Consider the following 55,714-nt stretch of genomic DNA (forward strand, 5'->3'; position numbering starts at 1 on the left):
GGAGTACGCGCTGCAGGCCCCATCCATGGGGCCTCAGCGCTTGACGGGCATCCATGCCCGTCACCTCCCTCCGCAAGGCCTGCGTTCGGCCTCCTGAAGTCGCGAAGATCAAGATCAAGATCAAGATCAAGATCAAGATCAAGATCAAGATCAAAAGCCAGATCAAAAGCCAGATCAAAAGCCAGATCAAAAGCGGGGGTGTGAGCTGAAGTTGCCGCTGATGCGGCCTGAAGCCGGCGATAGCCGCAGCGCTATCAGCGCAATAGCGAACGGTGGTTGTCCAAAAACCTGCGAAAGAGGACAATTATCGGCTTCCCGTCACAACCAGCGACCTTGCATGGCCTTTCTTGCACTTGGTATCAACCATAAGACTGCCTCGGTAGACGTACGCGAGCGCGTGGCGTTTACCCCAGAGCAGCTGGTAGACGCCCTGCAGCAGCTCTGCCGGCTGACATCCAGCCGCGAAGCGGCGATTCTGTCGACCTGCAACCGTAGCGAGCTCTACATCGAGCAGGACCACCTGTCCGCCGATGTGGTGCTGCAATGGCTCGCCGACTACCACCGCCTCAGCCTGGACGAGCTGCGCGCCAGCGCCTACGTGCACGAAGAGCACGAGGCGGTGAAGCATATGATGCGGGTGGCCTCCGGCCTGGACTCGCTGGTGCTCGGCGAGCCGCAGATCCTCGGCCAGATGAAGTCCGCCTACGCCGTGGCGCGTGAGGCTGGCACCGTCGGCCCATTGCTCGGGCGCCTGTTCCAGGCCACTTTCAGTGCCGCCAAGCAGGTGCGCACCGACACCGCCATCGGCGAAAACCCGGTGTCGGTGGCGTTTGCCGCGGTCAGCCTGGCCAAGCAGATCTTCAGCGACCTGGGCCGCAGCCAGGCCCTGCTGATCGGCGCCGGCGAAACCATCACACTGGTCGCTCGCCACCTGCATGAGCAGGGCGTGCGCCGCATCGTTGTGGCCAACCGTACCCTTGAGCGGGCCAGCATCCTGGCCGAGCAGTTCGGTGCGCACGCCGTTCTGCTGGCCGACATCCCCCAGGAACTGGCCAACAGCGACATCGTCATCAGCTCCACCGCCAGCCAGTTGCCGATCCTCGGCAAGGGCGCGGTCGAAAGCGCGCTGAAACAGCGCCGGCACAAGCCGATTTTCATGGTCGACATTGCCGTACCGCGCGATATCGAAACCGAAGTCGGCGAACTCGACGACGTCTACCTGTACACTGTCGATGACCTGCATGACGTAGTGGCGGAAAACCTCAAGAGTCGCCAGGGCGCGGCCCAGGCCGCCGAAGAGCTGGTGTCGGTGGGGGCCGAAGACTTCATGCTGCGCCTGCGCGAGCTGGCCGCGGTGGATGTGCTCAAGGCCTATCGCCAGCAAAGCGAGCGCCTGCGCGACGAAGAACTGCAAAAGGCCCAGCGACTGCTGGCCAATGGCGGCAACCCCGAAGAGGTACTGGCCCAACTGGCCCGGGGGCTGACCAACAAACTCCTGCACGCACCCAGCGTGCAATTGAAAAGGCTCTCGGCCGAGGGCCGCCTCGATGCGCTGGCCATGGCCCAGGAACTCTTTGCCCTCAACGAGGGCTCGACGGACAAATCCCCGCAATGAAAGCGTCGCTGCTGAACAAACTGGAAATCCTCCAGGACCGCTTCGAAGAACTCACCGCACTGCTCGGTGATGCCGAGGTCATTTCCGACCAGACGCGCTTTCGCGCCTATTCCCGTGAATACGCCGAAGTCGAGCCGGTCTACGCTGCTTATAAAGAGTGGCGCAAAGTCCAGGACGACCTCGAAGGTGCCCAGGCGCTGCTCAAGGACAGTGACCCGGACCTGCGCGAAATGGCCGTGGAAGAAGTGCGTGAAGCCAAGGAACAACTGCTGACGCTGGAGTCGCAGCTGCAACGCATGCTGTTGCCCAAGGACCCCAACGACGGCCGCAACGTGTTCCTCGAAATCCGTGCCGGCACCGGTGGCGACGAGGCGGCGATCTTCTCCGGCGACCTGTTCCGCATGTATTCGCGCTACGCCGAAAAGCGTGGCTGGCGCCTGGAAATCCTCTCCGAGAACGAAGGCGAGCACGGCGGCTACAAGGAAATCATCGCCCGCGTCGAGGGTGAGAGCGTGTACGGCAAGCTCAAGTTCGAGTCCGGCGCACACCGCGTACAGCGCGTGCCCGAAACCGAATCCCAGGGCCGTATCCACACCTCCGCGTGCACCGTGGCGGTACTGCCCGAGCCGGACGAACAGGCGGCCATCGAGATCAACCCGGCCGACCTGCGCGTGGACACCTACCGCGCATCCGGTGCCGGCGGCCAGCACGTCAACAAGACCGACTCGGCGATCCGTATCACCCACTTGCCCACCGGTATCGTGGTCGAGTGCCAGGAAGAGCGCTCGCAGCACAAGAACCGTGCTCGCGCCATGTCCTGGCTGTCGGCCAAGCTCAACGACATGCAGACCAGCGCCGCGCAGAACGCCATCGCCACCGAGCGCAAGCTGCTGGTCGGCTCGGGTGACCGTTCCGAGCGCATCCGTACGTACAATTATCCACAGGGCCGGGTGACCGATCACCGCATCAACCTGACCCTGTACTCGCTGGACGACATCCTCGCCGGCGGCGTGGAGGCGGTGATCGAACCGCTGCTGGCCGAATACCAGGCCGATCAACTGGCCGCCCTGGGGGACTGATGACCATCATCGCCAGCCTGCTGCGCAACGCGCAGTTGCCAGAATCGCCCACCGAGCGGCTGGATGCCGAGCTGCTGTTGGCTGCGGCCATCGGCAAGTCGCGCAGCTACCTGCACACCTGGCCCGAGCGAATCGTCAGCAGCGAAGATGCCGAGACCTATGCCGCTTACCTGCAGCGCCGCCGTGGCGGCGAGCCGGTCGCCTACATTCTCGGGCTGCAGGGCTTCTGGAAGATCGACCTGGAGGTGGCGCCGCATACCCTGATCCCGCGGCCGGATACCGAGCTGCTGGTCGAAGCCGCGCTTGAACTGCAACCCGCCACGCCGGCCAAGGTCCTTGACCTGGGCACCGGCACCGGCGCGATTGCCCTGGCCCTGGCCAGCGATCGCCCGGCCTGGCAGGTAACTGCAGTGGACCGGGTGGAGGAGGCCGCCGCCCTGGCCGAGCGCAACCGCCAGCGCCTGGGCCTGGCGAACGCCCAGGTACGGCTCAGCCACTGGTTCGACAGCCTGGCCGGCGAGCGTTTCGACCTGATTGTCAGCAACCCGCCCTACATCGCCGCCGCAGACCCGCACCTGGTCGCCGGTGATGTACGCTTCGAACCCAGCAGCGCGCTGGTGGCCGGCGCCGATGGCCTGGACGACTTGCGCGTGATCGCTGCCCAGGCGCCCGCGCACCTGGTACCGGGTGGCTGGTTGCTGCTGGAACACGGCTACGATCAGGCAGCGGCGGTGCGCGCCTTGCTGGCTGAACAAGGCTTCATCGAGGTCGCCAGCCGCACGGACCTGGGCGGCCATGAACGCATTACCCTGGGGCGCCTGCCATGCTGAGTGATCAGGAACTGCTGCGTTACAGCCGGCAGGTATTGCTGGCCCAGATCGACATCGACGGCCAGTTGCGGCTCAAGCAGAGCAAGGCGCTGATCGTCGGGCTCGGTGGCCTTGGCTCGCCAGTCGCCTTGTACCTGGCCGCTGCCGGGGTGGGTGAGCTGCACCTGGCCGACTTCGACACCGTCGACCTGACCAACCTGCAACGCCAGGTGATCCACGACAGTGCCAGCGTCGGCATGAGCAAGGTCGATTCGGCCTTGCAGCGCTTGCAGGCGATCAACCCGGAAATCAGCCTGGTTGCCCATCGCCAGGCTCTGGACGAGGACTCGCTGGCGGCAGCGGTGGCCGCGGTGGACCTGGTGCTGGACTGCTCTGACAATTTCGGTACCCGCGAGGCGGTCAACGTCGCCTGTGTCGCGGCTGGCAAGCCGCTGGTCAGCGGTGCGGCGATCCGCCTGGAAGGGCAGTTGTCGGTATTCGATCCACGGCGTGACTACAGCCCTTGCTACCACTGCCTGTACGGCCATGGCAGCGAAGCCGAGCTGACCTGCAGCGAAGCCGGTGTGATCGGCCCGCTGGTGGGCCTGGTGGGCAGCCTGCAGGCGCTGGAGGCGATGAAACTGCTGGCCGGGTTCGGCGAGCCGCTGGTTGGCCGCCTGCTGCTGATCGATGCTCTCGGCACTCGTATCCGCGAACTGCGGGTCAAGCGCGACCCGGCCTGTGCGGTCTGCGGCAAGCGCGATGGCTGAGCGCTCGGCGCCGGTCGGCGTGATGGATTCCGGAGTCGGCGGCTTGTCGGTGCTCGCAGAGATCCAGCGCCTGCTGCCCAACGAGACGCTGCTGTACGTGGCCGATTGCGGGCACATACCCTACGGCGAGAAGTCGCCGGACTATATCCGTGAGCGTCTCCGACGCATTGCTGCGTTCTTCCATGAACAGGGTGCCAAGGCCATGGTACTGGCCTGCAATACCGCTACGGTGGCGGCGGTGGCCGACCTGCGCGAGTTGTACCCGACCTGGCCGCTGGTGGGCATGGAGCCGGCGGTGAAGCCCGCTGCCGCCGCCACGCGCTCGGGCGTGGTCGGTGTGCTGGCCACCACCGGTACCCTGCAGAGCGCCAAGTTCGCCGCCTTGCTCGACCGCTTTGCCAATGACGTGCAGGTCATCACCCAACCTTGCCCGGGGCTGGTCGAGCTGATCGAGACCGGCGACCTGGCCAGCCCGGCGCTGCGCCAGCTGCTGCAAGGTTATGTGCAGCCGTTGCTGGCCGCTGGCTGCGACACGTTGATCCTCGGCTGCACCCATTACCCCTTCCTGCGCCCGTTGCTGGCCGGCATGGTGCCAGCCGACGTGGCCATCATCGACACCGGTGCCGCAGTGGCGCGCCAACTGCAGCGGCTGCTGGGCGCGGATGACCTGCTGGCCGATGGGCCAGCCCGGGATACCCGCTTCTGGACCAGTGCCGATCCGCAATCACTCAGACAAATCCTACCTTTGCTGTGGCATAAGTCCGACAGTGTGCAAAGCTTTTCATTGTGAAAAAAATGTGAAAAGAAGCTGAACTATCGTACCACTGCCGTTTTCTATCGCTTTGCCTGACATGAGGCGGATACCAATAACAGCAAAGAAGGATGTTGCTCATGAAGAAGCTGCTTGGCTTGGCGGCGGCTGCCGTCTTCACCCTGGGGCACTCACTGGCGGCGCAGGCTGCCGACGTTTCGTTTTCGGTGGGGCAGACCGGTGACTCGACCATGGTCTATCGGTTGGGGCTGCAATCGAATTGGGATGCGAGCTGGTGGCAGACCAGCGTCGGGCGCCTGACGGGGTACTGGGATGGGGCCTACACCTATTGGGATGGTGACGAGACCGCGAGCAACCATAGCCTGTCGTTCGCGCCGGTGTTCGTCTACGAGTTTGCCGGGGAGTCGGTGAAGCCTTATATAGAGGCGGGGATTGGCGTGGCGGCATTCTCCAGCACCGAGCTGGAAGACAACGAGCTGGGCTCGGCATTCCAGTTCGAGGACCGTATCGGCTTTGGATTGCGCTTTGCCGGTGGGCATGAGATTGGCGTACGGGCGATTCACTATTCCAACGCAGGCATCAAGCAGCCCAACGATGGGGTGGAGAGCTATAGCCTGCATTACCGCATGGCGCTCTGAGCTCTCCTGTGCCGGCCTCTTCGCGGGTGAACCCGCTCCCACAGGGGGGGCTTACATAGCTTGAGATCTATGAGGTACCTGGGGGAGCAACTGTCTTGCTCCATTACTCAGGCTACCTCATCACCTTGTAGGAGCAGCCTTGTGCTGCGAAGAAGCCATTGCTGCAGAAGAACATCTGCTGCCCTACTGCCCTCTTCGCAGCACAAGGCTGCTCCTACAGGTTATGCGCATGACTTCAAGCCGATGCGGTCGAGGTGGGAGCCGGCTTGCCGGCGATAGGGCCGGTACGGTCACCACATCAATTACTTGTGTGACAAAGGCCACAGGCCATTGAGATCCAAAACCTCCAGCACAAGCTCGGGTTCCCTCTGCGGCCACCGCCGCAGTAGCTCTTCTGCCGCATTCTGCGGCGTCCACGCCTCCGGTATCGCCTGCGCCGGTGTCACAGGGGTCTTCAACGACTGCGGCCCCACCACGGTCAGCTCGACCCCCTGCGCCTTCAACGCCTGACGCTGCTCGCGCATCCACTGCGGCATGTTGTTCCAGCCCGCAGGAGCCTGCGTCGGTGCATGCAGCTGCAGCGCCGAATAACGGTTGAACACCGCCATCACCTGCGGTGAGTCACCCTTCGCCAGCAAAGGTAGCGCTTTGGCTAGGCAATGCTCGCCGGCCAACTGGTTGTCAGTGACGATCGCCTCGAACAACTCGCTGTCCGCCACATCGTCCGCCAGGTAATCGCTGGTACCGGCGTTGATGATCAAGCCGTCCAGCGCGCACCAGGCATGGCATATCTGCTGGCTGGCCTGGGCCGCCTGGTGTTCTTCGTGCAACTGCCACGGCAAGCGCAACAGCTGGCTGCCATAGCGTGCAGCCAAGGCATCCAGTGCCTCGCCATGCCTGCCGCTTGCAGCTACCCGGTGTCCTTGCTCGAGTAACCCCTCCACTAACGCCAGGCCTAGTCCATTGCCTGCTCCCGTCACCCAGATACTGCGTGCGTTGTTCAAGATGCTGCCCTCTGATCCTGCCGGCGCGGGAGGTTCTTGAATGCCTCCAGTGCGCGCTGACGACTGCTGTCGAGATCGACAATTGGACTGTGATAGGAATATCTAGCAAAAAGATCGGCCGACTTCACAGGGAAATTAATGGCTTTTTCATCCAGCCCCTGCAATTCCGGCAGCCAGTGCCGAATGAAACGCCCTTGCGGGTCGAAACGCTGCGACTGTGAAACCGGGTTGAAGATGCGGAAATAGGGCACTGCGTCGGTGCCAGTGGACGCGCTCCACTGCCAGCCACCGTTGTTGGCGGCCAGGTCGCCGTCTATCAGGTGGCGCATGAAATGCCGCTCGCCCTTGCGCCAGTCGATCAACAGGTTCTTGCTGAGGAACATGGCCACGATCATGCGCAGGCGGTTGTGCATCCACCCGGTATCCAGCAGCTGGCGCATGGCGGCGTCGATGATCGGGAAGCCGGTCCGGCCCTGTTCCCAGGCTTCGAGGTCGGCCGGTGCATCGCGCCAGGGCAGGGCTTCGGTCTGGGCGCGGAAGGCGCGGTGACGCGAGACCTGTGGATAACCGGTCAGGATGTGTTTGTAGAATTCGCGCCAGAGCAGCTCGTTGATCCAGGTTTGCACGCCGCTGCTGCCGCTGTCGAACTCGCCGCGGTTGCTGGCCAGGGCGCCGTGCAGGCACTGGCGCGGTGAAATCACGCCTGCGGCCAGGTAGGCCGAGAGCTGGCTGGTGCCGGGCTTGGCAGGCAAGTCGCGCAGCTGTTGGTAGTCGTCGATGGTTTCGTCGAGAAAACGGGTCAGCCGCGCCTGCGCTTCAGCTTCGCCGGCCGGCCAGTGGTCGCGCAGTGCTTGCGCGGGTTTTTCGAAGCCGTCCACGTGCTGGGGGATCGGGTCGCTGCTGACCTGCAGCGGTGCCTGGCGTTTCACCCGCTGGGCCAGGGCGGGGAGGCCGCGGTGCAGGTGCTCCAGGCAGTTCTTCTTGAACTGGCTGAACACCTGGAAGTAGTCGCCGCCGCGGGTAAGGATGGTGCCTGGGCGGAACAACAGCTGGTCGAGGTGGCTGAGGGCCTGGATGGACGACTTTTCCAGCAGCGCGCGGGTGGCGTCGTCGCGACGTTGCTCGTTGATGCCGTACTCCTCGTTCCAGTGCACGCTTTGCACCTGATGTTGGCGGCAGACATCGAGTACGGCCTGTGGCGCCTGGTCCCAGGTGTCGATCCTGCGGATCAGCAGGGGGATGTTCAGGTGCTCCAGCGCCTGGCGCAGGTCGCGCAGGTTGCGCAGCCAGAAGTCGACTTTGCAGGCGGCGTCGTCGTGGGCCAGCCATTGCCCGGGGCTGACCAGCCACAGGGCGAGGGTGGGGCCGCGTTCGCAGGCGGCGCTGAGCGCGGTGTTGTCATCGATGCGCAGGTCGCTGCGCAGCCAGGTCAGGTGCATGGTGCGGTCATCTCTCCAGGCTGGCGGTCATGGGCTTGCAGCAAACGCAATGCCGCCTGAGGGGTATCGAACAGGGCAAGGTTGGGCAGCCTGAGGGCACGCAGCCGGGCTTCGTGCAACGCCAGCATCGGCCCGCCGGCCAGGGTCGGCACGGGCAGGTTGGACAGGGTGCGTTGCAGCGCCTTGTCATCGATGCGTGGCCCCAGGTGCAGCAGCACGGCGCGCGGCTTGAGCATGGTGACGGCACGTTGCAGGTGCGCGCCGGCAATGGTGTGCTCCAGTACTTCGACCGGCAGGCCGTTGCTGGTGAACAGCCAGGCGCACAACCACAAACCGGGGCTGAAGGTGTGTTCGCTGTGTTCGGTCAGCAAGATGGCAGGGCCTTGCAGCAACTGGTTGTCGTGGTAGACCCGGGCGCCCAGCTTGCTGCGCAGCCAGCTGTGGAAAAACACCTGCTCAAGCCGTGCGTTGAAATAGTTGCGCCAGCGCAGGTCGAGGAGGTCGAGCAGCGGCAACAGCAATTGCTCGCACAGGGTGACGGCCGGGTACAGGGCCATGGCCTGGTTGAGCTGCTGGTCGAGGGCGCGCTGCGACAGCGTGGCGATGGCCTCGACCAGTTGGAACTGCCGGGCTTGCCAGTCGCCTTTCGGTGGCGTGCTGGCCGGTTTGTCGAGCAACTCGCGTACCTGGCCGACGGAGGCGCCGCGTTGCAGCCAGGCGAGGATCGCCTCGACGCGTTCGACCTGCTCCAGCGGATACAGGCGATGGCCCTTGGCGGTACGCTGGGGCTTGAGCAGGCCATAGCGGCGCTCCCAGGCGCGCAGGGTGACGGGATTGACGCCCGTGCGGCGAGCCAGTTCGCCGATGGGCAACAGGATTTCAGACGGCATTGCGCAGGCCCAGGCGCTCGGGGTGCGGCTGCAGGTAGGCCTGCTGCTGCAGATACGGGTCGGGGTGCTTGCGCAAATGGTGCTTGAGCAGGGTCAGCGGCACTACCAGGGGCACCACGCCTTGCTGGTATTGGCCGATGATGGCTTGCAGCTCGGCTTTGTCCTGCTGTGTGAGGGTGTCCTTGAAGTAGCCGCTCAGATGCTGCAGCACGTTGCAATGGGTGCCACGGCTGGCACAGCGACGCAGGGCCTGCATCAGCTGGCTGAAATAGCGCGGGCCGATGCTTTGCGGGTCATCATCCTTGCTCATGCTGCCGAGCAGGCGCCCAAGGCTGCGGTAGGCCTGCGGGTTGTTGGCCATCAGCAGGTACTTGTAGCGCGAGTGGAACCGCACCAGGGCGCCACGGCTCAGGCCTTCGGCCAGCAGGCGCTGCCAGTCGGCGTAGGCGTACACGCGGCTGATGAAGTTCTCGCGCAGCACAGGGTCGTGCAGGCGGCCTTCTTCTTCCACCGGCAGGTCCGGGCGCCGTGCGCAGAACGCCTGGGCATACACGCCCCGCCCACCGTGGAAGGCCGGGTGGCCATTGTCCTGGTACACCTTGACCCGCTCCAGGCCACAGGAAGGCGATTTCTGCATGAAGATGTAGCCGCAGATATCGTCGAGTTCGGCTGCCATTTGCTCGCCGTAGTTGCGCAGCGGGCCGGTCAGGTCCATGCCGGGGTTGCGGGTGCCTACCACTTCCGGCTGCTCGGGGTTGCCGACCAGTCGGATCGGGTCGCGCGGCACGCCCAGGCCGATGGCCACCTCCGGGCACACCGGCAACCAGTCGAAATGTTCCTCGAGTTGCATACGGCACAGGTCGGAGGCCTTGTGGCCACCGTTATAGCGCACGCTGTGCCCGGTCAGGCAGGCGCTGATGGCGATACGCGGCTTGCTGTGGGCAAATGAGTCGTGCATGGGCTGCCTCCAAAAACCTGTACGAGACTAAAAAATTGTACAGGTTCATTCCAGCACAGCCCGGAAGTTATGCAAACCAGTTTTTTTGTATAACCCTACATCACTCGAGGTGTTCGAGCAGCCGACGCGCCGCTTCCTGGCCACTGAGCCAGGCGCCCTCGACACGGCCGGACAGGCACCAGTCGCCGCAGGCGTACAAGCCCTGGTCAGCATCGGCCAGGGCGCCCCATTCATGGTTGCTGCTCGGGCGGGCATAAAGCCAGCGGTGGGCCAAGGCAAAAGTAGGTGCCGGCACCACGCAGCCGACCAGTTCGGCGAACTCGCCCCACAGCTGTTCGATCACTTCTTCCTTGGGCAGGTCGATGTGTTGCCGGCTCCAGTCCGAGGTGGCGTGCAGTACCCAGGTGTCGAGCTGCTCGTCACGCCCGGGCTTGCTGCGGTTGCGCGCCAGCCAGTCGAGCGGGTTGTCCTGCACGAAGCAGCCTTGCATCGGGGTGTCCAGCGGGGTCTGGAAGGCCAGGGCGACGGCCCAGGTGGGCTCCATCTGCACACCGGCGGCCACGGCAGCGAGCTTCGGGGTAGCGGCCAGCAGCGGCGTGGCCTGTGGTGCCGGCACGGCGATCACCACGCGGCTGTAGGGGCCGTGGCTGCAGCCTTCGGTGTCCTGCAGGTGCCAGTACTGCTTGCCGCGGAACACTTCGGCGATGCGGCAGCCGAAATTGACCGTCACATCCTTGAGCAGGCCGCGGGTGATTGCGCTCATGCGCGGCACGCCCACCCAGCGTGTCTGCTCGTCGGGTGAAGGGGTGAGTTCACCATCGCGGTAATTGTACAGCTGTGGCTTCCATTGCTCGGCCCAACCAGCGGCAACCCACTGCTGTACCTGCTCGACGAAGCGCCGGTCACGGGCGGTGAAATACTGGGCGCCGAGGTCCAGCGCGCCAGCTTCGCTGCGCTTGCTGGCCATGCGACCGCCACTGCCGTGGCCCTTGTCGAACAAATGCACGGATTGCCCGGCCTTCTGCAAGGCCTGGGCGGCTGACAGACCGGCGATACCGGCCCCGATGATGGCAATAGGTACTGTCATGATGGCCTCTTCAAACCTTGCTGTAAGCAGACTACGCTGTCAGGCAAACCTGTACAATGCTCAAATGTTGTATAAGGTTATTCCGTGTTGGCAGGCAGGTTGGCCTATGTTTATCCGAGAGCGTCGGGTCAAAAAAGTGCCTTGATGTTAAAAATAGACCACCGCCGCATTCTGCGAGGACACAGCCATGCATATATTGCTGACAGGCGGCACCGGGTTGATTGGCAAGCACCTGTGCCAGTACTGGCTCGGCCAGGGTCATCGCCTGACGGTATGGAGCCGGCGACCTGAGCAGGTGCCGAAAATTTGTGGGACCGGCGTGCGTGGCATTGCCCGCCTGGAGCAACTGGAAGCGGATGATCACTTGGACGCAGTGATCAACCTGGCCGGTGCGCCGATTGCCGATCGGCCCTGGACGGCGGCCCGGCGCAACCTGCTGTGGTCCAGCCGCGTCACCCTTACCGAGCAGCTGCTGGCCTGGCTGGGCAGCCGCGAACAGCGCCCGGAAGTGCTGATCTCCGGCTCTGCGGTGGGCTGGTATGGAGACGGTGGCGAACGCGAGCTGACCGAGGCTTCACCGCCGGTGCGCGAAGATTTCGCCAGCCAGCTGTGCATCGCCTGGGAAGAGACAGCGCTGCGTTCCCAGGCCCAAGGCATTCGCGTGGTGCTGGTGCGTACCGGTTTGGTGCTGGCCAGTGACGGCGGCTTTTTGTCGCGCCTGCGCCTGCCCTTCAAACTGGGGCTGGGCGGGCCTTTGGGCGACGGGCGGCAGTGGATGCCTTGGGTCCATATAGACGACCAGGTCGCCCTGATTGATTTTCTCTTGCAGCACAAGGATGCCAGCGGTCCTTATAATGCCTGCGCCCCGGAGCCGGTGCGCAACCGCGAGTTTGCCAGGCGCCTGGGCCGCACCTTGCACCGCCCGGCGCTGCTGCCAGTGCCGGCACTGCTGCTCAAGGCGGGGCTGGGTGAGCTGTCGACCCTGCTGCTCGGCGGCCAGCGCGCCCGCCCGGCACGCTTGCTGGCGGCAGGCTTCACCTTCCGCTTCAACGATCTGCAATCGGCCCTGGACAACCTGTCCAGCCGCCTCTGACATAGGATGCTGCATGACCGATCACGCCCTGCTGCTGGTCAACCTGGGTTCCCCGGCCTCCACCTCGGTGGCCGATGTGCGCCGCTACCTCAACCAGTTCCTCATGGACCCGTACGTGATCGACCTGCCCTGGCCGGTGCGGCGCCTGCTGGTGTCGCTGATCCTGGTCAAGCGCCCGGAGCAGTCGGCGCACGCCTATGGCTCGATCTGGTGGGAGGAGGGCTCGCCGCTGGTGGTGCTGACCCGTCGCCTGCAGGCGGCGATGGTCGAGCACTGGCCCCATGGCCCGGTGGAGATTGCCATGCGCTATGGCCAGCCGGCCTTGCCCGAGGTGCTGGAGCGCCTGGTGGCACAGGGTGTGCGCAAGGTGACCCTGGCGCCGCTGTACCCGCAGTTCGCCGACAGCACGGTGACCACTGTGGTGGAACTGGCCAGGCAGACGGTCAATGAACGCCAGTTGCCGTTGCAGCTGCGCGTGCTGCAGCCGTTCTACGAGCACCCGGACTACATCGAGGCACTGGTCGCCAGCGCCCGGCCTTACCTGGAGCAGGATTACGATCACCTGTTGCTGAGCTTCCATGGCTTGCCGGAGCGGCACCTGAAGAAGCTGGACCCGACCGGCAAGCATGACTTCCAGGCGGCCGACTGCTGCAAGGATGCCAGTGCCGATATGCGCGCGGTGTGCTACCGCGGGCAGTGCCTGGCAACGGCCAGGGCCTTTGCGCAGAAAATGGGCATACCCGATGGCAAGTGGTCGGTGTCGTTCCAGTCACGGCTGGGGCGGGCCAAGTGGATCGAACCCTATACCGAGGCGCGGCTGGACGAGCTGGCCAAGGCCGGGGTGAAGAAGCTGCTGGTAATGTGCCCGGCGTTCGTGGCCGATTGCATCGAGACCCTGGAAGAGATCGGCATGCGCGGGAGCGAGCAGTTTGTCGAGGCCGGCGGGCAGGAGCTGGTGCTGGTGCCTTGCCTGAATGATCACCCGGCGTGGGTGAAGGCGCTGGCGGGGATGTGCGAAAAGGCCTGACTTTCAGGTTGCCTGTACCGGCCTCTTCGCGGGCTTGCCCGCTCCTACAGGTTCTGCACGATGCCAGAGAGCAGTGGAGTACCTGTGGGAGCGGGCAAGCCCGCGAAGAGGCCAGATCAGGCTAAAGCTGGATCAAGGCAACTGATCATCCAGCTTCTTGTGCTTCCAGCCATCATTGCCCGGCAAGATCAGGTTCAGGGCGATTGCCACGATGGCGCACAGGGCGATGCCCTTCAGGCCCCAGTCATCCGGGCCGTCACCACTGCCAATCAGCACGCCGCCGATACCGAACACCAGGGTCACCGATACGATCACCAGGTTGCGCGCTTCGGCCAGGTCGATCTTGTGGCGGATCATGGTGTTCATGCCCACCGCCGCGATCGAGCCGAACAGCAGGCACAGGATGCCACCCATCACCGGTACCGGGATGCTTTGCAGCAGTGCGCCGAACTTGCCGATGAAGGCCAGGGTGATGGCGAAGACCGCCGCCCAGGTCATGATCTTCGGGTTGTAGTTCTTGGTCAGCATCACCGCGCCGGTCACTTCGGCATAGGTGGTGTTGGGCGGGCCGCCGAACAGGCCGGCTGCGGTGGTGGCCAGGCCGTCGCCCAGCAGGGTGCGGTGCAGGCCGGGCTTCTTCAGGTAGTCGCGGCCGGTCACGCTGCCGACCGCGATCACCCCGCCGATGTGCTCGATCGCCGGTGCCAGGGCAACCGGGACGATGAACAGGATGGCCTGCCAGTTGAACGCTGGCGCGGTGAAGTTTGGCAGCTCCAGCCACGGTGCGGCGGCGATCTTGGCAGTGTCGACCACACCAAAGGCGAACGACAGGGCAAAGCCTACCAGCACGCCGGCAATGATCGGCACCAGACGGAAGATGCCCTTGCCGAACACGGCAACGATCAGCGTTGTCAGCAGGGCTGGCATCGAGATCATCATGGCGGTCTTGTAGGGCAGCAGCACACTGCCGTCACCGGCCTTGCCCATCGCCATGTTGGCGGCGATCGGCGCCATGGCCAGGCCGATGGAGATGATCACCGGGCCGATCACCACCGGCGGCAGCATGCGGTCGATGAAGCCAGTGCCTTTGATTTTCACCATCAGGCCCATGAAGGTGTACACGAAACCTGCTGCCATCACGCCGCCCATGGTCTCGGCCAGGCCGAACTGGCCCTTGGCGAGGATGATCGGGGTGATGAAGGCAAAGCTCGAGGCCAGGAATACGGGTACCTGGCGGCCGGTGACCAGCTGGAACAGCAGGGTGCCGATACCGGCGGTGAACAGCGCGACGTTCGGATCGAGGCCGGTGATCAGTGGCATCAGCACCAGCGCGCCAAATGCCACGAAGAGCATCTGCGCGCCCGAAACGACCTGGCGCCAGAGCGGGTCGTTGAAGCCGTCCTGCATGGTCAGGCGTCCTTTTGCTTGGTGCCGAAGATCTTGTCACCGGCATCGCCCAGGCCCGGCACGATGTAGCCGTGTTCGTTCAGGCGCTGGTCGATCGAGGCGGTGTAGATCTGCACGTCCGGGTGGGCTTTTTCCACCACTTCGATGCCTTCTGGCGCGGCGACCAGGACCATGGCGCGGATCTCTTTGCAGCCGGCCTTCTTCAGCAGGTCGATGGTGGCGACCATCGAACCGCCGGTGGCCAGCATCGGGTCGATGATCAGGGCCAGGCGCTGGTTGATGTCCGGCGCGAGCTTTTCCAGGTAGGTGTGGGCTTCGAGGGTTTCCTCGTTGCGGGCAACGCCGACGGCGCTGACCTTGGCACCCGGGATCAGGCTGAGCACGCCGTCGAGCATGCCGATGCCGGCACGCAGGATCGGCACCACGGTAATCTTCTTGCCGGCGATTTTTTCAACTTGCACCTTGCCGCACCAGCCGTCGATCTCGTAGGTTTCGAGCGGCAGGTCCTGGGTGGCTTCGTAGGTCAGGAGCGCGCCGACTTCCTGGGCAAGTTCGCGAAAATTCTTGGTGCTGATATCGGCACGGCGCATCAGGCCGAGCTTGTGGCGGATCAGCGGATGGCGGATCTCACGAGTGGGCATAGGGGGGCTCCGAAAGGCGGGCAAAAAAACCGCGCTAGATTAATCTATTCAGCCTGTGCTGTCGTCTGGTCATTCTGGACGTTAGTCCATAAATGCTTGATCTGTGACGAGCGGATGCGTACCTTTGCCCGCTTTTCCAAAATGCACCCCCGGAGAGCGCCATGTCCGCCGATCTCGAGCATATCCGTCAAGTCATGCGTGAAGCTGATTGCCTGTACACCGAAGCCGAAGTCGAAGCGGCCATCGCCAAAGTCGGCGAGCAGATCTGCAAGGACCTGCACGACAAGAACCCGGTTGTGTTCTGCGTGATGAACGGCGGCCTGATCTTCTCCGGCAAACTGCTGACCCACCTGCAGTTCCCACTGGAAGCCAGCTACCTGCACGCCACCCGCTACCGCAACCAGACCAGCGGCGGCGAGCTGTTCTGGAAGGCCAAGCCCGAAGTGTCGTTCATCGACCGTGATGTACTGATCGTCGATGACATCCTCGACGAAGGCCACACCCTCAGCGCCATCATCGAGTTCTGCAAGCATGCCGGTGCGCGCTCGGTGCACACCGCGGTACTGATCGACAAGGACCATGACCGCAAGGCCAGCCCGGAGCTCAAGGCCAACTACGTGGGCCTGCCCTGCGTCGACCGCTACATCTTCGGTTATGGCATGGACTACAAAGGCTACTGGCGCAACGCCAACGGCATCTTCGCCGTAAAGGGGCTGTGATCATGCGCCAGCCTGCGTTCATCGACCAATCGCTGTTCGCCGGGCTGGCCGCACAGGCTGCCGCCAACTCGCGCGGGCGGCAGCATCACACCTTCCATGAGATGGACGAGCCCTGCCACCGCATGGCGGTCGGGCTGCAACCGAGCACCTATATCCCGCCGCATCGCCACCTGAGCGCCGACAAGGCTGAAACGCTGATTGCGCTCAAGGGGCGCTTCGGCCTGTTGCTCTTCGACGAGCAGGGGGCGGTGACCGACAAGCGAGTGCTGCAGGCGGGCGGCGACTGCCTGGGTGTGGACCTGGCACCTGGTATTTATCATGGGCTGGTGGTGCTGGAGCCGGACAGCATCATGTTCGAGTGCAAGGCCGGGCCGTATCGGCCGGTGGGTGAAGGCGAGCATGCGCACTGGGCTCCGCGCGAAGGTGAAGAAGGCGTGGCCGAGTACCAGGCCTGGATGCGCGCGCAGTTCGATTGATGTCAGGCCGGCGCACTCAACTGTAGGAGCGGCCTTGTGTCGCGATCGGGCTGCGCAGCAGCCCCTCGATTGAAGCCTCGCCACCAACATGGCCGGGGCCGCTTTGCGGCCCATCGCGACACAAGGCCGCTCCTACAAGAGCCTGTGCAGGCCGTGCTAGAGTGCCCCTTCATTCAAGGAGCCTCACATGCGTGCGTTTCTTCCCCTCCTGCTGGCGGTCAGCCTGCCACTCGCCGCCGCACCGCTGCACAGCCAGTTCCTGCCACCTGACGACCAGTCCCTGCGCCAGGAAGCGCCGACTGGCCAGCAATTGCTGCAAGTGACCGACTACTCGGTGGTAGTGGGTACCCAGCGCCAGTCCGACCAGCAGCCGATCCCGATCACCTCGTCGTTGCAGATGCGCCTCAAGGGCAAGCCGCTGAGCAAGGGCGCGACCATCGCCCAGGTGCTGCTGACCTTTGACGGTGAAGCGGCCAAGAGCCTGAAGAAACCCGTATACGACGACAAAACCCGCACCCTGAGCCTGAATTACCCGCTCAGCGACTACCGCGTGATCATGGACCTGCTGCGCAACGAGACGCTGTATGTGCAGTTTCTCACGTACGGCAACGGCCACGTCTGGGCCGACCTGCACACCGGCACCGTACGTACGCGTTGAGGCGCCCGGCCTGCGGGGGGTACACTGCCGGCCTTCGAAATTTCGTGATGGTCCAGTTGGAGTCGGCAATGCGTAAAGACAAGAAACAGGTAATCGGTGACGAGATCAGCGACGACTACATCAAGTCGTTCCTTCAGTTCGAGCCGGCCGATGGCGTGACTTCGCCTTCGCTGCACAAGCTGGTCAAGGCCTACCGCGGCCTGCGCATCGACGATTTCGAGCGTTTTGTCGGCTTCTTCGTCAAGGCTGGGCTGGACCTGGATGGCAAGGACGAGCACGGCAAGACCTTTGTCGAGCAGATTGCCGACCAGCGCAATGCGCCGGAGTACATCGAGATCATCGCCAAGGCCCGTGGCTGATTTTTAACCTGTGACGGCCCATTCGCGGGCATGCCCGCGAAGAGGCCGGCACAGGTCAATGAGCAACCAGGCACAAAAAAACGCCCCGAGGGGCGTTTTTTCGTTACCGGCCGAATCAGGCGTAATGCTTGGCCGCCGGGCTGCTTTCCACCAGATCCAGCGCAACGTCGTTGTCGGCACTGATCTTGTGGTACAGGGCAGCATCGGTCGCCAGGGTCTTCTCGCGAGCCGGAAAGATTTCCTTGAGCTTGGCAGCCCAGGCACCTTTGGCCTGCTCGGGGAAGCAGCGCTCGATCAGTTCCAGCATGATCGACACGGTCACCGAAGCACCCGGCGATGCGCCGAGCAGTGCAGCCAGGCTGCCGTCCTGGGCCGAGACCAGCTCGGTACCGAACTGCAGCACGCCGCCTTTCTTCGGGTCTTTCTTGATGATCTGCACGCGCTGACCAGCCACTTCCAGGCGCCAGTCTTCGGCCTTGGCCTGCGGGTAGAAGCGACGCAGGGCTTCCAGGCGCTGCTCCATCGACTGCATCACTTCGCTGACCAGGTACTTGGTCAGGTCCATGTTGTCACGAGCCACGGCCAGCATCGGGCCGATGTTGCCCATGCGCACCGACAGCGGCAGGTCCATCAGCGAACCGTGCTTGAGGAACTTGGTGGTGAAGCCGGCATATGGGCCAAACAGCAGCGATTTCTTGCCATCGACCACGCGGGTATCCAGGTGCGGTACCGACATCGGTGGGGCGCCGACCGCAGCCTGGCTGTAGACCTTGGCCTGGTGCTGCTTGACGATTTCCGGGTTGTCGCAACGCAGCCACTGGCCGCTGACCGGGAAGCCGCCGAAGCCTTTGCTTTCCGGGATGCCCGACAGCTGCAGCAGCGGCAGGGCCGCGCCACCGGCGCCGAGGAAGACGAAGCGGGCGTCCACTTCACGGCTGCCGCCGCTGTTGACGTCCTTGATGCTCACGGTCCAGCCCTTGCCGTTACGGCGCAGGCCGACGACCTTCTTGCTGTACTTGACCTGAGCGTCCTGCGAGTCGCCCAGCAGCTTCAGCAGCTTGTTGGTCAGGGCGCCGAAGTTGACGTCGGTACCCTTGAGCACGCGGGTGGCGGCGATGTGCTGGTCGGCTGGGCGGCCTGGCATCATCAGCGGCATCCAGTCATTCATCACGGCCTTGTCTTCGGTGTATTCCATGTCCGCGAAGGCATGGTGCTGCTTGAGCAGCTCATAGCGCTTCTTGAGGAAGGAAACACCCTTGTCACCCTCGACGTAGCTCAGGTGCGGGACAGGGTTGATGAAGGCACGTGCCGAGCCGAAGTTGCCCTTTTTGCTCAGGTAGGCCCAGAACTGGCGCGAAACCTCGAACTGGGTGTTGATGTGCACGGCCTTCTTGATGTCGATGCTGCCATCGGCGGCCTGGGGCGTATAGTTAAGCTCGCACAGGCCGGCGTGGCCGGTGCCTGCGTTGTTCCAGGGGTTGGAGCTTTCCGCGGCTCCGGAGTCCATCGCCTCCACGACCTCAAGCTTCAGGGTCGGGTCGAGCTCCTTGAGCAGTACGGCCAGGGTGGCACTCATGATGCCCGCGCCTACCAGTACCACATCAACCGATTCGTTCTGCGCCATTTAACGCGTCTCCACAATCTACAGCTACCTAATTGACAGCATAGGACCTGGGTTCGCCAGGGTCGCCATGTCCGACTTTTCGCAGTTCTTGCAACTTCCGCGGACACCGCCAATCAGTCTTCGGGTTCGCGTATTGAACGCGGTTTGCCACGGGTGCGGCAATTCGACTTATGGTCAAGGTGTCGTGCGTGCGTTATGGAACGGCTCAGACACTCATACGGGATGAGCGCATTTGCCGCCTGTTCAGGGCTGTTCGGGACACATCTGCCGCTTTTGCACATGCCAGACTGTTCATTTGCTCGCCACACTCTTGTGAAGTTGTGAAAACCGTTTTTTCACGCTCTTTTGGAGACGTGAACCTCAAAAGGGGACTGCGCGATGGCAACCCGCAGGTTCATGCAGTGTGAAGGGCCGGAAAAGCAGGCACGACAGCCGATGCAAGACCTGAGTGGAAGGCTCTCTGTGGGCGAAGCGTTGAAGTTGCCGGGGTCAATCGGCGAGTGCGGGGCCCGATCAGGAGACGTCCTTATAATCGGGGGGAGATTATAGCGATGTCGCGGGCAGAAATGTCGCCATTCGTGGTTTTTATTGCAGCGTTTGTCAGGCCGCGAGGATGCGCTGGTGCCAGCGGCGGCTTGCGCGGGCGCAAACCCGGGCACTGGCGGGCAGTTCGCGGCCCAGCCAGGCGAGCTGGATTTCGCCGATCTGGACCCAGCCGCTGCCGCTGGGCGCCTGGCTGCATTGCTTGAAGGCCAGGCATTTGCCGTTCGCGTCGAGGCGGGCATAGGTGTTGTGGCGCGGGCGTTGGAAGAGCAGGGTCCAGAGCGAGGCCATGGCAGCGAGTCCTGTGCGTTAGGGCTTGGCGCAAGGATAAGGGCGCGGCGATGAAACGATTGTGACAAGCGGGCCAGGCCGATGACTGGTCGATGCGTGGCTAGGTATACTGTGGGCCTTCGCCGCTTTTTCTGGAGTAACGCGCATGTTGCAACGTCTGTTGTTCGGTTTGATCGCCGTGGCCAGCCTCAGCCTGGTCGGTTGTGCCCACAGCCCGCAACAACTCAATCCGCAACCCACGCTCAAGGCCCAGCTCGCCCCGGTCGGCCATGGCCAGCCGGTAGTGGTCCGTGTGGTTGACGGCCGGGCCTCGCAGTCCCTGGGCACTCGCGGTGGCATGTACCCCGAGACCAGCACCATCAGCGTCAGCGGTAACGACATCGTGCCCAAGCTGCAGGCCCAGGCTGAAGCCGCCGTGCGCCTGCTCGGCTTCACCCCGACGCCGAACGCCTACAACGCGCCGCAGCTGACCGTGACCCTGGCGGAGCTGAAGTACCAGTCGCCGAAAGACAACCTGTACGTGACCGAGGCTACCATCGGCGCCACCTTCCGTGCCGACGTGTCCAATGGCGGCCGCCGCTACAGTGGCCGTTACGGCGCTTCGCTGGACCAGCGTTTCGGCATGGCGCCGAACCAGGAAACCAACACCCAGCTGGTGGGCGATGTGCTGAGCGATGCCCTGACCCGCATGTTCAAGGACCCGACCATCGGTCAGGTGCTGGGGCAGTAAGGCTTCAGCTGTAAAACAAAACCCGCTGCCTGTGTTCCAGGCAGCGGGTTTTTTGTTGTCTGTGCCCGCGAAGAGGCCGGCAAAGCTTCATGCCATGCCAGATGAAATTTGATGACACTTTGTCGCCTGGGCCGGGCGTCTGGGCATGACTTGGGTAGAATGCCGGCCTTTGCCGTCGCTCATACCGAGGTTGCGTGATGTCCTTGCAAGTGCTCTGGGGGTTCCTGGCCGCCCACCCGACCAAGCTGATCAATCTGCTGGCGTTGCTGCTGACCTGCCCGGGCGGGTTGCTGCTGCACAGTGCGCGGCGGCGCGAGGCCGAGACCCGCGAGTACATGGCGGTGGACGAGGGGGTGGTGGACGCGTTCGACCTGCGGGTACCGCGCTACTTCTACATTCTCGGTTTTTCGTGCCTGGCGATGGCGCTGCTGTTGTCCTGGTTCAGTACCTGGATTTGAGATTCCGGGGCCGCTTTGCGGCCCATCGCGACACAAGGCCGCTCCTACAGGTATGCGCGATCTCTTGTAGGAGCGGCCTTGTGTCGCGATGGGCTGCAAAGCAGCCCTAGGATCGATCAGGCAACCGGTGCCTGCTGCCTGACCTGGTACTGGTTGCGCACCGGCGTCGCATACTGCAACACCAGGTACGGCCGCTGCTCCTCGGGGCAGGCATCCAGGCGGCGTTGCCATTCTTCCTTGGCCCGGGCCAGTTCATCAGCCGGGAATACCTTCTCGGCGCTCGGCACCTGCAGCGCCTCATCCTTGCCATCCCACATCGCATAGGCCAGGTAGTGCACCGGGAACAGCCGGTAGCCACCGAGGATCTGCCGGTCGATTTCCACCGCCAGTTGCTTGGTGTCCTCGTGGTACTCGGTCACCGGCGGGGCGAAGTTGATGTGCACCCGGCCCTTGTAGCCGGTAATGCCCTTGGCGATGCTGTTGTCGTCCTCGCCCGGCGCCTTCTTGTAGGTGCCGGTGGTGGCGCGGATGTACAGCTCGCGGGCCTTGGCCTGGTCGCACGGGTCATATTCGTAGCTGATCGAAACCGGTGTCAGGTTAAGGCTCTGGATCACCGCGCCGAACGGCTCGTCCTTGCGGCTCATGTGGAACATCTTGAGGATCGCTGAATCGGTGCGGTCGTCACCGTCCTTGGCCCGGCCTTCGGCCTGGGCGATCCAGATCGACGTGGCGTCGTTGCGGATCGAATGGTTGATGTAGGCCGAGAGCAGCTGGTAGGCCGCCAGCTTTTCGCGGCGCCCACTGATCGAGCGGTGCACGATGAAGCTCTTGTTCAGGCGCATCATGTCGCTGACAAACGGCTTTTGCAGCAGGTTGTCGCCAATGGCGATGCGCGGCGTGGGCAGGCCGGCGTGGTACACCGCGTAGTTGACGAAGGCCGGGTCCATGACGATGTCACGGTGGTTGGCCAGGAACAGGTAGGCGGTGCCGGCCTTGAGCTGCTCCACGCCCGAATAGGTGACGCCGTCGGTGGCGCGGTCGATGGTCTGGTCGACGTAGTACTCGACTTTGTCCTGCAAGGTCGAGACACAGGTGACACCGGCGAATTCCTTGCGCAGGCGGCGGGCGATCAGCGGTTTGAGCAACCAGCCGAGAGCACCGGCCGCACGCGGGAAGCGGAAGTGGGTGAGGATATCGAGGAATGCCGGGTCGCTGAGCAGGCGTGCCAGAACGGCAGGGACCTCAGCGTCGTCGTACGGTCGGATGGCATCGAATTCGCCCATCATGCTCTCTTGTTGGAAACGGCTAGGGTAATAAGGTAGGGACGGGCTCCGAAAAACGGCTCGGACACACACAGGCCCTGTAAACAGACCGGTAATTATACGCATAAGTCACCCCGGAGGCCGCGATGCTGGAAACTGCTATCTACGATTGCCCTTATTGTGGCGAAGAAGTCGAAACCACGGTGGACCTGTCCGGTGGCGATCAGGAGTACATCGAGGACTGCCAGGTATGCTGCAAGCCTATCCGCTTCGTGCTGCAAGTTCATGGCGAGGAGTGGATGCTGGATGTATTCGGTGAGAATGACTGATGCAGCGCATCTACGAACCGGAAAGCCTGCTCGAGGCGGAAATGCTGGCGGGCATGCTCGCCAGCGAGGGGATCGAGGCGCACCTGGTTGGCCGTGACCTGGTCGGTGCCGCCGGTGAGCTGCCGATGCAGGGTTTGCTGGGGCTTGCCGTGGCTGATGAGCAGGCCGAGTACGCACGGCAGCTGATCGATGCGTACAATGACGCCCAGCCACTGGTTGGTGACGAACCGGAGAGTTTCCCCGGTACCTTGATCTGCTAGGTTCTGAATTCGCCCATGTGTGGACGTTACGCCCTGTTTCGCTGGCCCCAGGCTCTTGCCAGTCTGCCGGGCTTTCCCGTTGGCCAGCCCGCCCAATGGAACATCTCGCCCGGGGCTTCGGTGCTGATCCAGCGCCAGCTCGAGGGCCAGCTGAAACTGGCCAAGGCGCGCTGGGGGCTGACCCCGGCGTGGCTCACCGACCTGTCCCGTACCCCCGCCCATGCCCGCGCCGAAACCCTGGCCGAGCAGCCGATGTTTCGCGACGCGTTTCGCCAGCGCCGCTGCCTGATGCCGGCCAACGGCTTTTACGAATGGCGCGGTAGCGTGCGCAAGCGCCCGTACTGGCTGACCCCGGGGGAGGGCGCATCGCTGTACTTCGCCGCCGTGTGGGAGGCCTACCCGGTGCAGGACCAGGTTTGGCTGAGTTGTGCGGTGGTGACCCAGGCGGCGATGAACCAGCGTCGGCCGCTGATACTGGACGAGGCGGGGCAGGCGGCCTGGCTTGACCCGGACACGCCGCTGGCCCGCCTGCATGAATTGCTGGCCAGCCCGCCGGCGACGTTGCGCGAGCGGGCCCTGGCGCATTTCGTCAATGACCCGAAGCTGGATGCACCGGAGTGCCTGACCCCGGCTTGAGGGGTTACCCGCACCGGCCCCTTCGCGGGCATGCCCGCTCCCACAGGTATTACACGGCCTTCAGGTTTACTGTATTCACTGTGGGAGCGGGCGTGCCCGCGAAGAGGCCGGTGCAGGCAAATAAATTCTTCCGTGCGGCTATGGCGGCCCACCGGCGAGTCAGCCTACGATACGGCGCATGTAAAAAGGGAGTGTTTTCATGCGTAAGTCTTTTGTCGTCAGCCTGTTGAGTGCTGGCATCCTGCTAGCCGGCTGCCAGGCGGTGAATACCACCAGCGGCGGTGCTGTCGGCGTCGAGCGCCAGCAGTACATGTTCAGCATGCTCTCGACCGATGAGGTCAACCAGATGTACGCCCAGTCGTACCAGCAGACCCTGGGTGAAGCATCGAACAAAGGCGTGCTCGACAAGTCCAGCGCTGTTGCCAAGCGTGTGCAGGTAATTGCCAACCGCCTGATCGCCCAGACCCCCAAGTTCCGCCCGGATGCTGCGCAATGGAACTGGGAAGTGAATGTGATCAAGAGCGACGAGCTCAACGCCAACTGCGGCCCTGGCGGCAAGATCATCGTCTACACCGGCCTGATCGATCAGCTCAAGCTCACCGATGCGGAAATTGCTGCGGTGGTGGGCCACGAGATCGCCCACGCCCTGCGCGAGCACAGCCGCGAGGCGATGTCCAAGGCGTATGGCGTGGAAATGGCGCGCCAGGGCGCCGGTGCCCTCTTTGGCCTCGGCCAGGGTAGCATGGCCATGGCCGATACCGTGGTGAACTATGCCATGACCCTGCCCAACAGCCGGGCCAACGAGAACGAAGCCGACCTGATCGGCCTGGAACTCTCGGCGCGTGCCGGTTATGACCCGAATGCCGCGATCACCCTGTGGAACAAGATGAGCCAGGCTTCCGAAGGCGCACCGCCTGAGTTCATGAGCACTCACCCGGCGTCCCAGAGCCGCATTGCTTCGTTGCAGGCGGCCATTCCGAAGGTGATGCCGCTGTACCAGGCGGCCAAGAAGTAAGCCCCGACTTCCAGATGCTTATCCCTTGTAGGAGCAGCCTTGTGCTGCGAAGAGGCCGGTAAGAGCACCACATTTCCTGGTGCCTGTATCGGCCTCTTCGCAGCGCAAGGCTGCTCCTACAGGTTCGGCGTCAGCCTGTCGCCTTTCGAGTCAACCCACCCAGCCACTGGCTTTCATCGCCGAATACACCGCCACGATCGCCAGCACGAAGAACGCCGTGGCCGCCAGGCGACGGATCAGCGTCAGCGGCAGTTTGTCCGCCGCGAAGTTACCCGCCAAAACCACCGGCACGTTGGCAATCAGCATGCCCAGGGTGGTACCGATAATGACCATGATCAGGTACGGATACTGTGCTGCCAGCATCACCGTGGCGACCTGGGTCTTGTCACCGATTTCAGCCAGGAAGAACGCGATCAGCGTGGTCAGGAACGGCCCGAAGCGGCGCGCCGGGTTCTCGTCGTCATCCATCTTGTCCGGAACCAGGGTCCACAGCGCAGTGGCGGTGAAGCTCGCAGCCAGGATCCAGTGCAGTGCCGAGTCGCTGAAGAAGCTGCCGACCCACGCGCCCACGGCACCGGCCGCGGCATGGTTGGCCAGGGTGGCGGCGATGATGCCGGCGATGATCGGCCAGGGCTTGCGGAAGCGGGCAGCGAGTATGAGCGCGAGCAGTTGCGTCTTGTCGCCAATTTCGGCGAGGGCAACGATGGCGGTGGGGACCAACAGAGATTCCAGCATCAGGATTCCTACGGGGGCGGGTCGACACGGCTATGACACGTACAGCCTCCCCGCCCCGGGTAAGGTGTGCGTGTCATAGGTCTTGTCAAACCCTGGATCCGTCTATGCGGATCTCGCCATGCAGGCTGGCATGGTGGGTCGCACGCGCCATGGTCTGTGGACCAAGTATGTTGACGCGTACCGGGCGAGCTGGGCGCTCGCGGGAGACTACTCCCCTAGGACGGTGCGGATTCTGCCTAGGCAAAACGCTTTCGGCAAGCGCTGTTTTTATCCGTGTGTGGCCTGGTAGATGCGGAAACCGTCCGCCTCGTCGCGTACCTGACAGTTGCCCAGCGCCCCTTCGATCAGTGGCTGGTAGCGCAGGAAGCTGTTGGCAACCAGGCGCATTTCGCCACCTTTTCGCAGATGAACGGCCGATTTTTTCAGCAAGTTTTCTGATGCCTGATAGTTGGTGTGCACCCCGGTGTGGAACGGCGGGTTGCTCAGGATCAGGCTCAGCTCGGTCGGCGCCGCGTCGATGCCGTCGCCGCTGATCACTTCGCCTTCCAGACCATTGGCGGCAAAGGTCAGGCGGCTGGCGGCCACGGCGAAGGCATCCACGTCCAGCAGGGTCACCCGGTTTTGTGGATAACGGCGTTTGACCGTGGCGCCCAGCACCCCGGCACCGCAGCCGAAGTCCAGCACATGCCCGCTCGGCAGGCCGTCGAGGTGCTTGAGCAGCAGGGCGGTACCGCGATCGAGACGGCCATGGCTGAACACACCGGGCAGGCTGACCACTTGCAGTGGGCCGTCTTCCAGGCTGAGCTCGAAGCGTTCGGCCAGGCTTTCCAGGGGCTTGGCTTCTGGCGCGTGCTCGATGGTCACCTGCCACAGCTGGCAATGGCGGGCGCTGTCGAGCTTGCGCGGCTTGCCAAAGGCCTGCAGCTGCTTGGCCGCGCCCTCGATGCCACCACGTTTCTCGCCAACCAGGTACAGCTCGCGGCCAGCCAGGCGCGAGGCCAGGGCGTTGAGCAGGTAGGCGGCCAGTTCACGGGACTTGGGCAGGAACAGCACGGCGCTGTCGAAAGCCACTTCAGGGGGCTCGACCCCATAGTGGCTGCGCCCGGCGAAGCGGCTTTCGAGCATGGCCTGGTCGCCCGCATGCCAGGTCCAGGCCCGGGCCTGGGGCAACTGGCCGAGCAGGCCGTCGGCGGGGGCGCCGGCGAGCAGCAGCGGGCCCTGGAACAGCTCTGCCTGGCGGAGCAACACTTCACTGCGCGGGTCCATGGACGACGCCTCCTGGAAAAAAGTGGCGCAGTGTAGCAGAGGCGGGCGTCGGGCTCAGCTGACCACGCGGCGTGGCTGCCCGGCGAAGAAGGCCTGGGCGTTCTCGCTGAGCTGGCCGACGATGCGCTGGCGGGATTCCACCGCGCCCCAGGCGCTGTGCGGGGTGATGATCAGGCGCGGGATGCCGGGTACGAGCAGCGGGTTGCCATTGACCGGCGGCTCCACGCTCAGCACGTCGGTGGCGGCACCGCCCAGGTGGCCACTGCGCAGGGCGTCGGCCAGCGCTTGCTCGTCAATCAGGCCGCCGCGGGCGGTGTTGACCACCAGCGCGTTGGGCTTGAGCAGGGCCAGTTCGCGGGCCCCGAGCATGTGTCGGGTGTGCTCGTTCAGCGGGCAGTGCAGGGTCAGGGCGTCGACTTGCGGCAGCAACTCGTCCAGTGGCAAACGGTCGGCGCGTTCCGGGCGACCGGGGATCTGCCCGCTGAGTACGCGCATGCCGAAGGCTTCGGCCAGCCTCGCCACCGCGCCGCCCAGTTCACCGTGGCCGAGCAGGCCAAGGGTCTTGCCCTCCAGCTCGACGATGGGGAAGTCCAGCAGGCAGAACTGGCTGGCCTTGGCCCATTGGCCGTCGGCTACCGCCTGGTTGTAGTCGCACAGGCGGGTGGCCAGGGCCAGCAGCAGGGCGAGGGTGTGCTGGGCGACGGACGGTGTGCCGTAGCCCTGGCAGTTGCACACGGTGATGCCCTGAGCGCGCGCGGCTGCCAGGTCGACATTGTTGGTGCCGGTGGCGGCCACCAGGATAAGCTTCAGTTGCGGGTTGGCGGCCAGGGTCGCGGCGTCGAGCATGACCTTGTTGCTGACTACCGCCACCGCGCCCTGCAGGCGTTCGGCGACCTGCTCCGGGCGGGTGGCGGCGAACAGTTCGAACTCGTCGAACTGCTGCTTCAGGGGCGAGAGGTCGAGATCGCCCAGGTCCAGGGACTGGTGATCGAGAAACACGGCGCGACGCGGGCTGGGCATGAAGTTCTCCGAGGCTGGGCGGGATTTCGGTGTCGCGGCCATTCGCGGGTACTGCACCATTGCAAAGGCTGGTGCAATACCTGTGGGAGCGGGTTTACCCGCGAATAGGCCATCAGCTTCACCACATAACCTGAAGCTGCCGCCGCAGTGTCTAGTTCAACCTTGCCGCCCGTCAACGCCCGCCACTCATACCTTCATCATGCAAATCATTCCTTCGGCTGATTTAGCCGTCACATTGGCGAACTACAGTGGTTCCCAGACTTGTCCGGCCCGCTTTTCAGAAAAGGGATACCCATGTTGCAGACCCGCATCATCAAGCCCGCCGAGGGCGCCTACGCCTACCCCCTGCTGATCAAGCGCCTGCTGATGTCTGGCAGCCGCTATGAAAAGACCCGCGAAATCGTCTACCGCGACCAGTTGCGGCTGACCTACCCACAACTCAACGAGCGCATCGCGCGCCTGGCCAACGTGCTGACCGAAGCCGGGGTAAAGGCCGGTGACACCGTGGCGGTGATGGACTGGGACAGCCACCGCTACCTGGAATGCATGTTCGCCATCCCGATGATCGGCGCGGTGGTGCACACCATCAATGTGCGCCTGTCGCCCGAGCAGATTCTCTACACCATGAACCACGCCGAAGACCGCGTGGTGCTGGTCAACAGCGACTTCGTCGGCCTGTACCAGGGCATCGCGGGGCAACTGACCACTGTCGACAAGACCGTGCTGCTGACCGACGGCCCGGACAAGACAGCCGAGCTGCCCAACCTGGTGGGTGAGTACGAGCAACTGCTGGCCGCCGCCAGCCCGCGCTACGACTTCCCGGACTTCGACGAGAACTCGGTGGCCACCACCTTCTACACCACCGGCACCACCGGCAACCCCAAGGGGGTGTATTTCACCCACCGGCAACTGGTGCTGCATACCCTGGCCGAAGCTTCGGTGACCGGCAGCATTGACAGCGTGCGCCTGCTGGGCAGCAACGACGTGTACATGCCCATCACGCCGATGTTCCATGTGCACGCCTGGGGCATTCCCTACGCCGCCACCATGCTCGGGATGAAGCAGGTGTATCCGGGGCGGTACGAGCCGGACATGCTGGTCAAGCTGTGGCGCGAAGAGAAGGTCACCTTCTCCCATTGCGTGCCGACCATCCTGCAGATGCTGCTCAACTGCCCGACCTCCCAAGGTCAGGACTTCGGCGGCTGGAAGATCATCATCGGCGGCAGCGCACTCAACCGCTCGTTGTACCAGGCAGCCCTGGCACGCGGCATCCAGCTGACCGCCGCGTATGGCATGTCCGAGACCTGCCCGCTGATTTCCGCCGCCCACCTGAACGACGAACTGCAGGCCGGCAGCGAGGATGAGCGCGTCACCTACCGCATCAAGGCCGGCGTGCCGGTGCCGCTGGTCGAGGCGGCCATCGTCGACGGCGACGGCAACTTCCTGCCCGCCGATGGTGAAACCCAGGGCGAGCTGGTGCTGCGTGCGCCGTGGCTGACCATGGGCTACTTCAAGGAACCGGAGAAGAGCGAGGAGCTGTGGCAGGGTGGCTGGTTGCACACCGGCGATGTCGCCACGCTCGACGGCATGGGCTACATCGACATCCGCGACCGCATCAAGGATGTGATCAAGACCGGTGGCGAATGGATTTCCTCGCTCGACCTCGAAGACCTGATCAGCCGTCACCCGGCCGTGCGCGAAGTGGCGGTGGTAGGGGTGGCCGACCCGCAGTGGGGCGAACGCCCGTTTGCCCTGCTGGTGGTGCGCGAAGACCAGGTCATCGACGCCAAGGCACTGAAGGAACATCTCAAGCCGTTCGTCGAGCAAGGGCACATCAACAAGTGGGCGATTCCAAGCCAGATCGCCGTTGTTACCGAAATTCCCAAGACCAGTGTCGGCAAGCTCGACAAGAAACGCATCCGCCAGGACATCGTCCAGTGGCAGGCCAGCAACAGCGCGTTCCTCTCCACGCTGTAACCGCCATGCGGGTCGCGTACCGCAGCACGCGACCCGCATGCTAGAGGGGCGCAGCCTTGCCAAACGGCAGAAATACGCCATCCTTTAGCACTGCCAGCGCGCAGCCGGGGCAACATGGCAGCGAGTTGGCCGCACGGAGCGCAAATCACACTTTAGAGGGATCAAGCGCCTGTGCCTTGCTGGCTATAGTCGGGGCCAGGGGATTTTCAGGAATGGGGGAAGGCGACATGCGCAAGCCGTGTCGCCGCGGGCGCAAGCCTGCAAACCGGTCGCTCGGCCGTTCTTGAAAGGACTCACTGCCATAACAAAAAAAGTACATGGAGTAGCGTCGATGAAATCTGCAAACCTGTTCTGGCGCCGGGCCAAGTTGCCCCTGGCTGTCAGCCTTGCTTCCACGCTCGCAAGTCCTGCTTTCGCTGTCAGTTTCAACATTGGTGAAATCGAAGGCCAGTTCGACTCGTCGCTCTCCATCGGCGCCAGCTGGTCGACGGCCAACCCCAACAAGAACCTGATCGGGGTGAACAACGGCGGCAAGGGCCTGTCGCAGACATCCGACGATGGCCACCTGAACTTCAAGAAGGGCGAAACCTTCTCCAAGATCTTCAAGGGCATCCATGACCTGGAGCTCAAGTACGGCGACACCGGCGTGTTCGTCCGCGGCAAGTACTGGTACGACTTCGAACTGAAGGACGAAGGCCGCGAGTTCAAGGACATCAGCGACTCCAACCGCAAGGAAGGCGCCAAATCGTCCGGTGCCGAGCTGCTCGATGCGTTCGTCTACCACAACTACTCCATCGGCGATCAGCCGGGCTCGGTGCGCCTGGGCAAGCAGGTGGTGAGCTGGGGTGAAAGTACCTTCATCGGTGGCGGCATCAACTCGATCAACCCGATCGACGTGTCGGCATTCCGCCGCCCGGGGGCCGAGATCAAGGAAGGCCTGATCCCGGTCAACATGTTCTACGTTTCGCAGAGCCTGACCGACAACCTGTCGGCCGAGGCCTTCTACCAGATCGAATGGGACCAGACGGTCGTCGACAACTGCGGCACCTTCTTCTCCCAGCCGGACATCATTGCCGACGGCTGTACCGACAACCTGCGCGTGTTGTCTAGCGGCCGAACCCTGGGGCAACTACCACCTCCCGTGCAGGGGCTGCTCGCCGCCACTGGCGTCAACTACAACGATGAGGGTGTGCTGGTGCGCCGTGGCGCCGACCGTGATGCGCGGGATAGCGGACAGTTCGGCGTTGCGTTCCGCTATATGTTCGAGCCGCTGGACACCGAATTCGGCGCGTATTTCATGAACTACCACAGCCGAGCACCGATCTTCAGTGCCACAGGCGCTTCGCAGGCGGTGTTCGACGGGGTCGCCGCGCTGCCAGCGCGTTTGCGTCCTCTGATTGTCGCGGGTAACTCGCAGTACTTCGTCGAGTATCCAGAAGACATCCGCCTGTACGGCTTGAGCTTCTCCACCACGCTGCCTACCGGTACCGCCTGGAGCGGTGAACTCAGCTATCGCCCCAATGCGCCGGTGCAGCTGAACTCTACCGATATTCTGTTCGCTGGTGTCACACCACTGCCCGGGTTCAATGATGCGTCCGTGCTCAAGGGCACGGCGGGGCAGGACCTGCACGGCTACCGCCGCAAGGAAATCACACAGTTCCAGACGACCTTCACTCACTTCTTCGACCAGATCATGGGTGCCAGTCGCCTCACAGTGGTTGGTGAAGTCGGTGTTACCCACGTCGGTGGGTTGGAGAGTACCAGTAAGGCCCGGTACGGCCGCGACCCAGTCTTCGGCCCTGGCGAGCTGCCTAATGGCATGTGTACCGCGCTCAACCAGACCACCATTGACGGCTCTGGCCTCGGTAGCTCCACCGCCAACTTGTCGCGCAACTGCGAAAACGATGGTTTCACCACCACTACCTCGTGGGGTTACCGCGCTCGCGCAATCTGGGACTACAACGACGTCTTCGCCGGGGTCAACCTGAAACCCAGCGTGGCTTGGTCGCATGACGTTTCCGGCTATTCGCCTGGCCCTGGCGCCAACTTCGAGGAGGGCCGCAAGGCCGTCAGCCTGGGCCTGGACGCCGAGTACCAGAACACCTACACGGCGAGCCTGTCGTACACCAATTTCTTCGACGGCAAGTACACCACCGTGGATGACCGCGACTTCGTCGCCCTCAGCTTCGGCGTGAACTTCTAAGCATACAGATCCAGGACGACACGACATGAACAAGACCAGAAGTCTGCTGCAAGCCGGTGTGCTGGGCCTGTCCCTGCTGGCGACCAGCGTCATGGCTGCAGTATCCGCCGACGAGGCGGCCAAGCTGGGCAGTACCCTGACCCCGATGGGCGCCGAAAAGGCCGGCAACGCCGATGGCTCGATCGGCCCGTGGGAGCCGCTGTCGAAGAGCGCGGGCAGCGCCGACGGCAAGGGCTTCCTGTCCGACCCGTACGGCAGCGACAAGCCGCTGTTCACCATCACCGCGCAGAACGCCGACCAGTACAAGGACAAGCTCTCGCCGGGCCAGTTGGCCATGCTCAAGCGCTACCCGGACACCTTCAAGATACCGGTATTCAAGACCCATCGCGGTTCCACGGTGCCGGCCGATGTGTTCGCCGCCATCAAGGAGAACGCCACCAAGACCACCCTGGTCGAAGGCGGCAACGGCCTGAGCAACTTCCGCACGGCTGTACCGTTCCCGATCCCCAAAAGCGGCCTGGAGGTGATCTGGAACCACATCACCCGCTACCGGGGTGGCAGCGTCAGCCGCCTGGTGACCCAGGCCACGCCGCAGCAGAACGGCTCCTTCAACCCTGTGTACTTCTCCGACCAGTTCGTCTTCCGCGACAAGATGAAGGATTACGACCCGAACAACCCGGGCAACATCCTGTTCTACTTCAAGCAGGAGGTGACCGCGCCCGCGCGCCTGGCCGGTACCGTGCTGCTGGTGCACGAGACCCTCGACCAGGTGAAGGAACCGCGCAAGGCGTGGATCTACAACGCAGGCCAACGCCGCGTGCGCCAGGCACCGCAAGTGTCGTACGACGGCCCGGGTACCGCCGCCGACGGTTTGCGCACCTCGGACAACCTGGACATGTTCAACGGTGCGCCGGACCGCTATGACTGGAAGCTGGAAGGCAAGAAGGAGATGTACATCGCGTCCAACGCCTTCAAGCTCGACGACCCCAAGCTCAAGTACACCGACATCATCAAGGCCGGGCACATCAACCAGGACCTTTCCCGTTACGAGCTGCGCCGTGTGTGGCACGTGGTCGCGACCCTCAAGCCGGGCCAGCGGCACATCTATGCCAAGCGTGACTTCTACATCGACGAGGACACCTGGCAGGCTGCGATGATCGACCAGTACGACGGCCGTGGCCAGCTGTGGCGCGTGTCCGAGGCACATGCCCAGCCGTACTACAACGTGGAAGTGCCGTGGTACACCCTGGAGACTATCTACGACCTGCAGTCGGGCCGTTACCTGGCCCTGGGCATGAAGAACGAAGAGAAGCGCGCCTACGACTTCGGCTTCAGCGCCAGCAAGGCGGACTTCCAGCCAGCGGCACTGCGCCAGTCGGGTATTCGCTAAGTATCACGCAACCTCGGAGCGCCCCGGCTTGACCGGGGCGTTTCATTTTCCTGTACCGGCCTCTTCGCGGGTGAACCCGCTCCCACAGGTACTGCACTGGACTTGAAACCTGTGCAATCCCTGTGGGAGCGGGTTCACCCGCGAAGAGGCCGGTACAGCAATAAAGCTGCTGAATACCTCCTCAAACCCTCGCCCCAGCCCCTATCCATCAGTCATTTTGCTTTTTGTCGCAGTCTTTTCCAGGGGAATTGCGCCCATCATCTTCAAATGGGCAGCGTTACCGGCTAGTCTCGCAAGCATCCATACCGCCGTAGTCTTCCAACCAGAACGAGCCGGCCATGACAGATCTGTCCCGTACGCATGGATTCGCCAGCCAGGCCCTGGGCCTGCTGGACGGGCGTTTCTTCCGGCCGCCCTTGCCGGACGGCCATGTGCCGCGCTTGCGCCTGTGCCAGCGGCTGCAAGCCGGCCTCGGCGGGCGGCTGTTGCTGGTCAATGCTCCGGCGGGGTTCGGCAAAAGCTCCCTGGCCATCGAATTTTGCGAAGCGCTGCCCGAGCACTGGCGTAGCCTGTGGCTGGGCCTGAGCCAACGGGATGCCGACCCTGGCCGCTTCCTCGAACGCCTGCTCGAAGGCCTGCAGCAGTACTGCCCGGCGCTGGGCGGCCAGGCCATGGGCCTGCTGAAAATGCGCCAGCGCCACCAGCCGTTCGCCTTCGAGGAATGGCTCGACGGCCTGCTCGACGAGCTGGCGCTGTACCTGCAAGCCGATACGCCCTTGTTGCTGGTGCTGGACGACTATCACCTGGCCCAGGGGCCGGTGCTCGACCGCTGCCTGCAGTTCTTCCTCAATCACCTGCCCCCCGGCCTGGTGCTGCTGGTCACCAGCCGCCAGCGCCCGGACTGGCACCTGGCGCGCCTGCGCCTGTCGCGGCAATTGGTCGAGCTCAACGAACAGGACTTGCGCCTTACCGCCGAAGAGTCGCTGGCGGTGATCGGTCGCCAACCCACCGGGCTCCGTGGCCAGGCCCTGGACAACCTGATCCAGCGCAGCGACGGTTGGGTGGCCGGGTTGCGTTTCTGGCAACTGGCGGCCAGCGAGTCCGCTGACGAGCAGGCCTTGCCCCAGGCCTTGCACGGCGGCGAGGGCCTGATCCGCGACTATCTGCTGGAAGAAGTCATCGACATGCTGCCCGCCGACGTGCAGGCCTTCCTGTACGAAACGGCCTGCCAGGAGCGTTTCTGCGCTCCGTTGTGCGATGCCGTGCGCGGCCGCCACGACAGCGCCGCGATCCTGCGCTTCTTGCAGGCGCACCAGGTGTTCCTGGTGCCGCTGGACGAGCATGGCCACTGGTTCCGCTATCACCACCTGTTCTCCGACCTGCTGCGCAGCCGCCAGGCCAGCGAGCCGCTGGCCGGCCTGCAGTTGCGTGCCTGCCGCTGGTTCGAAAGCCAGGGCCTGCTGGACGAAGCGGTGGAGCAGGCGCTGCGGGCCGGTCACCTCGATGTCGCCGCCGACCTGGTGCAGAGCCTGTCCGAGGAGCAACTGCTGGCCGAACAAAACGTCGGCATGTTGCTGCGCTGGAAGATGGACCTGCCCGACAGCCTGCTGATCAGCACGCCGCGGCTGATCGTGCTGTACAGCTGGGCGTTGGGCCTGGCGTGCCAGCTGGACGCGGCCGAGGAGCTGGCGGGTTATCTCAGCCGCTTCCTGCCCGCGCCCTCGGCGACCGCGCAAAAGTCCATGCTGGCCCAGTGGCTGGCGCTGAGTGGTGTGATCGCCCGTGGCCGTGGCGACCGCGAGCGCACCCTGGCCTATTGCGGCGAAGCGCTGCAGAGCCTGCCGAGCAAGCGTTATGGCCAACGTCTGGTGTGCCTGTCGACGCTGTCCAACCTGGCGATTGCCGATGGCGATTTCTGGCGGGCCCGCGGCTGGAACCGTGAGGCCCTGGAGCTCGCCCAGCGCGTTGGCAACCCATTGTTCGAGGCCCTGGCCCATTACGACCGGGCGCGGGTGCTGCATGCCCGTGGCGAGGTGTTGCGCGCACTGGACGAAGTGCGCGAGGGGCTGCAACGCCTGCAAGGGCTGTCGGCACAGCGGCTGTATGCCGTGCGCGCCCGCCTGACGCTTTACGAAGGCTACCTGCTGGTATCGCGCCTGCAGCCGTCCCAGGGCCGTGCCCGCTTACGTGCGGGGCTGGGCGAGGCGCGGGCCTGCCGCGATATCAGCGTGCTCATCGGCCACTGCGTGATCGCTACGCTCGATGGCCGGGAAGGGCACTTTGCCGAGGCTTTTGCCGAACTGGCCGAGGCCGAGCGGCTGATGCACATCTGGGATGTGCCGCCGGTCTACTACCTGGCCATGATCACCCTGGTCAAATGCGAGTTGTGGCTGGCACAGGGGCGCATCGACCTGGCCGAGTCCTGGCTGTTACGCCTGGGCCAGACCTATGGTGGCGAGCAACCGGCGGCGGCGCCGGAGTTCCACCCGTTGCTGCCGTTGCACATCGCCTTGCAGCAGGCATCGCTCGAGCGTATCCAGTCGCATAGCGACGACGCGGCAAAACGCCTGGCCAGCCTGGTCGAGCGCGGCCAGGCCAGTGGCGGCATGATGCTCAGCGTCAGTGCCCTGTGCCAGTGGCTTGGCTTGTTGCTGGGCGAAGGCCGGGACGAGCAGGCCGCCCAGCTGTTGCCACGGTTGCTGGAGGCAGCCCAAGGCGGCGTGCTGCAACCGTTCCAGCCTTTGCTGGAGCAGCACCCGCAGTGGCTTCTCGAACAGCTGCAGGCAGTTGCCGCCTGCTCGGTGCAGGCCGAGCTGCTCAAGCGCCTGCCACCGCTGCCGAGCGCCAGCACCGGCAGCGGTGAAGCCCTGAGTAGCCGCGAGCTGGCCGTGCTCGAGCTGATTGCCCAGGGTTTTTCCAACCAGCAGATCAGCGAGCGGCTGTTCATTTCCCTGCACACGGTGAAAACCCACGCCAGCCATATCAACAGCAAACTGGGGGTGGAGCGGCGTACTCAGGCGGTGGCCAAGGCCAAGTCCCTGGGAATGCTGGCGTGAAATAGCCCTGCAGAGCCTTGTTCGCTAAAGTGATGGCGCCAGGCCATGGTCCGTGGCCGGCAACGCTCTACCCTCATCTTTCCCGACCAGCTGCCGATACAGCTATCGGTGGCATCGCCTCGCGCGATTTTTCAATCATTCCAAGGCAGGTCGTGTTGATGCTGCAGTACGGGCAAAAGAGCTTTCTGATCGTCGACGACTTTACCGACTTTCGCACGTCGACCCGTTCCATGCTGCGCGAGCTGGGCGTACGTGACGTGGACACCGCCGACAGCGGCGAGCAGGCGCTGCGCATGTGCGCGCAAAAGCGCTATGACGTCATCCTGCAGGACTTCCACCTGGGCGACGGCAAGAAGAACGGCCAGCAGGTGCTCGAAGACCTGATCCTCGACAAGCACATCAGCCATGAGTGCATATTCATCATGGTCACGGCCGAGAGCAGCCAGGCCATTGTCCTCAGCGCCATCGAGCACGAGCCTGACGCCTACCTGACCAAGCCGTTCAACCGGGTTGGCCTGGCCCAGCGCGTGGAGAAGCTGTACCAGCGCAAGACCCTGCTCAAGCCAATCCTGCAGGCCCTGGACCGCAATCGCCCGGCCGAAGTGCTGGCGGCCTGCGCCGAGCTGTGCAAGCGCGACCCACGCCTGGCCCCGCTGTGCCTGCGCTATCGGGCCGATGCCTTGCGCAACCTCAACCGTTTCGAGGAGCTGGAGAAGTTCCTCAAGGCCATCCTGGCCAGCCGCCCGCAGCCGTGGGTGTACTCGGCGTTGGGCAGCCTGATGCACAAGCGCGGCCAGAATGCCCAGGCCCAGGGCGTGTACGAGCAGGCGCTCAAGGCCTTCCCGATCATGCCAGGCCTGTACGATGGCATGGCCGAGGTGCTGGTGGCCCAAGGCGAAACCAGGCGTGCGCAGAACATGCTTGAAGAAGCCGTGCGCCTGTCGCCGCTGTCGGTGCGCCGGCAGTCGACGCTGGGCAAGCTGGCGTTGGAAAACGAAGACTTCGAGAGTGCCTCGAAAGCGTTCCGCCATGCGGTGAACCAGGGCCAGAGCTCACGCTACAAGGACCCCGAGAACAACCTGGGCCTGGTGCAGGCGCTGATGAGCAGGAATGCCGGCTTTGGCCTGGATGCGCGCACCCGGGTCGAGATCAACAGCACGCTCAGCGAAGTAGCCAAGGAAAACCCCGAGGACCAGGGCCTGCAGGTGCGTGCCCGCATGATGAAGGCCGCCAGCCTGCAGCAGGCCGGCGATCCTGAAACGGCTGCCAAGCTGACCGAACAGGCGATCCAGCGCCTGGACAAGATGAACCAGTTCTTCTCGGTCGATTCGGCCCTGACCGTTGCCGCGCAGTTGCAGGCCATGGGGCAGGAAGCCGCCGCCATCGGCGTGCTGAGGAGCTGTGTGGAAAGTTATGGCGACGACCCCAAGGTCATGGAGAGGGTCGGCAAGCTGACGGACGACCCCAGCGTGCTCAACGCCATTACCGAAGCGGTCACCCTCAATCGCCAGGGTGTGCGCAGTTACCAGGGGGGGCAGCTCGGCGAGGCGTTGCAGCTGTTCCGCAAGGCGCTGGGTTTGCAGCCGAAGAACATCAGCATCGCCCTCAACACTGCCCAGGCGCTGCTGCGCATCGGCGGAGACAGCCCTCAGCCCGCGATCATGCAGGAGTGCCGCGACGCCCTGACCAGCGTGGCCGGCATCCCCGCCAGCGACAACCGCTACGACCGCTACCGCAAACTGCACATCCGAGTGTTCGGCGCATGAATCAAGACAACCAGGGGCTGGATTTTTCCACGGTGATCGCCTCCACCGTGCACGACCTGAAGAATTCTCTGTCGGCGTTGATCCAGTCCCACAACCAGTGGATGCAGCGCTTGCCCGAGGAACTGCGCGGTGGTGCCGAGCAGGGGGTGATGGAGCATGAGTTTCGCCACCTCAACGGCATGCTGGTGCAGTTGCTGGGGTTGTACAAACTGGGCGTGAACCAGTTGCCGGTGTGCCCGGACTACCACGAACTGGACGATTTCATCGAAGCCCAACTGGCTGCGCACGAGGAAGTGCTCAAGCACAAGGACATCCTTGCCACCTGGCGCATCGACACCGACAACCCGCTGGGCTTCTTCGACCGCGAGCTGGTGGCCTCGGTGATCGCCAACGTGATCACCAACGCCACCCGCTTTGCCGCGCATGCCTTGCTGATCACCATCGAAGAGGCAGACAACCAGCTGGCCATCTGCGTCAACGATGACGGCCCGGGTTATCCACAACGCATGCTCGAACGCCAGGAAGAATTCATTCAGGGTATCGACTCGACCAGCGGCAGTACCGGCCTGGGCCTGTATTTTGCCGCGCGGATCGCGGCACTGCATGAAAGCGGCGGGGTGCGCGGGCGGATCGAGATCTCCAATGGCGGGGCGCTTGGGGGTGGGTTGTTCAGGTTGTTCTTGCCTTAGGATGTGTGGTGCCTGTGAGATCGAGCGCCGCCCGCGCGGCGCTTCGCAGCACAAGGCTGCTCCTACATCTGTTTCGGACCAGTTATTCCTGAGGCAGAGGCGCGCGGGCCCTTGGCGTCCATCTCCATATCGCGTCGGACAAACAACGCGGTCGCGTGCAATGGCCCAGGCGTTACTGGCCCGAAACAGATGTAGGAGCAGCCTTGTGCTGCGAAGCGCCGCGTGGGCGGCGCTCGATCTCACAGGCGCCACACATCTCAAGACATGAACCTCGTGCACCCACCCCAATTTCCTGTCAGGCTCTCAGCAGAACTCCAGCTTTGCCATCGAGAACACCATGACCCAAGCCCCGCCTGCGCTCATCCGCGAAACCTTCCCCGTAGGCCCCCTGCAGTGCAACTGCACCCTGATCGGCGACCCGCTTACCAAAAAGGCCATCGTCGTCGACCCGGGCGGTGACCCGGACAAGATCCTTGCTCGCCTGCTGGCCCACGGGCTGACGCTTGTGAGCATCATCCACACTCACGCTCACTTCGATCACTTCCTTGCCTCGGGCAAGCTCAAGGAACTGACCGGCGCAACGCTGCACCTGCACAAGGACGACCAGGCGCTGTGGGACAACCTGGAAATGCAGTGCCAGATGTTCGGCGTGCCCTACACTCCGGTACCTGCGCCAGACCGCTGGCTGGGGGATGACGAGGAGCTGGCCTGCGGTTGTGGCGTGGCCCTGCATACGCCAGGCCACACGCCGGGCTCGATGAGCTTCTGGTTTGCCGACGCCAAGCTGCTGATCGCCGGCGATACCCTGTTCCGCCGTGGCATTGGCCGTACCGATTTGTGGGGTGGCGACCAGCGGGCCATCGTCCGTTCGATCAAGGAGCGGCTGTATCGGCTGGACGAGGAGGCCATCGTGGTGACCGGCCACGGGCCTGATACCCGCCTGGGCGACGAAATGCGCGAAAACCCCTTCGTGCGTGCCTGATGGCACATGAAGGCACTTTCATGGAATTTTTTGTTGCCGATGCAATCCAAGGCTGGCATAGATCCCTTTATGATCTGCCGCATTCATGAATTCAGTAGGAGCTTGTCCATGTTCACCATGCGTCGTCTGATTATCGTCGCAACCGCCGCTGCCCTGATGACCGGCTGTGCCGGGCAGAACCCTTATGACAGCCAAGGGCAGGCGCAGGGCTCCACAGGGATGAGCAAGACCGCCAAGTACGGCGGCCTGGGCGCGCTGGCCGGTGCTATCGCCGGTGCCGCCATCGACCACAACAACCGTGGCAAGGGTGCACTGATCGGTGCCGCCGCCGTGGGTGCCGCCGCGGCCGGTTATGGCTACTACGCCGACAAGCAGGAAGCCGAGCTGCGCGCGCAGATGGCCAACACCGGCGTGGAAGTGCAGCGCCAGGGTGACCAGATCAAGCTGATCATGCCGGGCAACATCACCTTCGCTACCGACTCGGCCAACATCGCACCAAGCTTCTACTCGCCGCTGAACAACCTGGCCGGCTCGTTCAAGCAGTTCAACCAGAACACCATCGAAGTGGTCGGCTTCACCGACAGCACTGGCAGCCGCCAGCACAACATGGACCTGTCCCAGCGCCGCGCGCAGGCGGTCAGCACCTACCTGACCTCGCAGGGTGTGGATGCCTCGCGTATCACCGTACGTGGCATGGGCCCGGACCAGCCGATCGCCAGCAACGCCGACGCCAATGGTCGCGCGCAGAACCGCCGGGTGGAAGTGAACCTGAAGCCGATTCCGGGTCAGCAGTATGACCAGCAAGGTCAGGTTCAGCAGTATCCCTGATTGACCGCCGGGGCCGCTTTGCGGCCCTGTGGGAGCGGGCATGCCCGCGAACACCGGCGAAGCCGGTGCCATGCACCACAGTGTCTGCTTCGCGGGCATGCCCGCTCCCACAGGGGCTGCAAAGCAGCCCCAGCTTTTAGCCCGCCACGCTCGCCTGAATCGCTGTCAGGGCAATGGTATGCACGATATCGTCAACCTGAGCCCCGCGCGGCAAGTCGTTCACCGGCTTGCGCAACCCTTGCAGCATCGGCCCCAGGCTGACCCCGTCGGTGCTGCGTTGCACCGCCTTGTGGGTCGTGTTGCCGGTATTCAGGTCAGGGAACACGAATACCGTCGCCCGCCCGGCTACCGGGCTTCCCGGCGCCAGCTCCCGTGCAATCGCCGGGTTGGCCGCCGCGTCATACTGCAACGGCCCGTCGATCAGCAGCTCCTGCGCCGCGCCCTGTGCCAGGCGGGTCGCTTCGCGCACTTTCTCGACTTCCTCGTCGCTGGCCGAATCGCTTGAGTAACTGATCATCGCCACCCGTGGCGCGATGCCGAAGGCCTGCGCCGATTCGGCACTCTGCCGGGCTATTTCGGCCAGTTCGACAGCACTCGGGTGCGGGTTCATCACGCAGTCGCCGTACACCAGCACCTGCTCAGGGAACAGCATGAAGAACACCGACGACACCAGGCTCGAACCCGGCGCGGTCTTGATCAGCTGCAGGGCCGGGCGGATGGTGTTGGCGGTGGAGTGCACCAGGCCCGAGACCAGGCCGTCCACTTCGTCCAAGGCCAGCATCATGGTACCGATCACCACCGGGTCTTCCAGTTGCTGCTCGGCCATTGGGGCATTTAGGTTCTTGCTCTTGCGCAGCTCGACCATCGGCTCCACATAGCGCCCGCGAATCACCTCGGGGTCCAGGATTTCCAGGCCCGGCGGCAAGGTGATGCCCTGGGCGCGCGCCACGGCATCTACATCCTCGGGCTTGGCCAGCAGCACGCAGCGGGCAATGCCGCGGGCCTGGCAGATGGCCGCAGCCTGCACCAGCAGCGGCTCGGCGCCTTCCGGCAGGACGATGCGCTTGTTGGCCTGCTGCGCTCGCTGGATCAGCTGGTAGCGGAACACTGCCGGCGACAGGCGCAGTTCGCGCGGGGTACCGCAACGCTGGTGCAGCCAGGCGGCGTCGAGGTGGCTGGCGACGAAGTCGGTGATGAATTCGGCGCGCTCGCGGTCGTCCACCGGGATTTCGCGGTTCAGCGAGTTGAGCTGGTTGGCGGTGTCGTACGAGCCGGTACTGACCGACAGGATCGGCAGGCCGGCCTGCAGGGCGCCGCGGCACAAGCCCAGGATGCGTGGGTCTGGCTTGCCGTCACTGGTCAGCAGCAGGCCGGCCAGCGGTACGCCGTTGATCGCTGCCAGGCTGACGGCGAGGATGATGTCGTCGCGGTCGCCCGGGGTCACCACCAGGGTACCCGAGGTAAGCAGCGGCACCGTGTTGGCCACGGTACGCGCACAGATGATGATCTTGCTCATGCGCCGCTGCTCGAAGTCACCGGAATTGAGCACCTGGGCACCTAGCAGGTCGGCCACGTCGCGGGTGCGCGGGGCGTTCAGTTCGGGCTGGTAGGGGATGCAGCCCAGCAGGCGGAAGTCGTTGCCGCGCAGCAGCGGCGAGTGTTCGCGCAGGCGGGTGGAAAAGTCCGCCATGCTTTCGTCGGTGCGCACCTTGTTGAGGATTACCCCGAGCACCTTTGGGTCGCGCGGGCCGCCGAACAGCTGGGCCTGCAGTTCGACCCGGCCGGACAACTCGCTGAGCACTTCGTTTTCCGGTGCAGATACCAGTATCACCTCGGCATCCAGGCTCTTGGCCAGGTGCAGGTTGACCCGCGCCGCATAGCTGGCGTGGCGCGTGGGCACCATGCCCTCGACCACCACCACGTCGTTGCCGATGCAGGCTTGCTGGTACAGGCGGATGATTTCTTCGAGCAACTCGTCCAGCTGGCCATCGCCGAGCATGCGCTCGACATGGGCCAGGCTCAGCGGCACCGGGGGCTTGATGCCGTGGGTGCGGGCGACCAGCTCGGTGGAGCGTTCGGGGCCGGTGTCACCCGGGTGGGGCTGGGCGATCGGCTTGAAGAAGCCGACCTTCAGCCCGGCGCGCTCCAGGGTGCGCACCAGGCCCAGGCTGATGGAGGTCAGGCCGACACCGAAATCGGTCGGCGCAATGAAAAATGTCTGCATGCGTGCTTCTCGAAATAAGCGGTGCAAGAAATTAACGGTCAAGGGTAGCGCTATCGGCCCCTTGTGCGCACCAGCCGCAAGCGAAAGGCTGGCCGATACGCTGCGCGCGCTGGGCGGGGTCGAGCACCCAGGGGCGTGCCTGCCACGGCGGCTGGTGGCGCAGGTGCTGGGTGTGGCCACAGGACAACTCGGCCACCCAGTGGCCCTCTTCGTCCTGATGGAAGCCGGTGATCCGACTGATGGGCCGTTGCTCGTCCGCGGTGCGTTCGCAATCGGGCGATGGCTTGGTTACACTTGTCCGCTCTACATACTTTTGCAAAAGGTCTTGCCCCATGCTGATCGCCGCCAACAAGGCTGTCTCCATCGACTATACCCTGACCAACGACGCCGGGGAGACCATCGACAGCTCCGCCGGCGGTGCACCGCTGGTTTACCTGCACGGTGCCGGCAACATCATCCCGGGCCTGGAAAAAGCCCTGGAAGGCAAGCAGGCCGGTGACGAGCTGAACGTTTCCATCGAGCCGGAAGATGCCTACGGCGAATACCTGGCCGAGCTGGTCAGCACCCTGAACCGCAGCCTGTTCGAAGGTGTCGACGAGCTGGAAGTGGGCATGCAGTTCCACGCTTCGGCGCCGGATGGTCAGATGCAGATCGTCACCATCCGCGACATCGACGGCGACGACGTGACCGTCGACGGCAACCACCCGCTGGCCGGCCAGCGCCTGACCTTCCAGGTCAAGGTAGTCAACGTGCGTGATGCCAGCGACGAAGAAATTGCTCACCGCCACATCCACGGTGAAGGTGGCCATCACCACTGATTTTCTGCGCTAAGCTCAGAAAGTCGCCAGGCGCTCGGGCAAGCCGATTTGCCTTCCTACGGGAGGTGGACGGTTTGGACGAGCGCCTTTTTAGTGGGCGGAATTCACCTGCGCGGCAACCGGGAACCTGAGAGGGGATTCATCATGAGTGCATTTCACGACCTGAAACTGGACGCGTTGAACGGCGGGGAGCTGCCCCTCGCACCGTTCAAGGGCCAAGTGGTGCTGGTGGTCAACGTTGCCTCCAAGTGTGGTCTCACGCCGCAATACAAGGCCCTGGAGAACCTCTACCAGGTTTACAAGGACAAGGGCTTCAACGTGCTTGGCCTGCCGTGCAACCAGTTTGCCGGCCAGGAGCCTGGCAGCGAAAAGGAAATCCAGGAGTTTTGCAGCCTCAACTACGGGGTGAGCTTCCCGCTGGGTGGCAAGCTGGAGGTCAACGGGCCGCAGCGCCACTCGCTGTACCGCCTGCTGGCGGGTGAGGGGGCGGAGTTCCCGGGGGACATTACCTGGAACTTCGAGAAGTTCCTGGTAGGCAAGGACGGGCGGGTACTGGCGCGTTTTTCGCCGCGCACGGCACCGGATGATCCAGCGGTGGTACAGGCTATCGAGAAAGCCTTGGCCTGAAGCGCCAGACGCGGTTTCTCTGCAGGAGCGGCCTTGTGTCGCGCTCGGGCCGCATAGCGGCTCCCGGATGTCAGCATTGTCGCAACTATCGAGGGGCTGCTCTGCAGCCCGATCGCGACACAAGGCCGCTCCTACACAGATCGCGTAGCACCCAGCCTCGAAGCTGGTGAAGTCGCAGCCTGGTTCCGGGCTGCATGCAGATACCCCTCGAACTGCTCGACAATCGCCGGCCAGCCCTGGCGACTGGCATGCTTTCGCGCATTCAGGCGCACCCGGCGCAACGTCTCCTCTTCTTCCAGCAGCCAGCAGGCAGAGTCGATGAACGCCGCCTGGTCCCCCGGCATGGCCAGCGCACCGCTATGGCCATGGCGAATATGCTGCGCGGCGGCCGCCTCGTCATAGGCGACCACCGCCAACCCCGCGGCCATGGCTTCGAGCACCACATTGCCAAAGGTTTCGGTCAGGCTCGGAAACAGGAACAGGTCACCGCTGGCATAGTGTTCGGCCAGCACCTCGCCACGCTGGGCGCCGCAGAACACGGCATCCGGTACCTGCTGTTCGAGGGCGGCACGCTGCGGGCCGTCACCCACCATGATCAGGCGCAGGCGTTTGTGTGGATAAGTTTTCTGCAGAGCCTCCAGGCTTGGGCGCAGCAAACCCAGGTTCTTTTCTGCCGCCAGCCGCCCGACATGCAGCACGGCGATGTCGTCCGGGCCGAGCCCCCAGCTTTCCCGTAACGCGGGGCTGCGTCGGGCCGGGTTGAACAGGCAGGCATCGACCCCCCGGGCCAGTAGCTCCAGGCGTTCGAAACCGCGGCGTTCTAGCTCCAGGCGCTGACTGAGGCTGGGTACCAGGGTGGTCGCCGTGCGCCGATGGAACCAGCGCAGGTAGTTGGTGAGCAGGCGCGTCAGCAGGCCCAACCCGTACTGGCCGGAATACTGCGGGAAGTTGGTGTGGAAGCCGCTGACCACCGCTACCCCCAGGCGCCGGGCCGCGCGCAGTGCGCTGAGCCCAAGCGGCCCCTCGGTGGCGATGTACAGCACATCCGGGCGCTGCCGTCGCCAGCGGCGCAACAGCTTGTGCATCGACACCTCGCCCCATTGCAAGCCCGGGTAACCAGGCAGGGGCCAGCCACGGCACAGCATCAGGTTCGGGTCGTTGTGCAGTGGTGCTTCACCGGCCTGGCGCGGGCGCACCACTTCGATCTCATGGCCGCGTTGGCGCAACCCTTCGCTGAGCCGGCCAAGGGTATTGGCCACGCCGTTGATCTCGGGTGGGAAGGTTTCGCTGACCAGGGTAATGCGTAGGGCGGGTGTATTCATGACAAAAAGTGTCCGCCTGCTGGATTGCGCCAATGTGACTGTCATGTGACGTACAGATGACGCCTGATCGCCGACGCTTTTCGCCTTGTGAATTTTTCCTTGCAAGGGTGCTCAAGAGGGGGCACCGGCAGCCGATGAAGATGCATTCGACGATGCGCTCCAGGAGAGCGGTGATGTTCAACAACAAGCTCAAGCAAGAAATCCGGCAGTTACGCGAAGACCTGATGTCCATCGAACAGGTCAAGAGTAGCCTCGACAGCGAGATGCTGGTACTGCAACTCGACCCCCAGGGGCGGATCGAGATGGTCAACGGCAACTTCGAGAGCGAGATGCTCTACCGTGCCGAACAATTGCTTGGGCGCAACATCGAGGACATCGTCCCCGCCCATGTGAAGACGCTGGATTTCTACCAGCGCATGAAAGGCGCGATCAGCCGCGGTGAACACCTGAACGGTGCATTCCGACTGCTGCGCGGCAATGGCCAGGAGGCCTGGTTACGGTCGATCCTGCAGCCGGTCAAGAACAGCGAGGGGCGCATCAAGTATTTCACGCTGCACTCCAGCGACCTTACCCGCACCATCGAGACCTCCCGCGAGCACGAAAGCCTGATCAAGGCGCTGATGCGCTCCACCGCCGTGATCGAGTTCGATCTCGATGGCACCGTGCTTACCGCCAACGAACGCTTCCTGGCCACCGTCGGTTACCGCCTGGAGCAGATCCGTGGCAAGCATCACCGCATGTTCTGCGAGCCGGAGGAGGCCAACTCGGCCGGCTATCAGGCGTTCTGGGACAAGCTGCGCCGTGGCGAGTACGTTGCCGAACGCTTCAAGCGTATCGATGCCCATGGCCGGGTGGTCTGGCTGGAAGCTTCGTACAACCCCATCTTCGATGCCCATGACGTGCTGTACAAGGTGGTCAAGTTCGCCACCGTCATCACCGAGCAGGTCAACCAGGAGCAGGCGGTGGCCGAGGCGGCGGATGTCGCCTACAACACCTCGCTGGGTACCGATGCCAGCGCCCGCAAGGCCACCGATGTGGTCACCCAGAGCGTCAGCGTGATGCGCGGGCTGGAAGCTTCGATGCAAGAGGCGGCAGAGGGCATCCAGGCGCTGGATACCCAATCGCGGGTGATTGGCTCGATCATCAAGACCATCAGCGACATTGCCGGGCAGACCAACCTGCTGGCGTTGAACGCGGCCATCGAAGCGGCCCGCGCCGGCGAGCAGGGGCGGGGGTTTGCCGTGGTTGCCGATGAAGTGCGCCAGCTGGCCTCGCGCACCAGCACCGCCACCGAGGAAATCGCCCGGGTGGTGCAGCAGAACGAGCAACTGGCCCAGGCGGCAGTGGCGATCATCGACACCAGCAAGCGCCAGGCCGAGCAGGGGCTGGCGCTGGCGGACGAGACAGGGAGCGTGATTGTCGAGATCCAGGACGGGGCCAAGCGGGTGGTGGATGTGGTGGGGCAGTTTTCCAGCCGGTTGGGGCAGTAGGACCAGGATCAGACGCGGTCTGCTTCTTTGTGGGAGCGGCCTTGTGTCGCGAAAGGGCCGCAAAGCGGCCCCAGCAATTTGTGCATTAGTGCTGATATCCTGGGGCCGCTCTGCGGCCCTTTCGCGACACAAGGCCGCTCCCACAGGAGGCCGCGCAAGGTCCGAGAGGGATCAGTTGCGCTCCCGCACCCAGAACAACGTGGCCCCGGCCACCGCCGCTGGCATCATCAGCACGTTCACCAGCGGGATCATCAACGCCAGGTAGGTAATGCCGCCAAAGCCCAGGCTCTGCCAGCGTTTCTGGCGCAGCCAGGCGAGCATGTCCTGCCAGCTCATCTTGTTGTTGTCCGCCGGGTAGTCGATGTACTGGATAGCCATCATCCACACCCCGAAGATCAGCCAAAGCGGCGCCGCCACCACGTTGACCACCGGGATCAGCGACAGGATGAACAGGCCGATTGCCCGCGGCAGGAAGTAGCCCAGCTTGCGCATTTCACGGCCGAAGGTACGTGGCACCATGGCCACCAGTTCGCCCCAGCTGAACGCCGGGAAGTTGTCCTGCCCACGCACCACCACCTCGACCTTTTCCGCCAGGAAACCATTGAAAGGCGCGGCAATGATGTTGGCTACCAAGGTGAAGGTGAAGAACACCATCAGCACCAACAAGGCAACGAACAGCGGCCAGAGAATGTAGCTGAGGAAGCTCAACCAATCCGGCAGCGTCGGCATCAGGGCATCAAGCCAAAGGTCGAATTGATGCCCGGCGAAGTAGATCAGGCCGCCGAACAGCAGCAGGTTGACCGCCAGTGGCAGCAGCACGAACAACCGCAGGTTGGGGCTCAGCACCAGTTTCAGGCCTTCGCGCAGGTACTGGGGGCCAGAGAGGACAGGGGCTTGCATCGAGAGACTCCGCAGAGAAGGAAAACGCGCTGACCTTACCGAGTTTGCCGCGCCGACGAAAGGCGGGCAGCGGGCGGGAAACGGGCTGTAACAAAAGCAGCAGGGTTTGGCTATCGATGAAATCGCTGAATAGACGATGCCTATGAGGTGGATTGTCGAAGGATATTTCCTTAATCTTTGCGACCTCGCTACAGTGCGCTCAACTTTCCGCTTTCTGGGCCTGCGCGTTGTAGCCTTCCCCAAGTGCTGCGTGGGTCCTTTTTAATTTCCTGCTGGCGCAGCCGGTACACCGATGCCGGCCCAGCGGCCCGCTCGACAGGAGTTCGACATGTCTGAAGTACGTCATTCGCGCGTCATCATTCTCGGTTCCGGCCCTGCCGGTTACAGCGCCGCGGTGTATGCCGCCCGTGCCAACCTCAAGCCGCTGCTGATCACCGGCATGCAGGCCGGCGGCCAGCTGACCACCACCACCGAAGTCGACAACTGGCCGGGCGACCCCCATGGCTTGACCGGCCCGGCGCTGATGCAGCGCATGCAGGAGCACGCCGAGCGTTTCGAAACCGAAATCGTCTTCGACCACATCAACGCCGTCGACCTGGCCAACAAGCCCTTCACCCTGCAGGGTGACAGCGGCAAGTACACCTGCGACGCGCTGATCATCGCCACTGGCGCCAGCGCCCGCTACCTGGGCCTGCCGTCGGAAGAAACCTTCATGGGCAAGGGTGTTTCGGCCTGCGCCACCTGCGACGGCTTCTTCTACCGCAACAAGCCGGTTGCCGTGGTGGGCGGCGGCAACACTGCCGTGGAAGAGGCACTGTACCTGGCCAACATCGCCAGCAAGGTGACCCTGGTGCACCGTCGCGATACCTTCCGCGCCGAGAAGATCCTGGTCGACAAGCTGCACGCCCGTGTGGCCGAAGGCAAGATCGAGCTCAAGCTCAACGCCACCCTGGACGAAGTGCTGGGTGACAACATGGGCGTGACCGGTGCGCGCCTGAAGAACAACGACGGCAGCAGCGACGAAATCAAGGTCGACGGCGTGTTCATCGCCATTGGCCACACCCCGAACACCTCGCTGTTCGAAGGCCAGCTGACCCTCAAGGACGGCTACCTGGTGGTCAACGGTGGCCGTGAAGGCAATGCCACCGCCACCAACGTCGAGGGCGTGTTCGCCGCCGGTGACGTGGCTGACCACGTTTACCGCCAGGCCATTACCTCGGCCGGTGCGGGCTGCATGGCGGCGCTGGATGTCGAGCGTTACCTGGACGGGCTGGCCAACGCTTCGTTCTGATCCGAGAGCGCCAGGGGGCCGCTTTGCGGCCCATTCGCAGCACAAGGCTGCTCCTACAAGGAGTTACGTACCCCCTGTAGGAGCAGCCTTGTGCTGCGAATGGGGGCGCAAAGCGCCCCCCAAAAAAACCGGCTCAATGGCCGGTTTTTTCATGCCTGCGATCAGCTCACAGACTCAACCGCATCGACAGGTCCACCGCCTTCACATCCTTGGTCATTGCACCAATCGAGATGTAGTCCACCCCAGTCTCGGCAATCACCCGCAAGGTAGTCTCGTTGACCCCGCCACTGGCTTCCAGCTTGGCCTTGCCCGCGGTAATGCGCACTGCTTCGCGCATCTCTTCCAGGTTCAATTCGTCGAGCATGATGATGTCGGCACCTGCGGCCAGTGCCTGGCGCAGTTCGTCCAGGCTTTCCACTTCGATTTCCACCGGCTTGCCCGGCGCAATGCGGTGCGCCGCCGCCACGGCCGCGGCCACGCCGCCGCTGGCGGCGATGTGGTTTTCCTTGATCAGGAAGGCGTCGTACAGGCCGATGCGGTGGTTGTCGCAACCGCCGCAAGTCACTGCATACTTTTGCGCCAGGCGCAGGCCCGGCAGGGTCTTGCGGGTGTCCAGCAGGCGCACCTGGGTGCCTTCCACCAGGTCGGCCAGGAAGCGCGCACGGGTGGCGACCCCCGACAGCATCTGTAGGAAGTTCAGTGCACTACGCTCACCACTGAGCAGCGAACGCGCGGGGCCCTCCAGATGGAACAGCGGCTGGTTGGCCGTGGCGCGCTCGCCATCGGCCACCTGCCAGTGCACGGCCACGCGCGGGTCGAGTTGGCGGAACACGGCATCGACCCAGGCGGTGCCTGCGATAACGCAGTCTTCGCGGGTGATGATGGTCGCCTTGGCCAGGCGCTCGGCCGGGATCAGCTGCGCTGTGATATCGCCACTGCCGATGTCCTCCAACAGCGCGCGGCGCACGTTGGCTTCGATTTCAGCGGTCAGGTCGGCAAGGCGTAGGTTCGGCATGGTCGGCTCCACAAGCTAGATGCCGGCGATTATAGGGCAGGGGGCCGGTGTGTACAGTCGCCTTGGCGATGACCTTTGGTCGGCCGGTGTGAGCAAGCGGGGTAAATCAGGGTCATTAGCCAGCCAGTGAAACGGCGCTGGCAGCTGTGCGGGTTTTTACCGATAATGGTGACCAGTATTTGGCGTCATGACTTTGACGATCTTCAGCCCCTTCGGGCGAGACACCCTGCAAGGAGTACAGGATGCAAAAAGAAGGCAAGGTGGTGCCCTTGGCGGCAGCCATCGATCGAGGCGGGCGTGCGCCTCTGCCTTGCCTTCCGGTGTTGCTCCTGCAGGTGCGGGACAAGGCCGCCTTGCAGTTGCGTCAGGGCCTGCAGGACTTGTTCGACAACGCCGACGACACCCTCTTCGAGATGGCCGACAAGGCCTTCGACCGCAGTGACCAGAACCTGTACTTCGAGGCCATGCGCGACCTGCGCCTGAAGCGCAAGAGCATCGAGCGCGGTTTTCTCGACACGTTCTATGATGCCTTTGCCCGTATCGGCCAGGTCGACCTGCTGGCGCACCTGGTCGAGCCGGGCAACCTGCGCAGCAAGGCCCAGGTGGAGCGGGCCGCCGCGATCGAGGGCATGGTCGCGCGGGTGCTGTCACGCGACGGCATTGCCCTGCAGCAACTGGGTCTGCGCTTGCAGGTACTGCTCGACCGCCCCCTGCACGAGCAGCACAACCCGCTGGGGCCCGCAGCGCTGTGCGGCTACTTCCTCGACGCTGGCCGCAACCTAGGGGTTGGCCTGCGGGTCAAGCTGGTCCTGCTGAAACTGTTCGAGCGCTATGTGTTGCGCGATGCCGATGTGATCTATGGCGAAGCCAACCAGTTGCTGGCCGCTGCCGGTGTGTTGCCCGAGTTGCCAACGGCACCGCGCCGGCGCGCCGAAGACCGGCGCATGAACGCACGACGCGGGCCGGCGAACCTGGGGCACGAGGTGGGCGCGGACGCGGCAGGGCAGGCGTTCTTTGCCTCGTTGCAAACACTGCTGGCCCCGGCGCGCGGGCAGTTCGCGCCTCGTTTGCAGGCGGTGGCCGCCGCCCAGCCAATCAGCACCGCCGACCTGCTGCGCCTTCTTTCGCATTTGCAGCACTACGTGCCCGCTACCCACGAGGCCGATGATTTCGAGCTTGGGCAACAGCTTGAACAACTGCTGCTGCGGGTCAGCGTGCGCAGCGGCACACGCCGGCGCATCGATGTGGCCGACGAGGACATGATCAACCTGGTTGGGCTGCTGTTCGCCTTCATCCAGGACGACGACAACCTGCCGGCCAGCCTGCGTGCGCTGATCGGGCGCCTGCATATTCCGCTGCTGAAGGTAGCCCTGCTGGACAAGGGGCTGTTCAGTCGGGCCAGCCACCCGGCCCGCCGCCTGCTCAACGAGATCGCTGGCGCGGCAATCGGTTGGGAATGCGGCAGCGACGGCATGCGCGACAGCCTGCACCTGCGGGTGGAGCGTATCGTCCAGCGCCTGCTCAATGATTTTGCCGAAGATGCCAGCCTGTTCGCCGAACTGCTCGAAGACTTCCTCGCTTTCAACCAGGACGAGCGGCGGCGCAACGAGCTGCTTGAACAACGTACCCGCGACGCCGAAGAAGGGCGTGCCCGAGCCCTGCAGGCCAGGCAGCAGGTGCAGCATGCACTCAACCAGCGGCTGCGCGGCCGGTTATTGCCGCAGGTGGTGGTACAGATGCTGGTGCAGGCCTGGAGCCAGGTACTGCTGCTGGCCTGGCTCAAGCAGGGCGAGGCATCCCAGGCCTGGCGAGACGCCTTGCAGACGATGGACACGCTGCTGGCCAGCATCACCCCGCCGCACGAGCCACATACCTTGCTGCAGCAGGTACCGGGCCTGCTCAAGGCACTGCGCGATGGCCTGTCCAGCGTAGCCCTGGACTCGGCAGCGACCCGCGAATTCTTCCTGCAACTGGAGCAGCTGCACCTGCGTGCCTGCGCGGGTACCGCGGTGGCGCCCGGTGGTGAGGGCCAACCCCTGAGCGAGGTGCTGGTGGACGAGGACATCGTCCTGGCGATTGCTGAAGAACCCGCTTGTGCTCCGTTGCAGTTTGCCGACGGGCAAGCTGTGGCGCTGCGCCAGGTGCAGCGCCTGCGTATCGGTACCTGGGTCGAGGTGCTGGACGAGGACGAACCGTTGCGCTGCAAGCTGGTGGCGCGCATCGACAGCAGCGACCGGCTGGTGTTCGCCAACCGCACCGGCATGAAAGTGCGTGAATGGAATGGAGCCAGCCTGGCCCAGGCACTGCACCGAGGCGACGTGCGAGTGCTGGATGACGGGCTGTTGTTCGAGCGGGCGCTGGAGGCGGTGCTCGACAGGTTGCGGCGGTAGGAGCAACTGCCCTGCGCAAAACCTGCAAGCACGCCCAATTTCTGTGGGAGGTCACTCAATCCTTCGTGCTGCGCTGTTGCATAGAGAGCCGAGTTGGCAGGCAGTTCGCTTACTCTGTGGGAGCGGGTTCACCCGCGAAGAATCCAACGCGGTGCTTGGCACCGGCTGCGCCGGTGTTCGCGGGTGAACCCGCTCCCACAGAGACCCTGTTGAATCAATAATTTATGTGCAGCTCTATGAGAGTGCCGTCGGGATTACATTCATTCACATGCAAACGCCGTTGGCCGCAGGGCATACTGTTGACCTGTTCACGGCGTTTTCAGGATCTGCCCCATGCAATTGGACCGTGCCACTGGCTGGTTCCACGGAATCGGAATCACCCACTGCCCCTCGCCGAACTTCAATACCCGCCCCGAAGGCGAATCGATTTCCCTGCTGGTGATCCACAACATCAGCCTGCCGCCTGCCTGCTTCGGCACCGGCAAGGTCCAGCAATTCTTCCAGAACCGCCTGGACCCCGACGAACACCCGTACTTCGCCAGCATCAACCACCTGACCGTGTCGGCGCACCTGTTCGTCGAGCGTGACGGTGCGGTGACCCAGTTCGTGTCGTTGCTCGACCGCGCCTGGCACGCCGGTGTGTCGTGCTTCGACGGGCGTGAAGGCTGTAACGATTTCTCCATCGGCATCGAACTGGAAGGCACCGACGACCTGCCTTATACCGATGCCCAGTACAGGGTGCTGGAGGAACTTACCCGGCACATCCGCGGTGCCTGGCCGGCCATCGACCTGGGCCGCATCCAGGGCCATAGCGACATTGCCCCGCAGCGCAAGACCGACCCCGGCCCGGCCTTCGACTGGCCCCGCTACCGCGATGCGCTGCAGCAAAACGAGGACAAGGCATGAGTTTTCTGGTGTTGTTGCTGGCGCTGTGGGTCGAGAAGTTCTCGGCCCTGCGCCATCAGGTGCAGCGCGATGGGTTCTTCCTTGGCGAACTGGTGCGCCTGGAGCGCAGCGGCAAGGTGCACCCGTGGTGGACGCTGGCCATCCTGGTACTGGCACCGGTAGCGCTGCTGGTGTTGCTGCTGCATGTGCTGGACCCGGTGGCGTATGGCTTGCTGGCATTGCCGGTGCACCTGCTGGTGCTGATCTACAGCCTGGGCCGCGGCGATGCCAAGGCATCGTTGGGGCCGTTCCGCGATGCCTGGCGGCGTGGTGATGACCAGGCCGCTTTGCATGTGGCCGAGCGCGACCTGGGGCTGGCGGCCGACGAACCGCACAGCCTGTTGGTGCGGGTGCAGGGCAACCTGCTGTGGCAGGTGTACCAGGGCTTTTTCGCGGTGATCTTCTGGTACTTCGTGCTGGGCCCGGGTGCCGCGCTGGCCTACCGCCTGCTGGCGCTGTGTGGCGAACACAGCAAGCAACCGACGTTGAAGGCTCGTGCCGAGCAGCTCAGGCATATCATGGACTGGCTGCCGGTACGGGTGCTGGCCTTGAGTTTTGCCCTGGTCGGCAACTTCCTCGCGGTCACCCGGGTGATGCTGCACGAGGTGCTCAACTGGCACATCAGCGCCGCACACCTGGTGGCCCGGGTCGGGCGCATTGCCGATGACATTCCCGAGGAAGAAGACAGCCAGCGCGGGCTGGGGCGGCTGGACAGCCTGTGGGAGCTGCTGCTGCGTTGTGCGGTGCTGTGGTATGCCGGGTTTGCGCTGTGGACGGTGCTTGTCTGATCTGAAGTCGGGCGCATACCCTGTAGGAGCGGCCTTGTGTCGCGATGGGCTGCGCAGCAGCCCCCGGATTTTCAGCTTCGCCGCATAAATTGCCGGGGCCGCGTTGCGGCCCTTTCGCGACACAAGGCCGCTCCTACAGCGACCGCGCCAGGTCTACCATCTGAACAACTCATAAGCATTGCGGGTGCTGGCATCAGCCAGCTCCGCGACATCCACACCCATCACCTGCGCCAGCGCCCCGGCAATTTCCGGCAGGTGCTCCGGGCTGTTCCTCACCCCGGGGAACATGACCGGCGCCATGTCCGGCGCATCGGTCTCCAGCACCACGCTGTCCAGCGGCAACCGCGCCAGGGTCTTGCGCAGCCGTAGGGCCTGCGGCCAGGTACCCGCACCGCCAAGCCCAAGCCGGAAGCCCAGCTTGATGTACTCGCGGGCCTCTTCGTAACTGCCGGCAAACGCGTGTATCACCCCCGCCCGCGCTGGCTTGTAGCGCTTGAGCGTGGCGATCACCTGGGCATGGCTGCGGCGCACGTGCAGCAGGGCGGGCAGTTCGAAGTCGCAGGCCATCTGCAGTTGCGCTTCGAACAGCGCCTGCTGGCGGGCCTTGTCCAGGTCTTCGAGGTAATAGTCCAGGCCAAACTCGCCCACGGCACATAGCCGTGGGTCGCCGTGCAGGCGCTCCAGCCACTCGCGCAGCTGCGTCAGGTGCTCCGGGCGATGCTGGTCAAGGTAGATCGGGTGCAGGCCGAGCGCGGCGAACAGGCGCTGGTCGGCACAGGCCAGGTCCCACACCCGCTGGAAATTCGCCTGGTACACCCCCAGCACCACCATCCGCTCAACCCCGCGCGACGCCGCGTTGGCCAGCAGGCGCGGGCGGTCGGCGTCGAAGTCGGGGAAGTCCAGGTGGGTGTGGGTGTCGATCAGGCGCATGTTCAGACCGCTGTAATGCGTTGCTTGAACGTTCGACCGACAGCGTGCACGCCAGGTTCGTAGCGTTTGTCCTCGATCGCGGCCAGTGCCAGTTCCAGGGCGGTGGCGGCAATCAGGCCATGCTGCTGGGCCATGGCATTGACTGGCAGCGGCAGGAAGTCGAGCAACTGGTTGTCGCCAAAGGTACCCAGCTGCAGCTGGCGCGAGTCGGCAGGGCGCGCCTGCAGGGTGTCGAACACCCCTTGCAGCAGCACGTAGGAGGTAGTCACCAGGGCATCCGGCAGGCCGCCAAGGTCGTCGATCAACTGCTGCATCAGGCGCTGGCCGCACTCACGGCTGAACGCGTCGCCCTGATAGCGGCGAACTTCGCCGGCATAGCCTTGCAGGGCTTCGTCGAAGCCGCCGGCACGTGCCTGGCTGACCGACAGCTCGGGGCGTGCGCCGATCAGTGCGATGCTGCGCGGGGCGGCGCT

The 55,714-nt window shown here is 64.0% G+C and carries 53 protein-coding genes, 2 pseudogenes and 1 riboswitch (1 of these 56 cut by a window edge); of the genes and pseudogenes, 35 read left to right on the forward strand and 20 right to left on the reverse strand.

Annotation, left to right across the window (positions count from 1 at the left end; translation table 11 throughout):
* Positions 1-53 precede the first annotated feature (53 nt).
* From ACGLHT_RS09040 to ACGLHT_RS09070, 7 genes are all read left to right on the forward strand, one after another.
* Positions 54-209: a hypothetical protein gene (locus ACGLHT_RS09040; protein WP_274119752.1), complete on the forward strand. Its 156-nt coding sequence runs from the start codon at positions 54-56 to the stop codon at positions 207-209.
* A gap of 128 nt (positions 210-337) precedes the next feature.
* Positions 338-1,615, forward strand: a complete 1,278-nt coding sequence (gene hemA, locus ACGLHT_RS09045; protein WP_085587332.1) for a glutamyl-tRNA reductase — start codon at positions 338-340, stop codon at positions 1,613-1,615.
* Entirely contained in the window at positions 1,612-2,694 is a 1,083-nt protein-coding gene (prfA, locus tag ACGLHT_RS09050; protein WP_013970909.1) for a peptide chain release factor 1, read from the forward strand. Before hemA ends, prfA begins: the two co-directional genes overlap by 4 nt.
* The gene (prmC, locus tag ACGLHT_RS09055; RefSeq protein ID WP_137162982.1) at positions 2,694-3,524 is read left to right on the forward strand and encodes a peptide chain release factor N(5)-glutamine methyltransferase; all 831 of its coding nucleotides are present in this window, start codon (positions 2,694-2,696) and stop codon (positions 3,522-3,524) included. The genes prfA and prmC overlap by 1 nt, the downstream gene beginning before the upstream one ends.
* Positions 3,518-4,273: a molybdopterin-synthase adenylyltransferase MoeB gene (locus ACGLHT_RS09060; RefSeq protein WP_025337684.1), complete on the forward strand. Its 756-nt coding sequence runs from the start codon at positions 3,518-3,520 to the stop codon at positions 4,271-4,273. Before prmC ends, ACGLHT_RS09060 begins: the two co-directional genes overlap by 7 nt.
* A complete protein-coding gene (murI, locus tag ACGLHT_RS09065; RefSeq protein ID WP_025337685.1) occupies positions 4,266-5,063 on the forward strand; it encodes a glutamate racemase in 798 nt (265 codons plus the stop codon). Before ACGLHT_RS09060 ends, murI begins: the two co-directional genes overlap by 8 nt.
* Before the next feature lie 101 nt (positions 5,064-5,164).
* A complete protein-coding gene (locus ACGLHT_RS09070; protein ID WP_025337686.1) occupies positions 5,165-5,683 on the forward strand; it encodes an acyloxyacyl hydrolase in 519 nt (172 codons plus the stop codon).
* Between the two features lie 302 nt (positions 5,684-5,985).
* Here the strand turns inward: ACGLHT_RS09070 and ACGLHT_RS09075 are convergent, their stop codons facing one another.
* From ACGLHT_RS09075 to ACGLHT_RS09095, 5 genes are all read right to left on the reverse strand, one after another.
* Positions 5,986-6,687, reverse strand: a complete 702-nt coding sequence (locus ACGLHT_RS09075) for an SDR family oxidoreductase (RefSeq protein WP_137162984.1) — start codon at positions 6,685-6,687, stop codon at positions 5,986-5,988.
* Positions 6,684-8,126, reverse strand: a complete 1,443-nt coding sequence (gene phrB / locus ACGLHT_RS09080; protein ID WP_274119751.1) for a deoxyribodipyrimidine photo-lyase — start codon at positions 8,124-8,126, stop codon at positions 6,684-6,686. The genes ACGLHT_RS09075 and phrB overlap by 4 nt, the downstream gene beginning before the upstream one ends.
* Positions 8,117-9,016, reverse strand: coding sequence for a MerR family transcriptional regulator (locus ACGLHT_RS09085; protein WP_085691844.1), 900 nt, complete (start codon positions 9,014-9,016; stop codon positions 8,117-8,119). The genes phrB and ACGLHT_RS09085 overlap by 10 nt, the downstream gene beginning before the upstream one ends.
* Positions 9,006-9,974, reverse strand: a complete 969-nt coding sequence (locus tag ACGLHT_RS09090; RefSeq protein ID WP_025337690.1) for a DUF523 and DUF1722 domain-containing protein — start codon at positions 9,972-9,974, stop codon at positions 9,006-9,008. Before ACGLHT_RS09090 ends, ACGLHT_RS09085 begins: the two co-directional genes overlap by 11 nt.
* A 100-nt stretch (positions 9,975-10,074) precedes the next feature.
* Entirely contained in the window at positions 10,075-11,061 is a 987-nt protein-coding gene (locus ACGLHT_RS09095; protein ID WP_025337691.1) for an NAD(P)/FAD-dependent oxidoreductase, read from the reverse strand.
* Positions 11,062-11,248: 187 nt separating this feature from the next.
* On the opposite strand from ACGLHT_RS09095, the gene ACGLHT_RS09100 reads away from it, so the two are divergent.
* Together ACGLHT_RS09100 and hemH are read left to right on the forward strand one after the other, a co-directional pair.
* Positions 11,249-12,154 carry a TIGR01777 family oxidoreductase gene (locus ACGLHT_RS09100; protein ID WP_274119750.1) on the forward strand — a complete coding sequence of 302 codons (906 nt, stop codon included), beginning with the start codon at positions 11,249-11,251 and terminating at the stop codon, positions 12,152-12,154.
* 13 nt (positions 12,155-12,167) lie between these two features.
* Positions 12,168-13,181, forward strand: a complete 1,014-nt coding sequence (gene hemH, locus ACGLHT_RS09105; protein WP_075043762.1) for a ferrochelatase — start codon at positions 12,168-12,170, stop codon at positions 13,179-13,181.
* Positions 13,182-13,313: 132 nt separating this feature from the next.
* Here hemH and ACGLHT_RS09110 read toward each other — a convergent pair whose 3' ends face one another.
* Both ACGLHT_RS09110 and upp read right to left on the reverse strand, forming a co-directional pair.
* A complete protein-coding gene (locus ACGLHT_RS09110; protein ID WP_025337694.1) occupies positions 13,314-14,588 on the reverse strand; it encodes a uracil-xanthine permease family protein in 1,275 nt (424 codons plus the stop codon).
* A gap of 2 nt (positions 14,589-14,590) precedes the next feature.
* Entirely contained in the window at positions 14,591-15,229 is a 639-nt protein-coding gene (gene upp, locus ACGLHT_RS09115) for a uracil phosphoribosyltransferase (RefSeq protein WP_011532223.1), read from the reverse strand.
* 161 nt (positions 15,230-15,390) lie between these two features.
* Between upp and ACGLHT_RS09120 the strand changes: the two genes are divergently transcribed.
* From ACGLHT_RS09120 to ACGLHT_RS09135, 4 genes are all read left to right on the forward strand, one after another.
* The gene (locus ACGLHT_RS09120) at positions 15,391-15,948 is read left to right on the forward strand and encodes a hypoxanthine-guanine phosphoribosyltransferase (RefSeq protein WP_003256346.1); all 558 of its coding nucleotides are present in this window, start codon (positions 15,391-15,393) and stop codon (positions 15,946-15,948) included.
* Between the two features lie 2 nt (positions 15,949-15,950).
* Positions 15,951-16,424: a WbuC family cupin fold metalloprotein gene (locus ACGLHT_RS09125; RefSeq protein WP_274119749.1), complete on the forward strand. Its 474-nt coding sequence runs from the start codon at positions 15,951-15,953 to the stop codon at positions 16,422-16,424.
* Between the two features lie 187 nt (positions 16,425-16,611).
* On the forward strand, positions 16,612-17,082 hold the full coding sequence (locus ACGLHT_RS09130) for a hypothetical protein (protein WP_274119748.1): 471 nt from the start codon (positions 16,612-16,614) through the stop codon (positions 17,080-17,082).
* Between the two features lie 68 nt (positions 17,083-17,150).
* Positions 17,151-17,441 carry a PA4642 family protein gene (locus ACGLHT_RS09135; RefSeq protein ID WP_025337697.1) on the forward strand — a complete coding sequence of 97 codons (291 nt, stop codon included), beginning with the start codon at positions 17,151-17,153 and terminating at the stop codon, positions 17,439-17,441.
* Between the two features lie 115 nt (positions 17,442-17,556).
* Here ACGLHT_RS09135 and mqo read toward each other — a convergent pair whose 3' ends face one another.
* Positions 17,557-19,065 carry a malate dehydrogenase (quinone) gene (gene mqo, locus ACGLHT_RS09140; protein ID WP_025337698.1) on the reverse strand — a complete coding sequence of 503 codons (1,509 nt, stop codon included), beginning with the start codon at positions 19,063-19,065 and terminating at the stop codon, positions 17,557-17,559.
* A 600-nt stretch (positions 19,066-19,665) separates the two neighbouring features.
* Positions 19,666-19,899, reverse strand: a complete 234-nt coding sequence (locus ACGLHT_RS09145; protein WP_025337699.1) for a hypothetical protein — start codon at positions 19,897-19,899, stop codon at positions 19,666-19,668.
* Positions 19,900-20,044: 145 nt separating this feature from the next.
* On the opposite strand from ACGLHT_RS09145, the gene ACGLHT_RS09150 reads away from it, so the two are divergent.
* Both ACGLHT_RS09150 and ACGLHT_RS09155 read left to right on the forward strand, forming a co-directional pair.
* Positions 20,045-20,629, forward strand: a complete 585-nt coding sequence (locus tag ACGLHT_RS09150; RefSeq protein ID WP_013970929.1) for a YajG family lipoprotein — start codon at positions 20,045-20,047, stop codon at positions 20,627-20,629.
* A 197-nt stretch (positions 20,630-20,826) separates the two neighbouring features.
* On the forward strand, positions 20,827-21,087 hold the full coding sequence (locus tag ACGLHT_RS09155) for a hypothetical protein (protein WP_013970930.1): 261 nt from the start codon (positions 20,827-20,829) through the stop codon (positions 21,085-21,087).
* A gap of 116 nt (positions 21,088-21,203) precedes the next feature.
* Here ACGLHT_RS09155 and ACGLHT_RS09160 read toward each other — a convergent pair whose 3' ends face one another.
* Complete coding sequence (locus tag ACGLHT_RS09160) at positions 21,204-22,370, reverse strand: 1-acyl-sn-glycerol-3-phosphate acyltransferase (RefSeq protein WP_025337700.1); 1,167 nt, start codon at positions 22,368-22,370, stop codon at positions 21,204-21,206.
* Positions 22,371-22,495: 125 nt separating this feature from the next.
* Here ACGLHT_RS09160 and ACGLHT_RS09165 point away from each other — a divergent pair, with 125 nt between their 5' ends.
* From ACGLHT_RS09165 to ACGLHT_RS09180, 4 genes are all read left to right on the forward strand, one after another.
* Positions 22,496-22,678, forward strand: a complete 183-nt coding sequence (locus tag ACGLHT_RS09165; protein ID WP_012270508.1) for a CPXCG motif-containing cysteine-rich protein — start codon at positions 22,496-22,498, stop codon at positions 22,676-22,678.
* Positions 22,678-22,938, forward strand: coding sequence for a putative signal transducing protein (locus tag ACGLHT_RS09170; RefSeq protein ID WP_025337701.1), 261 nt, complete (start codon positions 22,678-22,680; stop codon positions 22,936-22,938). The genes ACGLHT_RS09165 and ACGLHT_RS09170 overlap by 1 nt, the downstream gene beginning before the upstream one ends.
* A 15-nt stretch (positions 22,939-22,953) precedes the next feature.
* Complete coding sequence (locus ACGLHT_RS09175) at positions 22,954-23,574, forward strand: SOS response-associated peptidase (RefSeq protein WP_274119747.1); 621 nt, start codon at positions 22,954-22,956, stop codon at positions 23,572-23,574.
* Positions 23,575-23,773: 199 nt separating this feature from the next.
* Complete coding sequence (locus ACGLHT_RS09180) at positions 23,774-24,589, forward strand: M48 family metallopeptidase (RefSeq protein WP_025337703.1); 816 nt, start codon at positions 23,774-23,776, stop codon at positions 24,587-24,589.
* Positions 24,590-24,739: 150 nt separating this feature from the next.
* Here ACGLHT_RS09180 and ACGLHT_RS09185 read toward each other — a convergent pair whose 3' ends face one another.
* The 3 genes from ACGLHT_RS09185 to ACGLHT_RS09195 form a co-directional block, all read right to left on the reverse strand.
* On the reverse strand, positions 24,740-25,324 hold the full coding sequence (locus tag ACGLHT_RS09185; RefSeq protein WP_013970934.1) for a TMEM165/GDT1 family protein: 585 nt from the start codon (positions 25,322-25,324) through the stop codon (positions 24,740-24,742).
* Between the two features lie 88 nt (positions 25,325-25,412).
* Positions 25,413-25,552: riboswitch (yybP-ykoY riboswitch) on the reverse strand.
* A gap of 39 nt (positions 25,553-25,591) precedes the next feature.
* Entirely contained in the window at positions 25,592-26,590 is a 999-nt protein-coding gene (locus ACGLHT_RS09190) for a class I SAM-dependent methyltransferase (protein WP_274119746.1), read from the reverse strand.
* 54 nt (positions 26,591-26,644) lie between these two features.
* On the reverse strand, positions 26,645-27,610 hold the full coding sequence (locus tag ACGLHT_RS09195) for a 2-hydroxyacid dehydrogenase (protein ID WP_025337705.1): 966 nt from the start codon (positions 27,608-27,610) through the stop codon (positions 26,645-26,647).
* 294 nt (positions 27,611-27,904) lie between these two features.
* On the opposite strand from ACGLHT_RS09195, the gene ACGLHT_RS09200 reads away from it, so the two are divergent.
* The 8 genes from ACGLHT_RS09200 (at position 27,905) to ACGLHT_RS09235 (ending at position 40,501) form a co-directional block, all read left to right on the forward strand.
* Positions 27,905-29,587, forward strand: coding sequence for a fatty acid--CoA ligase (locus tag ACGLHT_RS09200; protein WP_137162995.1), 1,683 nt, complete (start codon positions 27,905-27,907; stop codon positions 29,585-29,587).
* A 331-nt stretch (positions 29,588-29,918) separates the two neighbouring features.
* Positions 29,919-31,790 carry a DUF1302 domain-containing protein gene (locus ACGLHT_RS09205; protein WP_075043773.1) on the forward strand — a complete coding sequence of 624 codons (1,872 nt, stop codon included), beginning with the start codon at positions 29,919-29,921 and terminating at the stop codon, positions 31,788-31,790.
* Between the two features lie 25 nt (positions 31,791-31,815).
* Positions 31,816-33,180: a DUF1329 domain-containing protein gene (locus ACGLHT_RS09210; RefSeq protein WP_274119745.1), complete on the forward strand. Its 1,365-nt coding sequence runs from the start codon at positions 31,816-31,818 to the stop codon at positions 33,178-33,180.
* A 338-nt stretch (positions 33,181-33,518) separates the two neighbouring features.
* Entirely contained in the window at positions 33,519-36,236 is a 2,718-nt protein-coding gene (locus tag ACGLHT_RS09215) for a LuxR C-terminal-related transcriptional regulator (RefSeq protein ID WP_274119744.1), read from the forward strand.
* Positions 36,237-36,394: 158 nt separating this feature from the next.
* The gene (locus tag ACGLHT_RS09220; RefSeq protein WP_025337710.1) at positions 36,395-38,002 is read left to right on the forward strand and encodes a response regulator; all 1,608 of its coding nucleotides are present in this window, start codon (positions 36,395-36,397) and stop codon (positions 38,000-38,002) included.
* The gene (locus tag ACGLHT_RS09225) at positions 37,999-38,691 is read left to right on the forward strand and encodes a sensor histidine kinase KdpD (protein WP_025337711.1); all 693 of its coding nucleotides are present in this window, start codon (positions 37,999-38,001) and stop codon (positions 38,689-38,691) included. The genes ACGLHT_RS09220 and ACGLHT_RS09225 overlap by 4 nt, the downstream gene beginning before the upstream one ends.
* Before the next feature lie 337 nt (positions 38,692-39,028).
* Positions 39,029-39,673: an MBL fold metallo-hydrolase gene (locus ACGLHT_RS09230; protein ID WP_085623761.1), complete on the forward strand. Its 645-nt coding sequence runs from the start codon at positions 39,029-39,031 to the stop codon at positions 39,671-39,673.
* Between the two features lie 108 nt (positions 39,674-39,781).
* A complete protein-coding gene (locus tag ACGLHT_RS09235) occupies positions 39,782-40,501 on the forward strand; it encodes an OmpA family protein (protein ID WP_013970946.1) in 720 nt (239 codons plus the stop codon).
* Between the two features lie 136 nt (positions 40,502-40,637).
* Here the strand turns inward: ACGLHT_RS09235 and pta are convergent, their stop codons facing one another.
* Positions 40,638-42,725 (reverse strand): phosphate acetyltransferase, encoded by a 2,088-nt coding sequence (gene pta, locus ACGLHT_RS09240; RefSeq protein WP_274078953.1) that lies wholly within the window; start codon positions 42,723-42,725, stop codon positions 40,638-40,640.
* 31 nt (positions 42,726-42,756) lie between these two features.
* Entirely contained in the window at positions 42,757-43,059 is a 303-nt protein-coding gene (locus ACGLHT_RS09245; RefSeq protein WP_123085333.1) for a DUF3565 domain-containing protein, read from the reverse strand.
* Here ACGLHT_RS09245 and ACGLHT_RS09250 point away from each other — a divergent pair.
* The gene (locus tag ACGLHT_RS09250) at positions 43,058-43,543 is read left to right on the forward strand and encodes a peptidylprolyl isomerase (RefSeq protein WP_003259610.1); all 486 of its coding nucleotides are present in this window, start codon (positions 43,058-43,060) and stop codon (positions 43,541-43,543) included. The genes ACGLHT_RS09245 and ACGLHT_RS09250 overlap by 2 nt on opposite strands.
* 144 nt (positions 43,544-43,687) lie before the next feature.
* Positions 43,688-44,170 carry a glutathione peroxidase gene (locus tag ACGLHT_RS09255; RefSeq protein WP_025337716.1) on the forward strand — a complete coding sequence of 161 codons (483 nt, stop codon included), beginning with the start codon at positions 43,688-43,690 and terminating at the stop codon, positions 44,168-44,170.
* A gap of 131 nt (positions 44,171-44,301) precedes the next feature.
* On the opposite strand, the gene ACGLHT_RS09260 is transcribed toward ACGLHT_RS09255, so the two are convergent.
* Positions 44,302-45,492 (reverse strand): glycosyltransferase family 1 protein, encoded by a 1,191-nt coding sequence (locus ACGLHT_RS09260; protein ID WP_137163000.1) that lies wholly within the window; start codon positions 45,490-45,492, stop codon positions 44,302-44,304.
* A 302-nt stretch (positions 45,493-45,794) separates the two neighbouring features.
* Between ACGLHT_RS09260 and ACGLHT_RS09265 the strand changes: the two are divergent.
* A pseudogene (locus tag ACGLHT_RS09265) lies at positions 45,795-46,394 on the forward strand (PAS domain-containing protein); the annotation flags it as partial.
* A 228-nt stretch (positions 46,395-46,622) separates the two neighbouring features.
* Positions 46,623-46,982, forward strand: a pseudogene (locus tag ACGLHT_RS09270) (methyl-accepting chemotaxis protein); the annotation flags it as partial.
* Positions 46,983-47,153: 171 nt separating this feature from the next.
* On the opposite strand, the gene cysZ reads toward ACGLHT_RS09270, so the two are convergent.
* Positions 47,154-47,882, reverse strand: a complete 729-nt coding sequence (gene cysZ, locus ACGLHT_RS09275; protein WP_085587379.1) for a sulfate transporter CysZ — start codon at positions 47,880-47,882, stop codon at positions 47,154-47,156.
* Positions 47,883-48,210: 328 nt separating this feature from the next.
* Between cysZ and trxB the strand changes: the two genes are divergently transcribed.
* A complete protein-coding gene (trxB, locus tag ACGLHT_RS09280) occupies positions 48,211-49,173 on the forward strand; it encodes a thioredoxin-disulfide reductase (protein ID WP_025337720.1) in 963 nt (320 codons plus the stop codon).
* A gap of 166 nt (positions 49,174-49,339) precedes the next feature.
* Here trxB and nadC read toward each other — a convergent pair whose 3' ends face one another.
* Positions 49,340-50,188, reverse strand: coding sequence for a carboxylating nicotinate-nucleotide diphosphorylase (gene nadC, locus ACGLHT_RS09285; protein ID WP_046616049.1), 849 nt, complete (start codon positions 50,186-50,188; stop codon positions 49,340-49,342).
* A gap of 242 nt (positions 50,189-50,430) precedes the next feature.
* On the opposite strand from nadC, the gene ACGLHT_RS09290 reads away from it, so the two are divergent.
* From ACGLHT_RS09290 to ampE, 3 genes are all read left to right on the forward strand, one after another.
* On the forward strand, positions 50,431-52,578 hold the full coding sequence (locus tag ACGLHT_RS09290) for a DUF1631 domain-containing protein (RefSeq protein ID WP_274119743.1): 2,148 nt from the start codon (positions 50,431-50,433) through the stop codon (positions 52,576-52,578).
* Between the two features lie 333 nt (positions 52,579-52,911).
* On the forward strand, positions 52,912-53,484 hold the full coding sequence (gene ampD / locus ACGLHT_RS09295; protein WP_137163003.1) for a 1,6-anhydro-N-acetylmuramyl-L-alanine amidase AmpD: 573 nt from the start codon (positions 52,912-52,914) through the stop codon (positions 53,482-53,484).
* Positions 53,481-54,311: a regulatory signaling modulator protein AmpE gene (ampE, locus tag ACGLHT_RS09300; protein WP_025337724.1), complete on the forward strand. Its 831-nt coding sequence runs from the start codon at positions 53,481-53,483 to the stop codon at positions 54,309-54,311. Before ampD ends, ampE begins: the two co-directional genes overlap by 4 nt.
* 153 nt (positions 54,312-54,464) lie before the next feature.
* Here ampE and ACGLHT_RS09305 read toward each other — a convergent pair whose 3' ends face one another.
* Together ACGLHT_RS09305 and cra are read right to left on the reverse strand one after the other, a co-directional pair.
* Positions 54,465-55,241, reverse strand: coding sequence for a TatD family hydrolase (locus ACGLHT_RS09305; protein ID WP_274119742.1), 777 nt, complete (start codon positions 55,239-55,241; stop codon positions 54,465-54,467).
* Between the two features lie 2 nt (positions 55,242-55,243).
* A protein-coding gene (cra, locus tag ACGLHT_RS09310) for a catabolite repressor/activator (protein ID WP_274119741.1) crosses the window boundary here: on the reverse strand, positions 55,244-55,714 show its 3' portion. Its footprint extends 525 nt past the window's final position; 471 of the gene's 996 nt are visible here — the last part of the coding sequence; its start codon lies beyond the right edge, outside the window; the stop codon is at positions 55,244-55,246.

The organism is Pseudomonas sp. PsB (assembly GCF_043658375.1).
In the GTDB taxonomy this organism is placed as follows: domain Bacteria; phylum Pseudomonadota; class Gammaproteobacteria; order Pseudomonadales; family Pseudomonadaceae; genus Aquipseudomonas; species Aquipseudomonas putida_Z.

Coding starts and splice junctions, on each gene's coding strand:
- phrB (WP_274119751.1), bottom strand. CDS start 8,126: ATGCACCTGACCTGGCTGCGCAGCGACCTGCGCATCGATGACAACACC.
- ACGLHT_RS09135 (WP_025337697.1), top strand. CDS start 17,151: ATGCGTAAAGACAAGAAACAGGTAATCGGTGACGAGATCAGCGACGAC.
- ACGLHT_RS09260 (WP_137163000.1), bottom strand. CDS start 45,492: ATGAATACACCCGCCCTACGCATTACCCTGGTCAGCGAAACCTTCCCA.
- ACGLHT_RS09070 (WP_025337686.1), top strand. CDS start 5,165: ATGAAGAAGCTGCTTGGCTTGGCGGCGGCTGCCGTCTTCACCCTGGGG.
- ACGLHT_RS09145 (WP_025337699.1), bottom strand. CDS start 19,899: ATGGCCTCGCTCTGGACCCTGCTCTTCCAACGCCCGCGCCACAACACC.
- ACGLHT_RS09195 (WP_025337705.1), bottom strand. CDS start 27,610: ATGCCCAGCCCGCGTCGCGCCGTGTTTCTCGATCACCAGTCCCTGGAC.
- ACGLHT_RS09220 (WP_025337710.1), top strand. CDS start 36,395: ATGCTGCAGTACGGGCAAAAGAGCTTTCTGATCGTCGACGACTTTACC.
- ACGLHT_RS09185 (WP_013970934.1), bottom strand. CDS start 25,324: ATGCTGGAATCTCTGTTGGTCCCCACCGCCATCGTTGCCCTCGCCGAA.
- ACGLHT_RS09230 (WP_085623761.1), top strand. CDS start 39,029: ATGACCCAAGCCCCGCCTGCGCTCATCCGCGAAACCTTCCCCGTAGGC.
- trxB (WP_025337720.1), top strand. CDS start 48,211: ATGTCTGAAGTACGTCATTCGCGCGTCATCATTCTCGGTTCCGGCCCT.
- ACGLHT_RS09200 (WP_137162995.1), top strand. CDS start 27,905: ATGTTGCAGACCCGCATCATCAAGCCCGCCGAGGGCGCCTACGCCTAC.
- ACGLHT_RS09215 (WP_274119744.1), top strand. CDS start 33,519: ATGACAGATCTGTCCCGTACGCATGGATTCGCCAGCCAGGCCCTGGGC.
- ACGLHT_RS09210 (WP_274119745.1), top strand. CDS start 31,816: ATGAACAAGACCAGAAGTCTGCTGCAAGCCGGTGTGCTGGGCCTGTCC.
- ACGLHT_RS09290 (WP_274119743.1), top strand. CDS start 50,431: ATGCAAAAAGAAGGCAAGGTGGTGCCCTTGGCGGCAGCCATCGATCGA.
- ACGLHT_RS09255 (WP_025337716.1), top strand. CDS start 43,688: ATGAGTGCATTTCACGACCTGAAACTGGACGCGTTGAACGGCGGGGAG.
- ACGLHT_RS09155 (WP_013970930.1), top strand. CDS start 20,827: ATGTCCTTGCAAGTGCTCTGGGGGTTCCTGGCCGCCCACCCGACCAAG.
- ACGLHT_RS09175 (WP_274119747.1), top strand. CDS start 22,954: ATGTGTGGACGTTACGCCCTGTTTCGCTGGCCCCAGGCTCTTGCCAGT.
- ACGLHT_RS09110 (WP_025337694.1), bottom strand. CDS start 14,588: ATGCAGGACGGCTTCAACGACCCGCTCTGGCGCCAGGTCGTTTCGGGC.
- upp (WP_011532223.1), bottom strand. CDS start 15,229: ATGCCCACTCGTGAGATCCGCCATCCGCTGATCCGCCACAAGCTCGGC.
- ACGLHT_RS09190 (WP_274119746.1), bottom strand. CDS start 26,590: ATGGACCCGCGCAGTGAAGTGTTGCTCCGCCAGGCAGAGCTGTTCCAG.
- ACGLHT_RS09205 (WP_075043773.1), top strand. CDS start 29,919: ATGAAATCTGCAAACCTGTTCTGGCGCCGGGCCAAGTTGCCCCTGGCT.
- ACGLHT_RS09125 (WP_274119749.1), top strand. CDS start 15,951: ATGCGCCAGCCTGCGTTCATCGACCAATCGCTGTTCGCCGGGCTGGCC.
- ACGLHT_RS09160 (WP_025337700.1), bottom strand. CDS start 22,370: ATGGGCGAATTCGATGCCATCCGACCGTACGACGACGCTGAGGTCCCT.
- mqo (WP_025337698.1), bottom strand. CDS start 19,065: ATGGCGCAGAACGAATCGGTTGATGTGGTACTGGTAGGCGCGGGCATC.
- ACGLHT_RS09100 (WP_274119750.1), top strand. CDS start 11,249: ATGCATATATTGCTGACAGGCGGCACCGGGTTGATTGGCAAGCACCTG.
- ACGLHT_RS09085 (WP_085691844.1), bottom strand. CDS start 9,016: ATGCCGTCTGAAATCCTGTTGCCCATCGGCGAACTGGCTCGCCGCACG.
- ampE (WP_025337724.1), top strand. CDS start 53,481: ATGAGTTTTCTGGTGTTGTTGCTGGCGCTGTGGGTCGAGAAGTTCTCG.
- ACGLHT_RS09130 (WP_274119748.1), top strand. CDS start 16,612: ATGCGTGCGTTTCTTCCCCTCCTGCTGGCGGTCAGCCTGCCACTCGCC.
- ACGLHT_RS09250 (WP_003259610.1), top strand. CDS start 43,058: ATGCTGATCGCCGCCAACAAGGCTGTCTCCATCGACTATACCCTGACC.
- cysZ (WP_085587379.1), bottom strand. CDS start 47,882: ATGCAAGCCCCTGTCCTCTCTGGCCCCCAGTACCTGCGCGAAGGCCTG.
- ACGLHT_RS09095 (WP_025337691.1), bottom strand. CDS start 11,061: ATGACAGTACCTATTGCCATCATCGGGGCCGGTATCGCCGGTCTGTCA.
- hemA (WP_085587332.1), top strand. CDS start 338: ATGGCCTTTCTTGCACTTGGTATCAACCATAAGACTGCCTCGGTAGAC.
- ACGLHT_RS09225 (WP_025337711.1), top strand. CDS start 37,999: ATGAATCAAGACAACCAGGGGCTGGATTTTTCCACGGTGATCGCCTCC.
- murI (WP_025337685.1), top strand. CDS start 4,266: ATGGCTGAGCGCTCGGCGCCGGTCGGCGTGATGGATTCCGGAGTCGGC.
- ACGLHT_RS09040 (WP_274119752.1), top strand. CDS start 54: ATGCCCGTCACCTCCCTCCGCAAGGCCTGCGTTCGGCCTCCTGAAGTC.
- hemH (WP_075043762.1), top strand. CDS start 12,168: ATGACCGATCACGCCCTGCTGCTGGTCAACCTGGGTTCCCCGGCCTCC.
- ACGLHT_RS09180 (WP_025337703.1), top strand. CDS start 23,774: ATGCGTAAGTCTTTTGTCGTCAGCCTGTTGAGTGCTGGCATCCTGCTA.
- ACGLHT_RS09165 (WP_012270508.1), top strand. CDS start 22,496: ATGCTGGAAACTGCTATCTACGATTGCCCTTATTGTGGCGAAGAAGTC.
- prmC (WP_137162982.1), top strand. CDS start 2,694: ATGACCATCATCGCCAGCCTGCTGCGCAACGCGCAGTTGCCAGAATCG.
- ACGLHT_RS09090 (WP_025337690.1), bottom strand. CDS start 9,974: ATGCACGACTCATTTGCCCACAGCAAGCCGCGTATCGCCATCAGCGCC.
- ampD (WP_137163003.1), top strand. CDS start 52,912: ATGCAATTGGACCGTGCCACTGGCTGGTTCCACGGAATCGGAATCACC.
- ACGLHT_RS09305 (WP_274119742.1), bottom strand. CDS start 55,241: ATGCGCCTGATCGACACCCACACCCACCTGGACTTCCCCGACTTCGAC.
- ACGLHT_RS09235 (WP_013970946.1), top strand. CDS start 39,782: ATGTTCACCATGCGTCGTCTGATTATCGTCGCAACCGCCGCTGCCCTG.
- pta (WP_274078953.1), bottom strand. CDS start 42,725: ATGCAGACATTTTTCATTGCGCCGACCGATTTCGGTGTCGGCCTGACC.
- ACGLHT_RS09150 (WP_013970929.1), top strand. CDS start 20,045: ATGTTGCAACGTCTGTTGTTCGGTTTGATCGCCGTGGCCAGCCTCAGC.
- nadC (WP_046616049.1), bottom strand. CDS start 50,188: ATGCCGAACCTACGCCTTGCCGACCTGACCGCTGAAATCGAAGCCAAC.
- ACGLHT_RS09060 (WP_025337684.1), top strand. CDS start 3,518: ATGCTGAGTGATCAGGAACTGCTGCGTTACAGCCGGCAGGTATTGCTG.
- prfA (WP_013970909.1), top strand. CDS start 1,612: ATGAAAGCGTCGCTGCTGAACAAACTGGAAATCCTCCAGGACCGCTTC.
- ACGLHT_RS09170 (WP_025337701.1), top strand. CDS start 22,678: ATGCAGCGCATCTACGAACCGGAAAGCCTGCTCGAGGCGGAAATGCTG.
- ACGLHT_RS09120 (WP_003256346.1), top strand. CDS start 15,391: ATGTCCGCCGATCTCGAGCATATCCGTCAAGTCATGCGTGAAGCTGAT.
- ACGLHT_RS09245 (WP_123085333.1), bottom strand. CDS start 43,059: ATGGGGCAAGACCTTTTGCAAAAGTATGTAGAGCGGACAAGTGTAACC.